The 57671-nt window shown below is 43.0% G+C and carries 54 protein-coding genes and 1 riboswitch (1 of these 55 only partly in view); of the genes, 21 read left to right on the top strand and 33 right to left on the bottom strand.

From position 1 onward, the window contains the following. The 3 genes from F824_RS0103780 to lysA form a co-directional block, all read right to left on the bottom strand. Positions 1-471 carry the beginning of a cryptochrome/photolyase family protein gene (locus F824_RS0103780; protein ID WP_019596528.1) on the bottom strand. 1059 nt of this gene lie to the left of the window's left edge, so only the first 471 of its 1530 coding nucleotides appear in the window; its start codon is at positions 469-471; its stop codon lies beyond the left edge, outside the window. 228 nt (positions 472-699) lie between these two features. Next, positions 700-1746 (bottom strand): PorP/SprF family type IX secretion system membrane protein, encoded by a 1047-nt coding sequence (locus tag F824_RS0103770; RefSeq protein ID WP_019596526.1) that lies wholly within the window; start codon positions 1744-1746, stop codon positions 700-702. Positions 1747-2159: 413 nt separating this feature from the next. Next, positions 2160-3383 (bottom strand): diaminopimelate decarboxylase, encoded by a 1224-nt coding sequence (gene lysA, locus F824_RS0103765; protein WP_019596525.1) that lies wholly within the window; start codon positions 3381-3383, stop codon positions 2160-2162. A gap of 245 nt (positions 3384-3628) precedes the next feature. Between lysA and F824_RS0103760 the strand changes: the two genes are divergently transcribed. From F824_RS0103760 to F824_RS0103750, 3 genes are read left to right on the top strand one after another with little or no spacing between them, the layout of a single operon-like run. Then, complete coding sequence (locus F824_RS0103760; RefSeq protein ID WP_019596524.1) at positions 3629-5323, top strand: sensor histidine kinase; 1695 nt, start codon at positions 3629-3631, stop codon at positions 5321-5323. Beyond that, positions 5320-6012: a response regulator transcription factor gene (locus F824_RS0103755; protein WP_019596523.1), complete on the top strand. Its 693-nt coding sequence runs from the start codon at positions 5320-5322 to the stop codon at positions 6010-6012. Before F824_RS0103760 ends, F824_RS0103755 begins: the two co-directional genes overlap by 4 nt. Before the next feature lie 4 nt (positions 6013-6016). After that, the gene (locus F824_RS0103750; protein ID WP_019596522.1) at positions 6017-7252 is read left to right on the top strand and encodes a hypothetical protein; all 1236 of its coding nucleotides are present in this window, start codon (positions 6017-6019) and stop codon (positions 7250-7252) included. Here F824_RS0103750 and F824_RS25535 read toward each other — a convergent pair. Together F824_RS25535 and rlmH are read right to left on the bottom strand one after the other, a co-directional pair. Further along, positions 7242-8090, bottom strand: a complete 849-nt coding sequence (locus F824_RS25535) for a hypothetical protein (protein WP_019596521.1) — start codon at positions 8088-8090, stop codon at positions 7242-7244. The genes F824_RS0103750 and F824_RS25535 overlap by 11 nt on opposite strands. A 273-nt stretch (positions 8091-8363) precedes the next feature. Further along, the gene (gene rlmH / locus F824_RS0103740) at positions 8364-8837 is read right to left on the bottom strand and encodes a 23S rRNA (pseudouridine(1915)-N(3))-methyltransferase RlmH (protein WP_019596520.1); all 474 of its coding nucleotides are present in this window, start codon (positions 8835-8837) and stop codon (positions 8364-8366) included. A 454-nt stretch (positions 8838-9291) separates the two neighbouring features. Between rlmH and F824_RS0103730 the strand changes: the two genes are divergently transcribed. Further along, positions 9292-9792, top strand: coding sequence for a fasciclin domain-containing protein (locus tag F824_RS0103730; RefSeq protein WP_019596518.1), 501 nt, complete (start codon positions 9292-9294; stop codon positions 9790-9792). A 210-nt stretch (positions 9793-10002) separates the two neighbouring features. Here the strand turns inward: F824_RS0103730 and F824_RS0103720 are convergent, their stop codons facing one another. Beyond that, entirely contained in the window at positions 10003-10476 is a 474-nt protein-coding gene (locus tag F824_RS0103720; protein ID WP_019596516.1) for a YcxB family protein, read from the bottom strand. Between the two features lie 167 nt (positions 10477-10643). On the opposite strand from F824_RS0103720, the gene F824_RS0103715 reads away from it, so the two are divergent. Beyond that, entirely contained in the window at positions 10644-10868 is a 225-nt protein-coding gene (locus F824_RS0103715; RefSeq protein WP_019596515.1) for a hypothetical protein, read from the top strand. Positions 10869-10872: 4 nt separating this feature from the next. Here F824_RS0103715 and F824_RS0103710 read toward each other — a convergent pair whose 3' ends face one another. Then, positions 10873-11292, bottom strand: coding sequence for a Fur family transcriptional regulator (locus tag F824_RS0103710; protein WP_019596514.1), 420 nt, complete (start codon positions 11290-11292; stop codon positions 10873-10875). Positions 11293-11410: 118 nt separating this feature from the next. Beyond that, entirely contained in the window at positions 11411-13942 is a 2532-nt protein-coding gene (locus F824_RS0103700) for a zinc-dependent metalloprotease (protein ID WP_019596512.1), read from the bottom strand. A gap of 122 nt (positions 13943-14064) precedes the next feature. Between F824_RS0103700 and F824_RS0103695 the strand changes: the two genes are divergently transcribed. Further along, positions 14065-15177, top strand: coding sequence for an NAD(P)/FAD-dependent oxidoreductase (locus tag F824_RS0103695; protein WP_019596511.1), 1113 nt, complete (start codon positions 14065-14067; stop codon positions 15175-15177). Between the two features lie 408 nt (positions 15178-15585). On the opposite strand, the gene F824_RS0103685 is transcribed toward F824_RS0103695, so the two are convergent. Genes F824_RS0103685 through tpiA form a run of 3 tightly spaced genes read right to left on the bottom strand, consistent with a single transcriptional unit; the run spans position 15586 to position 17363 of the window. Next, positions 15586-15774: a hypothetical protein gene (locus F824_RS0103685; protein ID WP_019596509.1), complete on the bottom strand. Its 189-nt coding sequence runs from the start codon at positions 15772-15774 to the stop codon at positions 15586-15588. Then, positions 15771-16601: a 50S ribosomal protein L11 methyltransferase gene (gene prmA, locus F824_RS0103680; protein ID WP_019596508.1), complete on the bottom strand. Its 831-nt coding sequence runs from the start codon at positions 16599-16601 to the stop codon at positions 15771-15773. Before prmA ends, F824_RS0103685 begins: the two co-directional genes overlap by 4 nt. Next, positions 16602-17363, bottom strand: a complete 762-nt coding sequence (gene tpiA, locus F824_RS0103675) for a triose-phosphate isomerase (RefSeq protein WP_019596507.1) — start codon at positions 17361-17363, stop codon at positions 16602-16604. It abuts the gene before it with no gap. 73 nt (positions 17364-17436) lie between these two features. On the opposite strand from tpiA, the gene F824_RS0103670 reads away from it, so the two are divergent. Beyond that, entirely contained in the window at positions 17437-17946 is a 510-nt protein-coding gene (locus tag F824_RS0103670) for a regulatory protein RecX (protein ID WP_019596506.1), read from the top strand. On the opposite strand, the gene crtD is transcribed toward F824_RS0103670, so the two are convergent. Next, on the bottom strand, positions 17947-19410 hold the full coding sequence (crtD, locus tag F824_RS0103665; RefSeq protein ID WP_019596505.1) for a 1-hydroxycarotenoid 3,4-desaturase CrtD: 1464 nt from the start codon (positions 19408-19410) through the stop codon (positions 17947-17949). A 227-nt stretch (positions 19411-19637) separates the two neighbouring features. Beyond that, positions 19638-21104, bottom strand: coding sequence for a glycine--tRNA ligase (locus tag F824_RS0103655; protein WP_019596503.1), 1467 nt, complete (start codon positions 21102-21104; stop codon positions 19638-19640). Positions 21105-21250: 146 nt separating this feature from the next. Here F824_RS0103655 and F824_RS0103645 point away from each other — a divergent pair, with 146 nt between their 5' ends. Together F824_RS0103645 and F824_RS0103640 are read left to right on the top strand one after the other, a co-directional pair. After that, the gene (locus F824_RS0103645; protein ID WP_019596501.1) at positions 21251-21922 is read left to right on the top strand and encodes an outer membrane beta-barrel protein; all 672 of its coding nucleotides are present in this window, start codon (positions 21251-21253) and stop codon (positions 21920-21922) included. Further along, complete coding sequence (locus F824_RS0103640; RefSeq protein WP_019596500.1) at positions 21919-22584, top strand: outer membrane beta-barrel protein; 666 nt, start codon at positions 21919-21921, stop codon at positions 22582-22584. The genes F824_RS0103645 and F824_RS0103640 overlap by 4 nt, the downstream gene beginning before the upstream one ends. Before the next feature lie 47 nt (positions 22585-22631). Here the strand turns inward: F824_RS0103640 and F824_RS0103635 are convergent, their stop codons facing one another. The 10 genes from F824_RS0103635 to F824_RS0103570 all read right to left on the bottom strand — a co-directional run bounded on the left by F824_RS0103635 (position 22632) and on the right by F824_RS0103570 (position 33261). Beyond that, positions 22632-23048, bottom strand: a complete 417-nt coding sequence (locus F824_RS0103635) for a hypothetical protein (RefSeq protein ID WP_019596499.1) — start codon at positions 23046-23048, stop codon at positions 22632-22634. A gap of 65 nt (positions 23049-23113) precedes the next feature. Beyond that, a complete protein-coding gene (locus F824_RS0103630) occupies positions 23114-24157 on the bottom strand; it encodes a Gfo/Idh/MocA family oxidoreductase (RefSeq protein ID WP_019596498.1) in 1044 nt (347 codons plus the stop codon). A 21-nt stretch (positions 24158-24178) separates the two neighbouring features. Further along, entirely contained in the window at positions 24179-24805 is a 627-nt protein-coding gene (locus tag F824_RS0103625) for a response regulator transcription factor (RefSeq protein ID WP_022582168.1), read from the bottom strand. A gap of 28 nt (positions 24806-24833) precedes the next feature. Continuing rightward, on the bottom strand, positions 24834-25598 hold the full coding sequence (locus F824_RS0103620) for a sensor histidine kinase (protein ID WP_019596496.1): 765 nt from the start codon (positions 25596-25598) through the stop codon (positions 24834-24836). 1612 nt (positions 25599-27210) lie between these two features. Beyond that, the gene (locus tag F824_RS0103600; protein ID WP_019596492.1) at positions 27211-27636 is read right to left on the bottom strand and encodes a hypothetical protein; all 426 of its coding nucleotides are present in this window, start codon (positions 27634-27636) and stop codon (positions 27211-27213) included. Positions 27637-27705: 69 nt separating this feature from the next. Beyond that, a complete protein-coding gene (locus F824_RS0103595; protein ID WP_019596491.1) occupies positions 27706-28380 on the bottom strand; it encodes a hypothetical protein in 675 nt (224 codons plus the stop codon). 152 nt (positions 28381-28532) lie between these two features. After that, positions 28533-31496, bottom strand: a complete 2964-nt coding sequence (secDF, locus tag F824_RS0103585) for a protein translocase subunit SecDF (protein WP_026333473.1) — start codon at positions 31494-31496, stop codon at positions 28533-28535. A gap of 85 nt (positions 31497-31581) precedes the next feature. Further along, positions 31582-31938, bottom strand: a complete 357-nt coding sequence (locus F824_RS0103580) for a hypothetical protein (RefSeq protein ID WP_019596488.1) — start codon at positions 31936-31938, stop codon at positions 31582-31584. Between the two features lie 113 nt (positions 31939-32051). Beyond that, positions 32052-32672 (bottom strand): uridine kinase, encoded by a 621-nt coding sequence (gene udk, locus F824_RS0103575; protein ID WP_019596487.1) that lies wholly within the window; start codon positions 32670-32672, stop codon positions 32052-32054. Between the two features lie 19 nt (positions 32673-32691). Further along, positions 32692-33261 (bottom strand): non-canonical purine NTP diphosphatase, encoded by a 570-nt coding sequence (locus F824_RS0103570; protein WP_019596486.1) that lies wholly within the window; start codon positions 33259-33261, stop codon positions 32692-32694. Positions 33262-33360: 99 nt separating this feature from the next. Between F824_RS0103570 and F824_RS0103565 the strand changes: the two genes are divergently transcribed. Then, a complete protein-coding gene (locus F824_RS0103565) occupies positions 33361-33933 on the top strand; it encodes an LOG family protein (protein ID WP_026333472.1) in 573 nt (190 codons plus the stop codon). 80 nt (positions 33934-34013) lie between these two features. Here F824_RS0103565 and F824_RS0103560 read toward each other — a convergent pair whose 3' ends face one another. From F824_RS0103560 to F824_RS0103545, 4 genes are all read right to left on the bottom strand, one after another. After that, on the bottom strand, positions 34014-34496 hold the full coding sequence (locus F824_RS0103560) for a GAF domain-containing protein (RefSeq protein ID WP_019596484.1): 483 nt from the start codon (positions 34494-34496) through the stop codon (positions 34014-34016). Positions 34497-34501: 5 nt separating this feature from the next. Continuing rightward, positions 34502-35527, bottom strand: coding sequence for a bifunctional diaminohydroxyphosphoribosylaminopyrimidine deaminase/5-amino-6-(5-phosphoribosylamino)uracil reductase RibD (ribD, locus tag F824_RS0103555; RefSeq protein WP_026333471.1), 1026 nt, complete (start codon positions 35525-35527; stop codon positions 34502-34504). Between the two features lie 10 nt (positions 35528-35537). Further along, positions 35538-36338: a DUF4382 domain-containing protein gene (locus F824_RS0103550; RefSeq protein WP_019596482.1), complete on the bottom strand. Its 801-nt coding sequence runs from the start codon at positions 36336-36338 to the stop codon at positions 35538-35540. A 97-nt stretch (positions 36339-36435) separates the two neighbouring features. Continuing rightward, a complete protein-coding gene (locus tag F824_RS0103545; protein ID WP_019596481.1) occupies positions 36436-37239 on the bottom strand; it encodes a DUF4382 domain-containing protein in 804 nt (267 codons plus the stop codon). Positions 37240-37359: 120 nt separating this feature from the next. Here F824_RS0103545 and dgt point away from each other — a divergent pair, with 120 nt between their 5' ends. From dgt to F824_RS0103490, 9 genes are all read left to right on the top strand, one after another. Beyond that, positions 37360-38712 carry a dGTP triphosphohydrolase gene (gene dgt / locus F824_RS0103540; RefSeq protein ID WP_026333470.1) on the top strand — a complete coding sequence of 451 codons (1353 nt, stop codon included), beginning with the start codon at positions 37360-37362 and terminating at the stop codon, positions 38710-38712. A 560-nt stretch (positions 38713-39272) separates the two neighbouring features. Further along, the gene (ileS, locus tag F824_RS0103535) at positions 39273-42659 is read left to right on the top strand and encodes an isoleucine--tRNA ligase (RefSeq protein WP_019596479.1); all 3387 of its coding nucleotides are present in this window, start codon (positions 39273-39275) and stop codon (positions 42657-42659) included. A gap of 74 nt (positions 42660-42733) precedes the next feature. Further along, a complete protein-coding gene (locus tag F824_RS0103530) occupies positions 42734-43381 on the top strand; it encodes a lipoprotein signal peptidase (protein WP_019596478.1) in 648 nt (215 codons plus the stop codon). Positions 43382-43544: 163 nt separating this feature from the next. After that, a complete protein-coding gene (gene pnuC / locus F824_RS0103525) occupies positions 43545-44165 on the top strand; it encodes a nicotinamide riboside transporter PnuC (RefSeq protein ID WP_019596477.1) in 621 nt (206 codons plus the stop codon). Beyond that, positions 44149-44679: an AAA family ATPase gene (locus F824_RS0103520; protein WP_019596476.1), complete on the top strand. Its 531-nt coding sequence runs from the start codon at positions 44149-44151 to the stop codon at positions 44677-44679. The genes pnuC and F824_RS0103520 overlap by 17 nt, the downstream gene beginning before the upstream one ends. A gap of 173 nt (positions 44680-44852) precedes the next feature. After that, complete coding sequence (locus F824_RS0103515) at positions 44853-45917, top strand: fatty acid desaturase family protein (RefSeq protein WP_019596475.1); 1065 nt, start codon at positions 44853-44855, stop codon at positions 45915-45917. Positions 45918-46119: 202 nt separating this feature from the next. Beyond that, positions 46120-46217, top strand: a riboswitch (TPP riboswitch). 177 nt (positions 46218-46394) lie between these two features. Then, entirely contained in the window at positions 46395-48794 is a 2400-nt protein-coding gene (locus F824_RS0103500; RefSeq protein WP_019596472.1) for a TonB-dependent receptor, read from the top strand. 369 nt (positions 48795-49163) lie between these two features. Next, complete coding sequence (locus F824_RS0103495; protein ID WP_019596471.1) at positions 49164-50324, top strand: 6-bladed beta-propeller; 1161 nt, start codon at positions 49164-49166, stop codon at positions 50322-50324. After that, on the top strand, positions 50321-50665 hold the full coding sequence (locus tag F824_RS0103490; protein ID WP_019596470.1) for a hypothetical protein: 345 nt from the start codon (positions 50321-50323) through the stop codon (positions 50663-50665). The genes F824_RS0103495 and F824_RS0103490 overlap by 4 nt, the downstream gene beginning before the upstream one ends. A gap of 32 nt (positions 50666-50697) precedes the next feature. On the opposite strand, the gene F824_RS0103485 is transcribed toward F824_RS0103490, so the two are convergent. From F824_RS0103485 to F824_RS0103460, 5 genes are all read right to left on the bottom strand, one after another. Beyond that, positions 50698-51162 carry a hypothetical protein gene (locus F824_RS0103485; protein ID WP_019596469.1) on the bottom strand — a complete coding sequence of 155 codons (465 nt, stop codon included), beginning with the start codon at positions 51160-51162 and terminating at the stop codon, positions 50698-50700. A gap of 6 nt (positions 51163-51168) precedes the next feature. Then, entirely contained in the window at positions 51169-51765 is a 597-nt protein-coding gene (locus F824_RS0103480; protein WP_019596468.1) for a hypothetical protein, read from the bottom strand. Positions 51766-51816: 51 nt separating this feature from the next. Then, complete coding sequence (locus F824_RS0103475) at positions 51817-53238, bottom strand: pyridoxal phosphate-dependent decarboxylase family protein (RefSeq protein ID WP_019596467.1); 1422 nt, start codon at positions 53236-53238, stop codon at positions 51817-51819. 115 nt (positions 53239-53353) lie between these two features. After that, complete coding sequence (locus tag F824_RS0103470) at positions 53354-54112, bottom strand: SDR family NAD(P)-dependent oxidoreductase (RefSeq protein ID WP_026333469.1); 759 nt, start codon at positions 54110-54112, stop codon at positions 53354-53356. Between the two features lie 204 nt (positions 54113-54316). After that, positions 54317-54793, bottom strand: a complete 477-nt coding sequence (locus F824_RS0103460; RefSeq protein ID WP_019596464.1) for a GNAT family N-acetyltransferase — start codon at positions 54791-54793, stop codon at positions 54317-54319. 110 nt (positions 54794-54903) lie between these two features. Between F824_RS0103460 and F824_RS0103455 the strand changes: the two genes are divergently transcribed. Continuing rightward, a complete protein-coding gene (locus F824_RS0103455) occupies positions 54904-55677 on the top strand; it encodes a type III pantothenate kinase (protein WP_019596463.1) in 774 nt (257 codons plus the stop codon). A gap of 78 nt (positions 55678-55755) precedes the next feature. Here F824_RS0103455 and F824_RS0103450 read toward each other — a convergent pair whose 3' ends face one another. After that, positions 55756-56439: a peptidoglycan DD-metalloendopeptidase family protein gene (locus F824_RS0103450; RefSeq protein ID WP_033405107.1), complete on the bottom strand. Its 684-nt coding sequence runs from the start codon at positions 56437-56439 to the stop codon at positions 55756-55758. Between the two features lie 64 nt (positions 56440-56503). Here F824_RS0103450 and F824_RS0103445 point away from each other — a divergent pair, with 64 nt between their 5' ends. Beyond that, positions 56504-57463, top strand: coding sequence for a pyridoxal-phosphate dependent enzyme (locus F824_RS0103445; protein WP_019596461.1), 960 nt, complete (start codon positions 56504-56506; stop codon positions 57461-57463). Positions 57464-57671 lie beyond the last annotated feature (208 nt).

The raw sequence follows: 57671 nt of genomic DNA, 5'->3' as shown, positions 1-57671 counted from the left end.
TTCCCTGTAAAAGGATTCCATGAGATAGGTTTTCTTTCCTTTGAAAAAGTCTGCCAAAAAGCCCCTTTCCGTCAAAAAATGTTCGCTTTCGACCGCTTGGCTTGGGATGTCCAATTTGTCAGAAATCTCCCTCAATTGGACATCCAAGCGATATTCATCCGGCAGTTGGTACTCAAAAGAAGAAGCGCTGATCGAGAGGATGACTTGATCAATATTGGCATCGAGCTTTTGGGTATTTTGGCGATCATCAAGTTTGAAATAGATTACTTGATGGCCTTTGCTTTCCAAAAGGCCTGCAAAATTCCGCATGGACATAAAAAACCCGATGACTTTCTGGACATGATGCCGGACATAATCGGTTTCCTGTCTCATTTCCATCATGAGATAGACTACCTCTGGATCGATATTCTTATACCAAGAATGATTGCTGTTCAATTGATCTCCTAAAACGAGCCGCAGTGTTTTTGCCATTTTTATTGATTGTCAGACTTCAAAAGCAATGAACTTGTGACTTTGTTTTAAAAACCAGATAGCAATGTCATGATTTAGAGCGTTTCTTTAATCCTTGAAATCAATTTGTGGCCGCTAAGCCAATACGAATGAATCCATTGCATTTGTGGAAATACTTGAATTGCCTCAAAATTTTAGACAATCACCGGGGGGAATTTGAAGACCAAAAACCAAATGAAAAATTGAATGCTAATAAAAGAAGCAAGGGTTGACTCTTGATCTTTGGTTTCGGCTGCGCTCGTCTCCCCAAAGAAAGGTATACCGGATGGAAATCTCATGGGCACCACCGCTGTTTCTAAGCCCCAACTTGGAAGTCGTGAAATCAAAGCTGTAACCGATATCCATCCCAGACTCCAAGGCTACGCCAAGAAGCGCGATTAAAGATTCGTTGTTTGGCATATTGTATTTGGAGGGCAATCCCCTGTACCATATTCCCAATACCAATGGTTCCAGATAAAGCTGGGTACCGATGTCCAACTGGTTGAAGGGCGCTTGTTGTTTGTAATTAAAAGCGAAGGAAATGGATCTTTCCTGATATACATTGGTAAAGGTATTGTTGATGCCGCCATACCCCAAATCGAAGCGAATACCTCCCTGCGCAGAAAATTTCAAGGGAAGCCTACTGGTGGCATCTTCAACAAAGGAAACATTGGGTTCAGTCACGTGATGGGCAGAAGCACCCAGCCAAATTTTATTGGTGGTGAAAAGTGTCCCAAAACTATAATCCATGAATCTATGACGAGAATCTATGGGGACATTTTGGAGTTCATCCGTCAAAGAATTTGTTCCCCCGGTGGAAATGTCAATCATGGAACCAAAAACAAGATTTCCAAAATAAGCGTCTCTGGCAATATAACTCACTTGTCCCCCCACCCTCAAAAATTTATCAGTCCCCACCCTCAGCCTGTAGCTGTAAAGCAAGCCGACTTCATTGGTGCTGAGTTGGGCCAAACTTTCTTTGTTTCCATTGAAAATCAGACCGATGCCACTGTTATAATCATAAACATAGTGGTCGATGTAAGCAGAATAAGAATTAAAGGAATGGTCTAAACCTGGCCATTGGTTACGGTAATTCACCCCAACCCTGGTCAGCTCAGAAGCCCCTGTCATCGCTGGATTCAGGTACAAAGGGGCTGCATAAAATTGAGAAAATTGAACGTCTTGGGCAACTGAGACCAAGGCACAAAAAAACCCAATTGTAAACAATAAAAATTTTTGAAGGTAACTTTTAGCCATAACAGCCTTTGCCAAATTCCAGTAATTAAAGTTAATCAATTAAAGCCATACATGGGATAACTGACTGATGTTTGAATGATTGAAAATTACTAGGGCAAGGTGGGGCTTAAACATGGGCAATCTTTCTTCACGGTCTATTCTCTCAACACAACACCTGCGAAGATAAACTGTTTTTATAAATTGACCGTCATTTAAGTTTAATTTTATTGATAAAAACTTGCCTTTTCCCAAACCGGTATTTGGCAATTTTTATTCCAAAAAAAATATTTAATGATTTAAACAGTCATTAATCCCATTTAATTTTCTTTTCGCAAATAATGAACACTTCACTTTGCGGAATTTTTCTTTTCGGGAGAAACAAAAACCCATAACAAGACAGGCTTATCTATGCTGTTATGGGTTTTTAGGAGGACTTAAAGTCCGATATCCACTTGATGTTTAAGGATATCCTCAAATGTTTCGCGTTCCCTGATTAAATGGGCTTTTCCGTCCAAAATCAAAACTTCCGGTGGTCTCAACCTTGAATTATAATTGGAGGACATGCTGTATCCGTATGCTCCCGCATTTTTGATCACCAAAAGATCTCCTTCTCTAACCTCTTTCAACTTCCGGTCGGAGGCGATGGTGTCTGACTCACAAATATAACCCACAACAGTATAAACATGATCTGGACCTTCGTGTTGGGATACATTTTCCACTGCATGATAAGCATCGTACATCATTGGCCTGATCAGGTGATTGAGTCCTGAATCGACCCCGACAAAAGTACAGGCTGGTGTAGACTTGATGACATTGGCACTGACCAATAGAAAACCGGATTCACTGACGAGGAATTTTCCAGGTTCAAACCACAATTCCAGTTCCCGACCATATTCTGCACAAAATTCCTGAAAGGCTTTGGAAACCTTTTCGCCTACATCAGCAATATCCGTAGCAATGTCACCGGGTTTGTAGGCAACTTTAAATCCTCCCCCAAAATCCAAAAACTTCAGGTCGGGGAATTGTCGTGCCGCATCGAAAAGAATTTCTGCCCCTTTTAAAAATACGTCGGCATCCAAAATATCCGATCCTGTATGGATATGGAGTCCTATCACGTCAAGATGATGGGTTTCCACCACCTTGAGAATGTTTTTGATCTGAAGGATGGAAATACCAAATTTACTATCGATGTGACCGACAGAAATCTTTGCATTTCCTCCTGCTAGGATGTGTGGGTTGAGTCTGATGCAAATGGGAACATTTTTCCCATAATGGTTCCCAAAATGTTCCAGCATGGGTATATTGTCAATATTGATCATGACGCCCAAAGCGACTGCTTCTTGGATTTCCGCGAAGGAAACACAATTGGGCGTGTACATGATTTCACTCGGCAAAAAACCTGCATGCAGGCAGAGCTGAACCTCTTCGATGGAAACAGCATCCGCTCCTGTCCCTGCATTTTTCAACAGTTTCAGGACATTGAGGTTAGAAAGGGCTTTTGTTGCATATTTTATCTTCAAATTCACTGAAGAGAAGGCATTTTTTAGCGTCTTTACTTGCTCCACGATCTTCTGACCATCATAAATATAGGCGGGTGTACCGTAGGTTTCAGCGAGTGTGGTGAAGGATATTCCTTGGATTTGATTCGTGCTTTCCATCTGAATAATTGTGAAGCGCAAATATAGGGATAGAAACACAAAAAAAAAGGAAGGCCTAGACCTTCCTTTTTTGGTATATTGATTGCATTATGTATTGAATTAAGAAACTACTGACCTAACGCCGAAGAGCAGAGAAAGGTTTTTTGTTTTTTCTGTTTATGGGAATTTCTCCCCCGTTAAATATTGTTAAGCAAATAACCCATCCTGATTTTATCCCTTAAATTTGTAAAGTGTCGAAAACCAAAATGAAAATGATCATCCTGTTGATGTCCCTGGCGAGCTTGGGGCTGATAGGATTTCAATATTATTGGGTAAGCAATGCCTTGAGGATCAATGAGGAGCGTTTTGAACAAAACATTTATCAGTCCCTGGCCACCACCATTTCCCAGCTGGAAACAGGGGAGACCAGCGATATTTTTCTTAGCTATCTGGCGGAGGACACCTTGTTGCAGCGGTCACTCTTTCAGAAAATAGAACCCATAGTGGTCCAAGTACGACAGCGGCCCATCCTTAGAAGAAGGCGATCTGTGATCGATTCCATGATGCAGCAACCGCTTCCCCAAATGAGCCAAAGGTTCAAGAGGATCATAGAATCCCGTGGGGTCGACTTGTCCCTCTTTCTCGATTTGGACAATTTCTTTACCTACCTCACCCCTGAAATTGCCTCGTCCTTGTTTACCCCGGATGAAATGGAAATCCTCCTTCAGGAAAGAGAGAAGCAATTTCAATACCTCAACCAAGCCGAAGCTTCTTTTCGGAGCAAATTTGGTGTCCAAATGGAGCCCGAATTTGTGGAAGAATTCAATATCCCCAGGGATGCTTTGGATAAAATAAGGAATACCAATCTTAAAATCGAAGCCATGAATAGGGCTTGGGACGAACTTTTGGGAAGCCAAAAGGAGGTTTTGAACCGAATAGATACTGCCCAGGCCAAGAGACTTTTAATTGCCAATCTCAAAGAAAGAGGGATTGATCAACCCTTTGACTTGGCGATCTTGGACAATAAAGGTAACCTTATCCCGATCACAAAAACCAATACAATCGTCTTGGTAAACCAGGGGATTCAGGCAAAATTGTTTCCCAGTGACATCATCGGGAATGAAAATTACCTATTGATCAATTTTCCCAACAAAGGAAAATACATCTTACAGCAGATCTGGCTTCCTGTTTTAAGTTCACTGCTCTTTATTGGGGTCATTATTTTCTGCTTCTTCTATGCCATTCAGGTCATTATCCGACAGAAAAAACTTTCGGAAATCAAAAATGATTTCATCAACAACATGACCCATGAATTCAAGACCCCAATCGCAACGGTCAGTTTGGCGGTAGAAGCATTGCAAGACCCTGATTTATTGAGTCAGGAGAATTTCAGAAACCGGTACCTGAGCATTATCAAAGAAGAAAACAAAAGACTGGGAGCCCAAGTGGAAAAAGTCCTTCAAGCAGCCACCTTGGACAAAAAGGATTTCAAGTTGAAAGTCGAAACGATCAATGTGTGTGATGTCCTAGAAAATGCCAAACACAACTTCGAGCTCCAAGTTCAAAAGAAGGAGGGAAAAATCATCTTGGAATTGGACCTAAAAGACCCCTACCTTCAGGCGGATCCTTTTCACCTTTCGCATATCATCAACAACCTTTTGGACAATGCGGTCAAGTACTCCAAAGAATCCCTCCAGATCAGTATCAAAGCTTGGGACCAAGCCGATAAGACCATGATCTCCGTAAAAGACAACGGAATAGGGATGAGCAAAGAGTCTGTCAAGAAAATATTCGATAAATTTTATAGAGTTCCTACCGGAAATATCCACGATGTGAAAGGCTTCGGGCTGGGCTTGGCCTACGTCAGTACCATGGTCGAGGCGCACCATGGAGAAATCTCTGTCCAAAGCGAACCCGGAAAAGGAAGTACATTTACCCTTAAACTCCCCAAAAAACAATGAGCAAAGCAAAATTATTGGTAGTCGAAGATGACCCGAATTTGGGGGATATATTACAGGAATATTTGACAATGAAAGGGTATGACTGCACGCTTTGCAGAGATGGTGAGGAAGGTTGGTCCAAATTCAAGAAGGACAAATACAATCTGTGCATCCTCGATATCATGATGCCAAAAAAGGATGGTTTTACCTTGGGCAAGGAAATCAAAAAAGTCCAGGAAGATCTCCCCATCATTTATCTTACGGCAAAAAACCTGAAAGAAGACATCATCGAAGGCCTCAAGATCGGCGCAGATGATTACATCACCAAACCATTTAGTATGGAAGAATTGCTCCTGAGGATTGGTGCCATTTTGCGAAGAACCCAAAAATCAGATGAGGTAAATGCCTTGAAGGTGTACAGTTTTGGGGATTTTGTCCTTCACTATGATGAACAAATGCTGGAAGGGCCCCAGGGAAAACAGAAATTGACATCCAAAGAAAACGAGTTGATTCGAATTCTGGCCTCCGAAATCAATAAATTGGTGAACCGAAGCCATGCACTCAAGCAAATTTGGGGCGATGACAGCTATTTCAACGCCAGAAGCATGGATGTTTACCTCAGCAAAATTCGAAAACTCCTCAAAGATGACCCAAAAGTACAGATTATTACAATTCATGGGGAAGGGTTCAAAATGGTCGTAACCGAATAAAAAAATGAATCAGCAATCCCAAGGCCTGAGCATAGCATTTCTTTTTATCTGGCTCTTCATTTCTTGTTCCGAGAAGATTCATGAAGCCAAGGACCAGACTCCGGAAACTTCCGTGACGATGGGTTCCCCGGAGTCCAATTTTGGGGAACCCTATTTGTATACCTCGACCAAAGGGGTGACTTATTTGTCATGGATCGAAAAGACAGGGGGGAAAAGTGAATTGAAATATGCCACTTGGGTAGACGATTCTTGGTCAGACCCCATAACAATTGCCACCGGCGAAAACTGGTTTGTCAACTGGGCAGATTACCCCCAAATCAGCACCTTTGAAAATGGCAATCTGATCGCCTTTTTCTTGGAGAAAAGCGGAGAAGGGCCTTTTGCCTATGACATCAAAGTCACTCTTTCAGAAAACGGAACAGACTGGAGCGATCCTTTCACCCTCCACGATGACGGCACCGAAACGGAGCATGGATTTGTATCCTTCGCAGCATGGGGCGACCAGATGTTCGTGGCATGGTTGGATGGAAGAGGTACGGGAGGTGGATCCCATGAAAACACCAACCATGACCATCATGGACACCAAGGCGCAATGACTTTGCGTGGAGCGCTCATTTCGGAGAAAGGAATCAAAACTGAAGAATGGGAATTGGACAATAGGGTTTGTGATTGCTGCCAAACCACTGCTGTGGTCACAGAAAATGGTCCTGTAGTAGTTTACCGTGACAGAAGCGAGGCCGAAATCCGAGACATGGGCATCGTCCGGTTTGAAAATGGAAATTGGACAACTCCATTGCCCCTTTATTCCGATTTTTGGAAGGTGGCAGGTTGCCCGGTGAATGGACCAAGGGCCGCCTCCTTGGGCAATTCCATAGCCGTAACATGGTATTCGGCCGCAAATGAAAAGCCTGAGGTGAAGGTTGTTTTTTCAAATGATGGTGGCAAATCCTTCGGGAAACCCATTAAAATTGATCTTGGGAAAACCATCGGACGGCTGGATTTGGAAATGCTGGATGACAATACAGCCCTGATCACTTGGATGGAAGAGGAAGAGATTTTAGCAAGAAAGGTCCATGCTTCGGGAAAAACAGAAGCAGTGATCTCCATTGCAAAATCTTCTTCAAAAAGAGCCAGCGGTTTTCCGCAAATGACTAAAAATGGAAACGCCATCCTATTTGCCTGGACGGATGCCCAAGGGGATCAGTCGGTGATCAAAACAAAAAAATTGATTATGGATTGATCAAAAAAGACAATTCATTTGAATCTGCCCTTACCCCAATCAATTCGGCCATCATTTTGGTCAACTTTGAAATTCTTTCAGAAGGATATAAAAAGGAAGCTTTGATGAGCTGTGCATAAGCTGCTCCATAATTTTTTTGATTGAATCTCAGAATGGCATCGTTGTAATATTGCAATCCGGCAAGTTCCTTTAAGCCGATGGATTCGTAGGTTTGATTTTCTGCAGAAAGGGACTCATTGTTTCCTAGGCCAATATTGAAATCGTACTTTCTTTCCCCTCCTTTCGTCTTGAATTTTTTTTCAAATTCCAGAACCAAATCTTTCCCCACAATCAATCCATGTTCGGAAAAGGTGCTTTCCATTATAAAGTCTTGCCCGGCAAATTCCCCTTTCAAGAAAACATGGTAATCCGTCTCAATCACCTCGTAAGCAATCCCATATCGATCAAGAAGAAGTCCAAGCGTAGCGGAGCCCGTCACACAATCGTAGGTACCTGATGAAAGCAAGTTGGAAAAAGAGGCATGCTGCTCATACCTTTTCAAAAGGTGTTGATGGGTTTTGAAAAAAATATCCGAAAGGAGTTGACTGTTATTCCTGCTCCTCCCCTCTTTTTTATCCAAAACTTTCAGAAGTTTATCCCAACGGGACAAATCTAAGCCTGGATTTGAATGCAATGTTTGCAACAAATAAAATGGTTCGTGTAAATGCTGGGTAAAAAATTGTTTTTCCAAAGGACTCTCAAAAACAGGGATTTTATGAATCTCCCCGCTATTCTCCTGCGACTTTCCAGGAAAGCCAATCAGGAGCAAAAAAAAGAGAAGTGTCAATTGCTTTTTCATAAAAAATCTTTCGCATAGGTTGATTTCTGTCTTTTCTAAAGTTAACCAAAAATTAACATTTAACAAATAAAGTGCATATCTGTTAACATTCTCTTAACATTGGACTTAAAGTCTAAAGACAAATCATTCAAAAAAATATCACTCAAAAAAATAATTGGGGTTTATTCCCTGAAAACCAATTCATTGGCTGTTGGCCCCATTGGTCGGAATCAAATTTGACCCGTGGCTTATTTTTTAGGGTGTTGTAAACATCCGGGGACAATGGGATTTCATTTATTGATGGTGATAGGGTTCATTCTTTAAAATCGTGAAGCTCCTGTAGAGCTGTTCAATAAAAAAGACGCGCACCATCTGATGCGAAAAAGTCATTTTGGAAAGGGATATTTTGCCGTTGGCCCTTTGGTAAACAGCATTGGAAAAACCATAGGGCCCTCCAATCACAAATGTCAATTGCTTCAATCCAGAGTTCATCTTTTTCTGGATGAATTCTGAAAACTCCACAGATGCATATTGTTTCCCCAGCTCATCCAATAGAATCAAATCATCTGAAGATTGAATTTTTTTAAGAATCAACTCCCCTTCCTTTTCTTTTTGGATTTCTTCAGAAAGACTCTTTGTGTTTTTTAGATCCGGAATGATCTCCAATTCAAACCGAATATAAAAGCCCAATCTTTTCGCGTACTCTTCCACTAGACTTAGAATGGCTTGATGGTCGGTTTTCCCTACTGCCAGAAGTTTGATTTGCATGTTCAAATTTAAGGATCTCTAAGGAGAAAAACAGTATCTGTTCATTTTTGACTTTCCCCTTTTAACCTTAAACCCGAAATATCCTTTGGGTATCCCAATGGGTTTTAAAACTTCCAGAAAATAGGGCTATTGGGAGAATGAGGCGTAGTATCTATGTGGTGAAATCAAAAGGAGGAAATAGCTGAAGATTATTGGGCAATACCAGCCTGGAATGGAATTGGCAGTGCGTAAAACGGGTAAAAAAGGTAGAAACAATCAGAAACCTCTGGTATTAAAGGACAGATGATCCTGCCAAAATGGACAGAGAATCGGTTCAGAGTTTGAAGATGGAATTTTTGGAAATCAAAAACGCTTATCCGCAAACAAAAAGAATTTTTAGAATTTTTTAAATTTTTTTTTGAACAATGGGGTACGATTTTGGCTTAACTACTTATAAACCATAACTATTTTAATTATGAAAAAATTAATGACTTTTGCGATAATGGTTACTTTCTTGGCAACCTCCGCATTTACGCTCAACAAAAATACGACTGTAGCTGTTGACGCCGACATCGTAGACTTGGCTGTACAAACTGAATTCCTTTCCACCTTGGTGGCGGCAGTGAAAGCCGGAGATTTGGTGGACGTATTGAAAGGTGATGGTCCTTTCACTGTTTTCGCTCCAACAAATGCAGCTTTCGCAAAATTGCCTGCTGGAACTGTTGAGAACTTATTGAAGCCAGAAAACAAAGCGCAATTGGTAGCAGTATTGACTTACCATGTTGTCCCTGGAAAAGTGTATTCAAAAGATTTGAAAAACGGAATGAAAGCAAAAACTGCGCAAGGTTCTGAGGTTACAATTACTTTGAAAGATGGAAAAGCAATGGTAAACAATGCCACTGTCACTACCGCTGACATCGAAGCTTCCAACGGTGTGGTTCATGTTATCGATACGGTGATATTGCCATCTATGTAATCCAAGAATTCAAAATTTTAAAACAAGAAAAGCCTCCTGAAATCAGGAGGCTTTTCTTGTTTTAATTCTGTTTCGACAGCTTGTACAAGGCTAAATTCAATTTACCGATAGATTCTGGTCAGAAAGAATATTACGCGGCCATCGCTTATTGATATTCCATTTTTTTCCAAAGGCATTGATCGCCAAGGGGGAACCATCCATTTGAAGCAATCAAATGATATAGCCTTTTCTTTTTAGAATGGTTTCAACAAATTTCTTATCATTGTCAGAATTGAAAATCTTAAAGGGAAGGTGAATAAATTGTGCTTTAGACATCGTTAAGATGTAGGCATCCTTGGTGATTTGGGCACGTTTTATCATTCCCCAATTGATCGGCATTCCCTGTTTTACATTCAGCTTCATCAGAATCTGCCTGCTGTCAATTTCATATGCCAATTTTTCGAACATCACCTTGTTTTGCTCCATTTGGGTCACGCCGGCAAACTGGATTACCCAGAAAAGGAGATACAACACATAGGCAAGGATGGCCATGCTTATCCACCACCAGGAAGCTATCCAAAAATATCCGCAAGCAATCGCAACAGCAATAAGAATCACCCACCACTGTTCCTTGAGGACATTGGTAAGTCCCATCTTGATGTAAGTGCCGGTTTCTAATTTATATCTTTTGGTTTTAACTATCATTATCTTAAAATTTCAGTGCGCAAATATCCGATGATATCGCCTATTTAACAAGCCAAATGCAAATCCGTTGCTTTTTTTTTCATTTTTCAAAATCAATATTTGTTATAAACAGTTAATACATTGACTTATAAATACATTTGTATTAAATTACTTCAAAATCGTTCACTATGAGTAGCCTAATCGTTGATCTTGTGCTGTGTGGTGTCGCGTATGTCGTGCTCATCTACTTTGTCGCTACCATGACTAGAGCGAGAATCCAAAGGGGAAGAAATCGAAACGATGATGGGGATGGCGGAATAGAAGATTTCACACCTCCAAAAATAGACCTTCCGCCTGGCGTTATTTGGCCTTCGGACATCCCGAAAAGGAGAAAACAAACGGAAATTTTCTGAAAGGTCAATTGCATTTGTCACAAATCCCTTGGATCAAAAGACTTGTCTCCTTGTTTATATAGCCCTTTGGCAATGAAATTTTTGGAAGGATGGCTTCTTCGATACAGATTGTTTTTCCACATTTTTCACATTTAAAATGTACATGATCGTGGTCATGTGAATGCTCGCCGTCAGATGTATGGGAACAAAGCGCATATTTAGTGGCGCCACTGTCATCCATTACCTTATGGATCAAATCATTCTCCAAAAAGGTTTTTAAGGTTCTATATAGGGTCACCCGATCAAAATCCTTTTTCAAAACCTCCTCAAGATCAGAATGGGAAAGTGCGGATTGTTTTTCCAAAAATGTGTTCAAAACTTCCTTTCTGCAATTGGTGATCCGAAGGTGATGGTCCTGAAGAATTTTTAAAGGGGTTAAAGCCATGGTTTACTTTTTTTTCGATTCCTGTAAAAATATGGATAATTTTCACTTCTCGTTGATTTCACAAACAAAAAAAGGGCAGGATGAATTCATCCTGCCCTTTTTGTTTTATGGAATTGAATTATTTTGGTTCCAAGACCATTTTGATTCTTTCTAGGGTATCTTCCAAATGTAGCTTGGAAAGCCTGTCAGATGTTCTTGGGATAGCAGCAGTTATTTGTCTTTGCAAAGTCTTCAACTCTCCTCTTGCCATCGGTCTGATGTCAGACTGGGAAGCATTGATCTGTGGACCTACAAAACCTCTGAACTGGGCGGGCACATTTGGCTCATTGCCGGTCAGCAACAATTCCAAACGTTCTAAATGCGCTCTTTGCAAGCTCCTCCTGTGTACATCAATGGTCCTTCCGGCAGCCAATTCCGTCCAAATCCCCGCTCTAAGATCATCAAATAGCTCGATCATGGTGTAAGCATTCTTGCCGCTTATTGCCTCGTTCTCAATGACTCGGCCCAATCTCCCCCATTCCAAAATACTGTTTAGGTTATTCACCTGCACTGCTCTTACTCTTTCCAAAGCGCCAAAATCACCTATCTGAGAAATGATTTTCTCATCCATCAGCCATTTTGGTGTCGCGAACAATTCCTTGTTCAAGAATGTCACGGCTTCTTTTTGAGTGGCCTTATCGGTGTGCGTATACACCGCTTCGTTTTGACCTGACGATTTGAAGATTTCATAGACACCACCTACATTGGTTCTGACATGACCCATATAGCGGTTGTATTGGCCTATCACCTGTCCATACATCTCGTTCAAATCACTGTAGTCCTTGTAAGGCTTATCTGCTTCAGATACCCACTCATTGAGATTAGGAAGAATCCTTTTCAGGTTATCGATTCCATAAGTGGAAGCTTTCATGGCATTATCCCCTAAGTCTTCACTTTGGGTACTCGGGTCATAGTTATTTCCCTGACGACCAAATCGGTAAACAGGATCTCCATTTTTGGCCAAAATCCATTGATCCAAAGTAGCCTGCTCCTCTTCCGGTGTCTTGGCATCCAAAATAGGACGATATCCCCAGCTGATGGAGTATTTGTCATAAGGTCCTACATCAGGCATCAGACTCACGCCTTTGTCATCAGGCTGTGCGATATAATTGAATCTTGCATAGTCCATGATGGACGGTGCAGTCCCAAATTCATTTGTGAAGGTAGCGGAACGCAAAGAGTCCACTGGATAGGCATGTGAAGACCCAAAATTGTGGGGCAAACCCAGTGTATGTCCCACTTCATGGGAAGAGACAAACCTGATCAGTCGGCCCATTACCTCGTCTTTGAATTTAACGCCTCTGGCTTCTGGGTTAACGGCTGCAGTTTGGATAAAGAACCAATTTCGCAACAGATTCATCACATTGTGATACCAACCAATGTCGGATTCCAGGATCTCCCCAGATCTAGGATCGGATACGTGAGGTCCATAAGCATTCTGAATGTCTGAGGCAAAATACCTGATCACGGAATATCTGGCGTCTTCTGCACTCCAAGTGGAATCCTCTTCAAAAGTCGGCGCATCCTTGGCCGTGATGGCATTTTTGAATCCTGCTTCTTCAAAAGCTGCATTCCAGTCTTCTACGCCTTGCTTCAAGTAAGGTCTCCACTTTTCTGGAGTTGCCGGATCGATATAATAAACAATCTGCTTTTTGGGTTCAACCAATTCGCCTCTTTTGAATTTGTCGTAATCTTCTTCCTTCACCTCGAGTCTCCATCTGTCCAAGTAGGTTCTTTTGGTGGCCTTTTGCTCATCCAAGCCAAAGTCCACAACGGACCTGCTGAACCAACCCACTCTTCTGTCTGTCAGTCGCTGCATCATCGGCTCCACCGGCAACAACACCATGGAGGAGTTCATTTCGACAGTGATCGATCCTGTGCTTCCATTGGAAGGCGGATCAGTCGCGATGTAAGTCATGACATATCGAGACTCGATATTGATCGGATAGGGACTGATTCTTTCTATATAAGATCGGTCTGTATCCAATCGCGTCACTTTGAATTCTGTCCGGCGATTTTTTGGCAAGCCAAGCGCCTGAACATCTTTGGAAAACAAATCCGTAACCTCAATGACCACTCCATTTCCGTCTTTTGCCTTGGCTTTGACGTCAAATTTCTGAAGGATCGGTTCCAAATTTGAATTTCTTACTGCCTCAAAAATTGGAAGGGAATCAGCTGCCGTATTGCTGTAGGAAACAACCTTCAAGAGGATATTGTCTCCATTTTGATCCCATCTTACCATTTGTGTATTGGTTCTTTCTCCTCCATACCCAATTCCGTCTGCGGTCTTGGCAATGGTGGTGACCACAAGCATTTCCCTGCCGATAAGCGTGTCAGGGATTTCATAATAATATTTCCCCTCAACTTCATGGACTTTGAAAAGTCCATCATGTGATTTTGCCTTATTGGTAATCACATCTCCGTAAGGCTTTGGTCCTGGCTTGGCCTGAGTGGCTGGCCTTGGAGCTGGAGCTGCAGTTTGGGCAGGTGCGTTTTTGGCATCCTTTTTCTTTTTCCTTTGTGCAAATGCATCTTCGGCGAAAAGCATGCTCCCAAGCATCAGTACTCCAACTAAGCCCTGTTTTAGTTTTATTTGGGTAAACTTCTTCATAATTAAATTGGTTGACATTTTGTTAATCTTTGAAATTAACCCAGATTTCAGAGGTTTTATTAATCCAAAAGGATGAATTTTGATAAACGGTGCTCATCTAAAATAAAAGGCGGATACAACTCATGCAGGCATACGACATTATCATCATTGGAGGAGGACTTGGAGGGCTGATCGCTGCGCACCAACTCGCCAAAAACAATAGACGTGTACTCTTGATCGAAAAGAAGGGCTATCCTTTTCACCGCGTTTGCGGAGAATATATTTCCAATGAAGTCCGGGAATTTTTGTTGAAAGAAAACTTGTTCCCCTCGGAATTTGGCCCATCCGAAATCCATAAATTCAGGTTGACTTCCATCAAGGGCAACCTTGCCGAAATGAAATTGGATCTCGGTGGCTTTGGCATCAGCAGATATCAACTGGATCTCTTCCTTTACAAAAAGGCAAAGGCCATGGGCGCCGATTTCTTATTGCAGACCCAAGTGGAGGACATCAATTATTCGAAAGCGGAAGATGGATTTACCTTGAGCCTAAGTGATGGAAATACTTTGGTCTGCAAACATGTCATCGGAGCATTTGGAAAACGATCCAAAATGGACAAGTCGCTCGATCGGGAATTCATACGAACGCGGTCACCCTTCATCGGTGTTAAATACCACATCAAAACCGATCACGAACACGACATGGTGGCCCTCCACAATTTCGAAAATGGCTATTGTGGCATCAATCAAATCGAAAATGGCATTTTCAATCTTTGCTATTTGGGTTCCAAAGACCAGCTCAAGGAACATGGAAGTATCCAGGAGATGGAAAAAGCCATCCTTTTCAAAAATCCGCACCTCAAGTCAATTTTTGAAAACAGTGACTTTCTTTTCGAAAAACCCGAGGTCATCAACGAAGTGAATTTTTCACCAAAAAATCCTGTGGAAAACCATCTGCTGATGGTCGGGGATGCAGCAGGATTGATCACCCCCTTGTGCGGGAACGGCATGGCCATCGCCATCCACACCGGAAAACTCGCCGCCGAAGCCATTCTCCGAAACGAAAACCGAAAAGCCATCGAAACCCAATACGAAACCGAGTGGAACTCCCATTTCAAAAATCGGCTTTGGCTGGGTCGAAAAGTCCAACAATTATTCGGCTCCAAAATCGTATCGGAATTTTCTGTGGGCATGATCAAAAGTTCCCCCTTTATCGCCCACCAAATCATGAAGAGAACACACGGAGAGATTTTTTAGACGAGGAAAAAAGTGCTTGGCTCCAAATATCTATTTTCTGAATCCAAAAGAAAAATGACCGCATTGACACCCATCCCAATTCCATGGATGGCCCAAGAGCAGAGGACGAAAATAAAAGTTTCTGGTAATTCTAATTTTAACCGGAAATATAAATCAGGTTTCCAAATGGAATTGAAACTGAAAGAAAATCAGGCTATTGGGAAAATAAATCCCGATATCAATAAGGTGAAGTCAAAAATAGCCGAACAAATGGCTCTCTATAGACAAAAAAAGCTCAGTTTTCGCGGTTAAAACCTTGAATACCGAGCTTTTTTTGGTTGAAACCGTTTTCCGGATCGAACCTTCAGCAAAATTTTTGGACCCAAATCATCAAAGAAATTTCACCTTTAATGGATTGGCTTCCAATCATCAGGACGCGTTCTTCTTGTATTTCCTCCAATAATAGGCAGGGAAAATCAAAGCCCTCAACTTCCATTCATTCTTTTCATTGACCGTCAGGGATTCATCCTTATGGACCGCCCTATACATGTTTCCCGCAAGCAGCGAATGCGCCATCAAGAGGAGAAAAAGTACCGCGTAGACAATTAATTCCGTCATCGTTTTTCAAATATCAAAGAAGCCCAAGTATCTTTTGTTTTTTTTGCTTGGAGATCCAAACCATATTTTGCCGCGGCGTTTTCAATGTCCACGATATCATGTTCATAAAATCCGCTCAAAAGGAGCTTCCCTTTGGATTTGACCAAAGTCCCGTACACCTCCATTTCATCCAAGAGTACATTTTTGTTGATATTGGCCAAAACAATGTCGAATTGGCCTTGTGGATTGACTTCACGAATGGTACCAAGACCCATTTTCACGGAGTGCATGTCATTCAGTTCAAAGTTTTCATTCCCGTTGTCCACACACCAATCATCGATATCAAAAGCCTCGATTTGCTCCGCACCAAGCTTAAAGGCCATGATGGCCAAAATACCCGTACCAGAACCGATATCAATGACCCGCTTTCCCTGATGATCCACGTTCAATTGATGCGAAAGCATCAGATAAGTGGTGGCATGGTGTCCTGTACCAAAAGACATCTTGGGATTGATGACAATTTCGTGCTTCACACCTATTTTGGGCGCATGAAAGGATGCCCTCACATACACTTCGTCTCCAATGGAAATGGGATCATAATGCTTTTCCCATTCCTCATTCCAGTTGACTTTGGCCATCATGCCTTCCTTCACGAGGATGGATGCGGCTTCGACATATTGGTCGATGACGGCTTGATAAGCCTCCCGATCAAAAAGGTCTTCGGCGATATAGGCATCGATCCCTTCGTCAGTCTCCAGAAAGGAATCGAAGCCCACTTCCGCCAATTCTGAAATCAGGATTTCCCGATATTCTTCCAAGCAGGAAATTTTAAATTCCAAGTATTGCATTTAGAAGGATTTGATGATGTCCAAGAAGTCCCTGGATTTAAGCGAAGCTCCGCCGATCAATCCGCCATCCACATCGGGTTTTGAGAAAATCTCTTTTGCATTCCCCGGGTTGCAACTTCCACCATAAAGGATTGAAATTTCGTCGGCTGCCGCTTGTCCGTATTTGGAGGCAAGGTGTGTTCTGATCGCCGCATGCATTTCCTGTGCCTGATCTGAACTTGCAGTTTTACCAGTTCCGATCGCCCAAATGGGCTCATAAGCGATCACGATTTTTGCAAAATCAGTTGCGCTCAATCCAAAAAGGCTTTCGGTCAATTGTTGTTTCACATATTCCTCATGCGTTCCTGCCTCTCGGATATCCAAGGATTCACCACAGCAAAAAATAGGCGTGAGGCCATTTTCCAATGCCTGTGTTAATTTTCCGGTCAGTAGTGCACTGTCTTCCTTGAAATATTCCCTTCTTTCGCTGTGACCGATGATCACAAAAGTGGATCCGAAAGAAGCCAACATGGATGCGGAAATTTCTCCGGTATAGGCACCTGAAGTTTTGTCAGAGCAATTTTGGGCACCCAAAAACAATCCTGCTGTATTGCCGATCAATTTCTTGACAGGGTGCAGGTGAACATAAGGTGGATTGAGGACAACGGAAACATCCTTGATGTTTTCATCCCGGATCATATTGACAATTTCGGAGGTGAGCTTTTGGCCTTCTTCAAAATTCAGGTTCATTTTCCAGTTACCGGCAACAATATTTTTACGCATGATGGCTAAAGGTTAGGTGAATAGATTTGATTAAAATAACTGATAAAGTTACTTTGGGCTAAAATTACACAAAATGTCCTACCCAAGAAAAGATTATGACTCCGATGCACCCAAAAAGTACTGGTCTCTCGAAGAGGCGAAGCTAAAAATCGCCTCTTATTGTGCCTATCAGGAAAGGTGTCAAAAGGAGGTTCGGGAGAAACTTCATGAAAAAGGGGTTTATGGCACTCCTGCCGAGGATCTGATCGCGGAAATGATCACGGAGGGTTTTTTGAATGAGGAGCGTTTTGCCCAGTCTTTTTTTAGGGGAAAATTCAGAATGAAAAAATGGGGAAGAAATAAAATCCTTCAGGAATTGAAATTCCGCCAAATCAGCCCCAATTGTATCAAATCCGGTTTGAAAGAAATCGAGGAGGATGAATACCTGGAAACCCTCGACCAGCTGGTCGAAAAAAAATGGGATTCCATCTCGGAAAAGGATCTTTTTAGAAAAAAGAACAAGGTTTTCCAATATTTGATCGGAAGGGGCTTCGAATCGGATTTGATTCAGGAAGCCATGGTCCGGCACTTGGAAAACCAATGATCACTCGATCATCTCTGAAACGATTTTTGCTGAGAGCAAACAAAGGGGGATTCCACCGCCGGGATGCACACTTCCCCCACAGAAATATAGATTCTTGATGTCTGAGGAGAAATTGGCGTGCCGCATAAATGCCGCAAACCGATTGTTGGAACTGTTGCCGTAAAGCGCACCATTCGCGCTTGATGTCTTGCTCTCGATCGTCCGGGGCTCGAGGATCTCCTCTACTTCGATCAGGCTTTCGATATCTGTTTTGAGGATCCGGTTGATTTTGTTGACGATATTTTTCCTTGCTTCCCGAATCACGGCGTCCCAATCCTGTCCTTGATTATTGGGCACATTGATCATCGTGAACCAATTCATGCTGTCCTTGGGCGCATCATCAGCCTTGTGCACCGAAGTGATGTTGATATACACCGTGGGATCTTCACTGATGGTTTTGTGGGTGAAAATGTGCTCAAATTCAGTTTTGTAATCTTCGCTGAAAAGGATATTGTGCAATTCCAATTCCGGAAAGACCTTCTTTATTCCCCAATAAAAAATCAGTGCAGAACTGGATTTGGTTTGATTCAAAAGCAGTCTGGGTTGTTTTTCTTTTTTCAGGATAGTCTTGTAGGCATTGACCATGTCCATATTGTTGACCAGCAAATCCGCAAAATGTTTGGTTCCATTGACGATTACCCCAACGGCCCTTTTTTCCTGTACCAAAATTTCCTCTACTCTGGCATTCATGTGAAAGGAGACTCCGAGACTTTCCGCAAGGCGATACAGACTCATGGTAATGTCGTGCATCCCTTTTTTGGGAAAGAATGCCCCGATGTTAAATTCCAGATGCGGGATGATATTCAGGGTTGCAGGCGTTTCATAGGGGTTGGATCCATTGTAGGTGGCATATCTGTTGAAAAGCTGCACCATTTTGGGATGGTCAAATTGTTTCTCATTGGCCCGGTTCATGGTGCTGAAGATGCCCAATTTCCCCATTTTCAGGTAGGATTTCATGGCGTCTTTATTGGTCCAGGTCCCGAATTTGTGCAGGGATCTTTGCATGAAAAGTGGGGAAAGACGATCATAGATGTAGGCGGACTTTTCTAAGGCCTTCCGGATATTTTCGGCAGGTTCTCCCAATTTTGCTTCCACTTCCTTCCCAAAGCGGTCAATGTCCGCATAGGCCTTGATCTGTTTTCCATCCTCCCAAAAATAATGGCAGGCCACTGGAAGTCTGATGTAATCAAAATGTTCCCGCGGTTGCTTTCCCGCCAGTCTAAAAAGGTCATCTACTTGCTCCGGCAAGGTAAAAAGGGAAGGGCCGGCATCGAATCGATATCCTTGGAGGGTTATTTCCGACAATTTCCCGCCCGGATAGGCATTGGCTTCATACACTTCTACCCGATACCCTTTCAGGGATAATCTGATCGAAGCGGCAATTCCCGCTATCCCGGATCCGATGATGATGGCTTTTTTATTCATATTCTTTTAGAACCAAATGGAAAGACTTCTGTTTTGGGACGGGTGGAAAGACACTCAAATTTATGCAAAAATCCCATCAGAGCGCATGACTTCCCTCCTTTCTCCATCTACAATGGGGAAGGAATGGGGAAAAACAAAAACCCCTTGGCATCCATATTTCAGGAATCCAAGGGGTTTTGCGCTAAAGAAACCGGTTTGCACTGGTTTTATGTGACGATCTCCTCAATTTAAATCTTCTCAAATATCCTTCTGAAGCTACACGCCTCGCTCAATCTGGCATGCAATTCCGAAATCGGAACCCTTTCCTGAGCAGTGGTATCCCTGTGGCGGATCGTCACCATATTGTCTTCCAATGTCTGGTGATCGACTGCAATACAGAATGGCGTACCGATCAAGTCCTGACGGGTATAGCGTTTTCCGATGGATGCGGCCTCCTCATAGATAATGTTGAAATCGTATTTCAAAGCTTCGACGATTTCTCTTGCTTTTTCCGGCAAGCCATCTTTTTTCACCAAAGGCAAAATGGCCGCTTTTACGGGAGCAATGGCAGGATGAAATTTAAGATAAGTCCTTTGCTTTCCATCCACCTCCTCATCCACAAAAGCATTGCAGAAAGTCATCAAAAACAATCTGTCAGCACCGATGGAAGTCTCGATCACATAAGGGATATAATTCTGGTTGATCTCTGGATCAAAATACTGCTGTTTCTTCCTTGAAAATTCTTGGTGCTGCTTCAGGTCAAAATCGGTTCTGGAATGTATTCCTTCCACTTCCTTGAAGCCAAAAGGGAATTCATATTCAAGGTCCATCGCTGCATTGGCATAATGGGCGAGTTTTTCGTGGTCGTGCTTCCTGATTTTATCCTCGGGGATCCCGAGAGCCAAGTGCCATTTGACACGGGTGGCTGCCCAGGTTTTGTACCAGTCCATTTCGGTGCCTGGTCGGACAAAAAACTGCATCTCCATTTGTTCGAATTCCCGCATGCGGAAAATAAACTGACGGGCAACGATTTCATTTCTGAAAGCCTTCCCAATCTGGGCGATGCCAAAAGGGACTTTCATCCTTGCGGTTTTCTGTACATTGAGGAAATTGACAAAAATCCCCTGCGCCGTTTCCGGTCTCAGATAAATCGTGGTGGTATCCTCCGCCACAGAACCCACCTGCGTAGAAAACATCAGGTTGAATTGACGCACTTCTGTCCAATTGCTCGTGCCACTGATCGGACAAACAATCCCCTCATTGACGATCAGGTCATGGACGCCCGCCAAATCTTCCGCTTCCAAGAGTTTCCCCATGGCTCCCAACAAGGATTGGGCTCTTTCAAGATCCCCGGATTTCTCATAACCGGCAGCTTTGTCCTCAATGAGGACATCGGCACGGTACCGTTTTTTGCTATCCTTATTGTCGACCATCGGGTCATTGAAACTGTCGACGTGACCAGAGGCTTTCCAGGTGGTGGGATGCATAAAAATCGCTGCATCAATCCCCACAATATTGTCATGGAGGCGGGTCATGGATTCCCACCACAGACGCTTGAGGTTATTTTTCAATTCTACCCCATAAGCGCCATAATCATAAACGGCCTGCAAACCGTCATAAATCTCGGAGGAAGGGTACACAAAACCATACTCTTTGGCATGGGCGATAATATCTTTCAGTTGCGTATTTTCCGCAGTCGTGTCATTTTTTGCCATGGGCGCAAAATTAAAGAAACTATTTCACATGATGCCAAGAAAAAGCCTGCAATTCAGGATGCAAAAAACAGAACTTATTTTTAATTCATTCGTTTCAAAAAACCATGTGATTGCCTAATCCTCTTCTAAAACCAAAAAATCCATTTATGAAACAAATCCTGCTCTTGCTTTTCTTGGCCCTTGTTTCCAGCCAAACCACTTTTGCCCAACTCCAGAAAGGGAATTTCCAATTGGGTGGTGCCGTAAATTTCAACACCTGGGAGTCCTCCAGTTCACCAGGTGACCCCAATTCCTTCCAAAATTCTTCGCGAAACTTCTCCGCAAATCCAAGTCTCGGGTACTTTGTCACCGATAAATGGGTGCTTGGGATGAGTTTCAGGTTCAACAATGGAAGCAGAGAAGTCCGCTATAACAGCCCAAACTTAGCAAACACAGATTTTAAAAATGAAGCTTGGGGCACGGGCATATTTGCAAGGAGGTACTTTCCGATTCACGAAAAAATGGCCTTTTTTGGCGAATTCCAGTCCACTGTCGATTGGAGGACAGAGGAGAATTCAATAGCGTTCCAACAGGGGCTACTCACGAATTCAAATTCCTTCAGGGGTTTCAACAACACTTTGTTTGCGGGATTGTCATTTTTTCCCACCAAGTGGATTTCGGTGGAAGCCTCTGTCAATCCCATAGGATTTGGGGTGTCTAGAAACACCGCCGAGAATACTCCCGGTGTGGAGGAAAAAAGAAACAGCACCTTCTTCAACATGGGCGTCAATACTTCCGCAGTTTTCTTGGGTTTCAACTTCTTCTTGAACCGAAAATGAAAAAATCACTCTTGTTCATCTTCATTATCATGATGGCCATTCCTTATAGCGGGATGGCGCAGATGGAAAAAGGCTCCTGGATGCTTCGCGGAAAATTTGGTTTGAATTATGAAAGAAATAATACAGACATCATGAGCACCCTTCCGGATTACCCAAACCAACCCGATATTGTCGAATCGGTTCCATCTATGGAGATATCACCGGGTGTAGGCTATTTTGTTTCCGAAAATCTTGCCCTTGGCATTGAGGGAATGTATGGAAGAAGTCGGGGAAGATTTTCCAATTCCTTCTCAGAAACCACCAAATTGATCACCAATACCTTCGGTATCGGATTGTTTGTTAGGAAATATGTTCCCCTTAATGACAAAATTTCTTTTTATATGGAAGCAAATGGTGGAAGGGATTGGGAGAAGCCCTTCGGGAAAAATGAGGCCGGAGAGAAGTTCAATTCCATCAAATCCAATTCGGTGAGACTAAACGGCATTCTGGGTTTTCAATACCTGATCACCAAAAACATTGGGTTGGATGTGTATTCCAATCTGATCCGATACACCTCAAAGAATACCATTGACTTAATAAGGGATGAAAAAATAGCGGCTGAAAATCAATTGAGCCTCAATTTGAATTCTCACTTTGGGATAGGACTTAACGTTTTTTTCTAAATCAAAAAATCCCTCAAATCCGACGAATCGGATTTGAGGGATTTTTTTTATCTAAAAGTGTATTTTAAACCCAAGCCAGCTCTGAAATAATTACTTCTTTCATCCCGGAATATTGGACTGGCTTCCATCAGAAAACCGAAGTTTTTGGCCGCGAATGGCTTCACCAACACGCCTAAGGGAATGCCAAGATAAAAACCATCCCGATTGCCTTCTTGCCCCAAATGAAACCCACTGTAGAAATTGACCTCATCCTTTTGGATAAAATTGTATCCGAAGGTACCCTCGATTCCTACATTGCTACCAGTGGATACCCTTGCCTCGCCGAATATTTTGTTGTCCGGATCGGTGCCGATGGCGACGAAGGTAGCAGAACTTAGTCTATAAACTCCCGCACTGATCTGTGCCTCTACCTGATAAGCTGCACCAATAAAGAGCAGCAGTGAAAAGAGTATTGCCTTTTTCATAAATAATAAGCTTTGATTAAGCCTAAAAAAGACAAAGACCAAGCCAAAATCAAAATTTTCGATATTTACCAATTCATTTCTTCCTGTGAGACCCTTCTTCCGGCTGTGTTACTGAGGAATGCAGCCTCCAATATTTTCAAAACCAAAATCGCTTCTTCCATTTTTACGGAAAGTGGACTTCCCTTAGAAATAGCATCTGCCACGTTTTGGTAGAAATATCGGTAATCCCCTCTTTCTGTTGGCATGGGAACTGTTTCTTCTTCGAGGAAAAGTGTTCCCCAAGCCTCAGGCTGTTCCATTCCCCAATCTTCTCCTTCGGGCAACTGTCCAGCCTTGAATGCCTTCTCCTGTACGTCCAGGCCATATTTGGAATAGGATCCTTTGTCACCCAAAACCAAAAATTTTGGCAGCACGGCGTTCATCATCACACTGGCGGTCACGCGTGCTTTGATCCCCTCATACATCAGAGTGATGTCAAAGAAATCATCTGCCATGGCGCCTTTCCTCTGTTTGAGAATTTCGGCATAGACCCATTTGGGCTTTCCGAGAAGCAATATGGTCTGATCCACGAGATGTGTTCCTAAATCATACGTAATGCCGTTTCCTGGAACATCTTTTTCCCGCCAATTGTCCACGATGTTGGGCCTGAACCGATCAAAATGGGATTCGAAATGGACGATTTGGCCAAGGGTTTTTTCTTTCAGCAATTTTTGGATGGTTCTGAAATCCCCATCCCACCTTCGGTTCTGAAAAACAGAAAGAACAAGGTTCCGTTCTTTTGCCAAATTGTCCAATTCGATAGCTTGTGCTGAATTCAGGGTCACTGGTTTGTCCACGACCACGTGCTTCCCATGTTCGAGTGCAGTTTTTGCTTGCTCAAAATGAAATTCATTGGGCGTCACAATGACAATCAAATCCACTGAATCAGAGGCGAGCAGAGCTTCAAAGGTTTTGAAAATTTGGACTTGAGGATATTTCCCCTTTGACTTTTCTTGGCTTCTTTCCACCACGGCGACCAATTCAAGGTCCTTGCAAACAGAAATCAGGGGAGCGTGCATTTTTTCCCCGACGGAACCAAAGCCGACCAAGGCAGTTTTGATTTTATTCATGTGTTTTTTAATTATTAGTTGTCAGAGATTCATGTCCATTGCCATCCTTACCAATTCGATGACAGAGCTTACTCCGAGTTTTTTGTGGATTTTTTTTCGATGGGATTCCACGGTCAGTGGACTGAGGTGAAGTTCTTCGGCGATGTCCTTGTTGATTTTACCATCTATGATCATCTTGAGAATCTGCAATTCTCTTTTTGTCAATTTGAATTTTTCCTTGAAAGAATCTCCATAATAGACATCATCACTTTGAAAAAGTACTTTTTGGAAATTCATTACATGGGTATTTTCCATGACCTCGCGGATGGTATAGATCAATTCATCAGGATCTGCATCCTTTAGGATATAAGCACTTGCTCCTAATTTTTGGCATTTTTTAAAAAGATGTTCATCATCATACATGGACAAAACGATGATTTTGGACTTGGGCTTTTTTACTTTGACTGCTTGAATCACACCCACGCCGTCCAATCCCGGCATGTTGATGTCGGTCAGGATCAAATCATAAGGATTGTTTTCAACAAAACTCACCAGATCCAATCCATTCTCGAAGGTCGCAATTACCTGAAAATCCTCCTCCTCTTCCAAGAGGCTTGCAATCCCCTTGGCAAACAATTTATGATCGTCTGCTAATACTATCTTTATCATTTTTGTCATAACGAATGGAAAAGATAGGCTATGCAATCGATAATGGCAAGGTTAGTTTTATTTCGGTGCCGGTTCCTCTTTTCGTTTGAATGACCATTTTCCCACCAATAGTCTCCATTCTTTTACTGAGATTGAGCAAACCCAAACCTGAGGAAGGAACGGAAAGATCAAAACCATTTCCATCATCTTTGAACGTGAGTTCGAGGCAATCTGATGTATTCACCATGGACACCAGGATAAGTTGCGCTTCAGAATGTTTCACGGCATTGTTCAGGCATTCTTGGAAAACCCGGATCAAAACCAATTTTTTTTCCTTGATCAACTTTATTTCCTGCCCTTCCACCTTGAATTGTGTTTTGCAAAATCCTATTTGATCCAATTTATTGAGTTCTTTTTGAAAGTACTCTCCCAAGCTTATGCCCTCGACCCAATCTAAATTCAGCGTCTTGGAAAGTGCCCTTACTTCCTTGATGACCATTCCGATCAAATGGCGGCCTTCCTGGATTTTCTCGGGTTTGGAACTGCTCAGGTTCAGTTTGGTAAGTGAAAGCAACTGACCGATGTTGTCATGGAGTTCTCTTCCAACGTATCCCAAGGTTTCTTCCTGGATTTCGAGCTCCACATTGAGTATTGTTTTCTCATATTCTGCCTTAAGGTTTAGGATCTTTTGTTGATTTTGAACCTGTCGCTTCCGGTGGATGACAACTATGATGACAATAAAGGAAACCATAAAGAGCATCAAAAAAAATCCCAAGAGGATGACTACAAACAGGTCCTTACCGTCTTTTTCCATTTTATGATTTGTCCAGTGAAATTGTTGTTTAAATTACCAGATAAAAATGATTGCTAAAGATATAATTTTAAAAACAGAAAATTTATTTTTACCTCATAACTATTGTTTTAAACCTTTACAACAAGAAAATCAAAAAATTCAAAAAAATGAAAAGCGCCTATGCTAAAAGCGTAGGAAAAGGAAATCCTGAATTGGACTTTCATGGAAACCAGATCAATTTGGTTTAGCAGAAAAAAAGTAGCGTATCTTCTGGAAAATACGGATCTGGAAGAAGGCGGTATCAGGTTATTTTTGGGCCAGTATGACGAATAAAATCATACCTAAAGAGCTCTCACATTTGAAAGAAAACCTAGTGGGTAGGTTAACCGTGGTGCTGGCATCCTGTGAAAAAAATGAGATACCTGGTCCTTCCGGCTTCTTTTAAAATGGGGGTTCTTTGTGTCCACCTGAATGTAATCCGGGCCGGATTCCGCTGTTTCGGAATTTAAAAAAACGAAAATCAGCGAAGGTGAACTGATATTCTCTTAGGCTTATTAAAAGCAGTTATTTATATTGGCAAAGGAGGGAGGATTAAGGTCCTCCCCTTTTGCCATTCCTTTTAACCCGTTTTTTTTTGCACTTCCAATTCCATTCAAGAATTACTTAATAATCATTCTTTGTTTATTGTTTTTGACTTCACCATATCGGTACTACACCTTATTCTCCAATTAGTCTGATTTTCTTGCAGTTTCAACACCCCTTAGGAAACCTACTGCATGTTTCGGGTTGAAGTGCTGTTCTTCAAATAACACTCATTTTTCAATTATTTAAAAATGAACATGATTCATATCACCAGGGAAAAATTTCAGGTCATATCCTATTAGAAAATAAAATTTATTGATTTTTGAAAGCCCTGCTAAGAATTACGAATATGAGAAAATTTACCTATCTCATTAGCGAGGTAAAGACTCTTGTTTTTCCTTAAAAATCAAAGGGGCATAAAAAGCAAGCCCCATAACCAGGTACATTGATACACTAATAATTCGGTTTAAATTGCGAATCTGAAGCATTAATTCCCGGTCCATTTCAAAAATCATCCTCATGGAGGAGAAATACAGGAAGGAACAGGAATAAAAAAACAGAATCATGGAAACAATCCAAAACATCGGGACACCTAGCAGGTTCTTTTCGGCGTACCAATCTTTATAAAGGATTCCGTAAAAAAAATAAATACACCATCCGATCAACACCAAACTTCCCATGGCAAAGGAATAAGTCTGAAAAAATAAAATTGATTCAATAAAAAACGAGTTGATAAAGCCCCAGGCAACAAACAAAAGGCCTGAAATTAAAATGATTTCTTTGATTTTTCTTTCTTGAAAAATCAAAGAAAAGAAATAGAGCAACAACAGCGTTTCCGTATAAACAAAAATGAGATTAGCATAAATAGAATTATTGATTCCTCTCCTGGCTATATTTATACCAACTATTTCCCATACAGCTATCATCACCAGCACCCAAAAAATGATCAGATGCGGTTTCCGATAAGCATGGTTCTTGATGAAGAATGCAGGCAAACTCAAAAACATTCCCAATAAAACCCCATAATGATACCAGGTAAGATACTCCATTCCTACGTATCTTGTGGTTTACAATCCGGGGGGCAAATTGTTCCTCCGTTCTCTATCCCTCCACCAGATCTCGAAGGGGAGAAACCTTCTTCCTTATTGGAATCCGGTAAGGCGATGTCTTCAAAACCCGCCTCTGTTTTGTTGGAGGCCGCCAGGGCAAGGGAAATTCTGCCTATATACTCCTCCCGGTTTTTCCGGTCCTTAGGCAGCATCTCTATATTATTTTCATCATACTGGCCGAAATACATTTTGATGCCTCCTGTTTGAGGATCCGTCATCGCCAAAAGTTCTTCAATGACCGCACGATCGAACCAAACCCAGTTCGATTGCTCCTCAATGTCTCTTCCGTTTTTACCTTTTCCTTTTATGCATTTTTTGACAGATTTGTCGTAGGCTTTCCTGAAAAGTTCCAGTTCCTTGTGGTCCATGGCTTTTTTTCCCGAAGATACTTTATTGATCCATTATAGACAAGCCTAAAAAACGTGAAACATATGATTTTATGTGTTAAAATTGATTTTTTTGCTTGTAAAATACGGGATAAAATAAGAAAGTCCGAAAAACAGGTACATTATTCCTGCCAGAAACCGATTCAAAGAACCTAACATCTTGATCGATTCAATTACTTGTTCAGGAAAAAATTGAAACATCCCGAAGAAAATGGTTGCTTCCAGATAAAAGAAAAGCATCCCTACAACGATCCAAAAATGGGGTAGACTGATGAGGAGTGAGTCGCTGAAAATCTCAAAATTCCAAACCTTCACCAGGAATCTTAGACAAAGAAATATGATAAGGGCTGAAAAAGGAAGCAAGGAATAGAATTGAAAAACGCTGGAAATGGATTGAAAAAAAACAGTGTTGATCAAACCCCAAATCAGAATGCCATAAGTGATGTTCTCGATTACCTTTTTGAAATTTGAATTTTTCTCGATTTTCAAGAAATAAAACAACAACAGCATCGATTCAAGATAAACCCACCCAATATTATACAGCAGTGAATTGTTGATTCCCTTTGAGGCAGTATAGGCCCCTACGAATTCCATTGAAAAAACCAATCCAAGAATGCCCAAAATTATTATTTGGGTTTTATCCTGATTTTTAGTTTGAATGCCATAAAAAACGAAGGCGGCAACCAAACTAAAGCCTATTGAAATAAGATACAGATTTGAAATCATCAAGCGTACTTTTGTTACGATTGAAAGATAGGCTTTTATGAAAACGAAAAAAATACCCTGTTCAGGGTATTTTTTTCGTTTATTGCCAAAATCTCATAAAAAAAAGAGGGTTTGTAGAAACAAACCCTCTTTTTTTCCAATTATTTCAAAGTCTAAACAGCCTTTTTTGAAAGTTCGGCTTTGGCTTCGCTTTCCATTTCACGCTTCATCAAATCCACAACCACAGGGGTCGCTATGTAGATGGAAGAATAAGTTCCTACCAAGACACCGATAAATAAAGCGAAGGAGAAGCCCCTCAATACTTCACCACCGAAGATCAACAGGACAATCACCACGATCAAGGTGGTCGCCGAAGTGATCAAGGTTCTGGCCATGGTTTGGTTGATGGCATCATTAAACATCTTCACAAGTTTGGTAGTACCCCTGTTCTCAATGTTTTCCCTGATCCTGTCAAACACGATCACGGTATCATTGATCGAATAACCTACCACAGTCAGCATCGCAGCGATAAAGACCTGGTCAATTTCGAATGTCGCGCCAAATGCACTTGCGATGGCAAACGCTGCAACCACGAAAAGAATATCGTGAATCAAGGCGATGATGGCCGCAAGCGAGAATTGCCACTTACGGAACCTCAACAAGATGTACAGGAAGATGGCCACCAAGGCAAAAAACATGGCCTCAGCAGAAGATTTCTTGATATCATCTGCCACAGTTGCTCCCACTTTGGATGAACCGGTGATACTGAATTGATTGTCCTTCATGGTGCTGACATTGTCTGTATACTGCAGACCTGTCACTGTAGCAATCCCTTCTTTGATTTTGTTTTCCACTTCGGAATTGGCGGCGTCATCGTCTTCATTGATGAGGTAGGAAGTGGTTACCTTCAGGATATTGTTACCCCCATAGGTTTTGACTTCAATGGAACCGTCAAATTCGCTGTCCAAACCAACTTTGAGGTCAGAGGCTACTACTGGCTCGGAGAACTCCACGATATAATATCTACCACCCGTAAAATCAACACCGAACTTCAATCCACTGATCAATGCAATCGCAAGACCGACAATGATGATTCCGGTAGAAATCAGGTAAGCAACCTTCCTTTTGCCCAAGAAATCAATATTCAAGGATCCAAAAAGGTTTTTGGAGAATGGAGTGGTGAAAGAAATCTTGCTTTGGTCACCCTTTTTGGTCATCCAATAGACAATTACTCTTGTAATGAATACAGAGGAGAAGAAAGAGCAAACGATACCGATCATCAAAACGATCGCAAAGCCTTTTACAGGCCCTTGACCTAAAGCGTACAGGATGGATCCTGTCAGGAAGGTAGTTACGTTGGAGTCAAGAATAGCACTGAATGCCTTGCTATAACCTTGGTTGATGGCAGCCATAAGGCCTTCTCCATTTTTGATTTCCTCCTTGATCCTTTCAAAAATCAAGACGTTTGCATCAATGGACATCCCTATCGTCAAGACAATACCCGCGATACCTGGCAAGGTCAGCGCAGCACCCAATTGGGCAAGAATACCCAGAATAAAGAAAATGTTGAATATCAATGCTGCAATTGCAACAAAACCGCCTTTGGCATAATAGGCTACCATAAATAGCACCACCAATACCAAACCTGCCACCATGGAAATCACACCTTGACTTTGCGCTTCTTTACCCAAAGTTGGGCCAATGATGGCTTCTTCTACGATTTTGGTCGGTGCTGGAAGGCTACCGGACTTCAGGATATTGGCAAGATCTTTTGCTTCTTCCATCGTGAAGTTACCTGTGATCTCGGATTGTCCGGATGGAATTTCACCCTGCACGTTTGGCGCAGTATACACATAATCATCCAAGACTACGGCAATCCTTCTACCTGTATTGTCGGCAGTCAATTTTCTCCATTTACGAGCACCTTCAGCATTCATCTGCATACTTACCGCAGGGCGGGAAGTCTGATCCAATACCTGTCTTGCATCCGTCACTACGTCTCCCTCAAGAGGTGCTTGGTCGGAAGAACGGCTCACTTTTATTGCAAAAAGCTCCAGCAATTCAAGTCCGTCCGCTTTCTGCGGCTTCACTGCCCAAAGGAATTTTACATCCCGAGGCAAAACAGCCTTCACATCTTCTCTTGCAAAAATCCTATTGATGGCAATCGTATCCCTGATGTCATAGACCAAACCATAATTGGCTTTGGTCAAAGAAAAGATAGGGGAAACCTGCGAAGAAAAATCATCAGCCGGAACAGTCTGGGAAAGTTGTTTTTCCAAATCAGTGGAATCACTGCTTTCCGATTCCACAGCTTCTGCTGGGGTTGTCGATGTGGCTTTTTTGCTAATGGCTTCAGTCACCAGTAAACTGTTGGCAGCTTCCAATCCAGGCAAATATTCACCTGTTTCTGCCACTTCCCAAAATTGCAGCTTGGCCACGCCTTGAAGTAGATTCCTTACCCTTTCTGGGTTATCCACACCTGGAAGTTCAATTTGAATTCTTCCAGAACCTTGAATTCTTTGAATATTGGGCTGGGAAGTACCGAAACGATCCACCCTTGTTCTCAAAATGTTGAAAGAACGCTCGATGGCATTTTCAACCTCTGCATCAATGATGGAAAGGATTTCACTGTCGGAAGATTCCAAGGAAATCCTGCCTCTGTTCGCAGCAGTTGCGAAAATGGTATTCAGGTTTTTTCCCGGTGCTTTGCTTTTCCAAGAGTTGTAGAAGATATCCACAAATTTCTGGTTGCTGGTTTTGGCAAATTCCTGGGCTTCTTCCAAAGCGGCATTGAAGGCGGGGTCTTTGCTGTTTCCTGAAAGTCCTTTTACGATTTCAATAGGAGAAACTTCCAGGGTTACGTGCATTCCTCCTTGAAGGTCAAGGCCAAGACCCAATTCCGTTTCCTTTATTTCCTGATAAGTATATTTTGCACCCAAGAAACTATAGACGGGCTGTCTGTAGATAGAATCCAGATACGATTGTTTTTTGGAAAAGTCAACGTTGCCGACTTCATCCGTAGCGTAGTCCACAGCATCTTGCTGGATTCTACTGGATACAAATGTGAATGACAGGTAATACAGGCAAAGCGCTGTAATGATTACTGTCAAAAACACAATAATGCCTTTGTTTTGCATATTATAATTAAGTTTGGATTGGTTTTTTAATTGAACGCATTCGATTTTCTCATTGCCGAGAAACAATAAAACTCACTGGAAAGAATCAGGGAGCATTGGGTGAAATAATTCTCTCGAAGAGAATTTTCAAAAATGGATTGGTGAAAGGTGTACTGCTTGGAACCTCAAAAGAAATTTGAGAGGCTAAGCTGATGTTTTCGTATATCAAATAAAAAATTTGCTGGGAAAGTGTGGTCACAAATGGCACCACCGCATCCACTGCTACATTGAGGAAGGTTTGTGCATCTGAACTCGCATCCGGATCTGAAGATACTTCAACCGAAGCTGTGGCATCTTCCTGAGGAAAGTATTCCACCCCTGAAATCAGGCTACAAAACAGCAACACCATCATTAGGGTGATGCGTTGTTTCCAAAGGGTTTTATGGTCCTCAATTTTGTTCATGGGCTGCAAATATAGAAAAATTTAATATTTTAACATGACAAAAGTATAAAAAATCTCTTTCCGGAAAAATCAAAAAGGCGGGATTTCAATCCGCTTATAATCAATAGGTTAAATCACAAACCCAATTTTGATCTCAGGTAGGTCTTGATCACGTCTAGGGCTTTGTCGAAATTGTGGTTGTTGGTGACAATGAGATCCGCATCATGTTTGAAAGGCTCAATGTACTTTTCGTAAGTGGGCATCACGTGCTTTTCATAGCGATAAAGGACATCATCCAGGTCATATCCCCTTTCGACCTTGTCCCTTACAATCCTTCTTTTGAGCTTGATGTACTCCTTGGCATCAATAAAAACCTTCAAGTCCAACAAATTTGCCAATTCAGGATAATACAAGACAAATATCCCCTCCACTACGACCACCGGTGCGGGCGCAAATTCGAGTATTTTCGGCTTTTTGTTCGGGTTGTTAAAAGTGTATTCCTGTCGAAAAACAGACTCACCTGCTTGTATTTTTCGGATATCATCGGCGTACTGCTCAAAATCGATCGAATGGGGAGTGTCAAAATTATGGACCCCTTTATCATCCACCGGTTGCAGATGGCGTGCTCTGTAATAATTGTCCTGCGAAATCAGACAAACCTGATTGGGTTCAAAGGAATTCAGAAGCTTGTCCAAAAAGAGCGTTTTTCCAGAGGCACTCCCTCCCGTGATTCCGACAATAAATGGTTTATTCATTGGGCACAAAAGTAGGGATTTATTTTAAAAACCTTGATAAAGCTTGCACCGCGATGCCTCTATGGCTGATAATGTTTTTTTCCTCCATGCTCAATTCTGCAAATGTCTTTTCGTAACCCTGTGGTTTAAAGACCGGATCATAGCCAAAACCTCCTACACCTGTCCTGATTTCGGTGATTTCACCCTCCGCAATCCCTTCAAAGGAATATTCTTTTCCTTCCAAGATCAGCGCAATAACGGTCCTGAATCTGGCCGAACGATTTTCCGTCCCCTGCATTTTTTCCAACAATAAATCGACGTTGCGTTGATCACTTCTGGGTTCGCCCGCAAATCTACCGGAATAAACCCCAGGTGCACCGGCCAAGAAGTCCACCTCCAGGCCAGTATCGTCGGCAAAGCAATCCACCCCATAATGCTCTTTTACATACCTGGCTTTTTGAAATGCATTGTGGTCAAGGGTATCTCCGGTTTCCGGCAATTCTTCCAGACAGCCGATTTCTTCCAATGAAACGATCGTGAATGTAGCCCCTAAAGCAGCCTTCACTTCTTCTATTTTTTTCTTGTTGTTGGTCGCAAAGCAGATTTTCATGACACAAAATTAGGGATTTTTTTATTGGAAAGACTCCCTGCCAAAAATGGATGGAAATGGATGGAAATTTTTACATTTGAAAAATTCAAAAACACAGGCATGAAAAAAATCACGGTTTACTGCGGATCCAATAAGGGGAAAAATCCAGAATACGCCCAAGGCGCAAAAGAACTCGCTCAAGAAATGATCAAAAGAAATCTTTCCTTGGTTTATGGCGCCGGGAATGTGGGACTGATGGGCGTGATCGCAGATGAAATGTTGAAGGCCGGCCGGGATGTCATTGGCATTATCCCCCAAAAACTCGTCGACATCGAAGTTGCCCACAGGGGATGTACCGAGTTGATCGTGGTGGAGACCATGCGCGACCGAAAATGGCTGATGGCTGAAAAGGGAGATGGCTTCATCGCCATGCCGGGAGGAATAGGCACATTTGAAGAACTTTTCGAAATCATGACATTGAACCAACTGGCCTATATCAGCAAGCCATTGGCTTTATACAATTACAATGGCTATTACGATAAATTGATTGGTTTTTTGGAACATTCAGCCGCTGAAGGATTTCTGCACCAAGCCCAAATGGATTTGTTGATTGTATCCTCTGATCCAGGAGAAATTTTTGACAGAATGCTGGCTTTTGAGCCAAAACACAGTGAAAAATGGGAAGTGAAATAAAATTGATTGTAAAAAAGATTGTTGAAATCTGGACCTCTTTGGAAGTCCAGATTTTTTTTTCGACAAGAGAATGGTTTGTCTTACAAAACGGCCTCGACCATTCTCATCAATTTTTCGAGCCAATCAGCATCCACTTCATCAAAGTCATTGAGCTGATCGCTGTCAATGTCCATCACCAAAAATACTTTCCCATCCTTGAAAACCGGCAAAACAATCTCAGAACGGGAAGCCGAACTACAGGCAATGTGTCCCGGGAATGCATCCACATCCGGAACCAATTGGGTTTTTCCTTCTTTCCATGCTGCACCGCAAACGCCTTTCCCCAATCCGATCCGGGTACAGGCCAAGGGTCCCTGGAAAGGGCCGAGCACCAATTGCTCCCCTTTGACCAAATAAAAACCTACCCAAAAAAAACCGAAAGCCTCTTTCAAGACGGCGGAAATATTGGCAAGGTTGGCGATCAGATCCGTTTCGTCTGAAATCAGCGCTTCTATTTGTGGCAGTATGGCCGCATATTTTTCAGCCTTGTTGGCAGCGGTAGGAATGAATATTGATTCTGACATATGCGTTAACTTTTGTAAAAAACCCGGAGGCGATCCCCCATAATTTCACTTTCTAGATGTTTATGCTTTAAAATTGCCGGTGCAGGAATCCCTCCTCCAAAACTGGCAACACCAGTAAACACCCTTGCCTCGTCCCAAAGTTCGCTTTCGATAAATTTGCCCAGCAAATAACTGCCTCCTTCCACGATCAAGCTCTGAATATTTCTGCTGCGGAGATCTTCCAAGATCTCCGAAATCTGAAATCCATCCTCCAACTTCACATATTCGAGGTTGTCGAAAGTCTCATTCTTTAGGAAATTGTAACAGATAGTGGCTTGGCCTTGATCGAAAAGAGCCAAACTTTTGTCCAGTTCAAGTTTTTTGTCAATGACGATTCTCAACGGATCTTTACCGTCCCAGTCCCTTACATTCAATTTAGGATTGTCATATTTGGCCGTGTTGGTGCCCACCATGATGGCGTCTTCTTCGGCTCTCCAGCGATGTACCATTTGTCTGCTGTAGGGATTGCTGATCCATTTGGAATCAAAATTTTCTCTGGCCACAAATCCATCTTGGGACTGGGCCCACTTCAGGATCACATAAGGCCGCTGGTTTTCGATAAAAGTAAAAAACCGCCTGTTTTGAAAACGGAGCTCTTCTTCCAAAACCCCTGTAATTACCTCCACTCCAGCGTCCTTCAATATTTTAATCCCCTTTCCCCCTACCAATGGATTGGTGTCCACGGCACCGATCACCACTTTTTTTACTTGCTTTTCCACCAAAAGATGGGCACAAGGAGGGGTTTTTCCCCAGTGGGCACAGGGTTCCAAGGTTACGTAAACCGTGGATTCCGTCAATAGCTCTTGGTTTTGGACCGATTGGATGGCGACGACTTCAGCGTGAGGGCCTCCATAATATTTATGATAACCCTCTCCGATGATTTCTTCCTGATGGACAATGACACAGCCGACCATGGGATTGGGACTGACAGTTCCCAAACCCCATTCCGCCAGCTCCATGGCCCTTCGCATATGGATTTCATGTATTTTCAAAGGAGGGGAATTAAGGTTTTATTTTTTCAAGGGTTATGGTTCCCAAAGCGGTTGATTTTCCCGGAACGGCTAGGACGGAGTCCACTTTCACCTGTTTATAGGAAACGTCGGTCGGATGAATAAGAAGAAAATACTTCCCGTTCAATCCTCGGAAAAGAAATTTTCCGGCATCAAGGGAATCTACGCTTGTTCTTATCGTGTCAGAATTTTGGATCGCAAAGAGAATCGCCTTGAGACCTCTTGGAACCAAAGTCCCACCGATTTCTCCTGTTTCAAGTTTTGAAAAAGCCTGGATTTTTGGATTGATGGTTCGGTTTATTCCTGACCCAGCTGCCGCACTTGGATCCAGGTTCAGATCCAAATAATAGTCATGGGAAATTCCTGGGGACAGGTTAAAGTTTCCTGAAACAGACGGGGAAGCCCCTTCGGAATCCTTAAAAACCAATGGGGTTCTCACCCCTTTCCTAAGGATGTAATTGTCGGTTCCCAGCTTTAAGGTCATTTTGGTGATGGCGCCCAGCATAAACTCTCCCCTGCCAACCAAGAGTTGATTGCCCGCGAGCAATGCACTCAAGTTGACCTTTTTTTCGGAAGGCGTATAAGGGAGAAATTCCGGATTGGCATTATCTTGGCCCCGTGTACCCGTGACCTGGACTTCGACTCCCAATAACTCCACCCAAATTTCTTCAAAGGAAACCGTGGAGTCGACCAAATAAATGTTGACAAGTGCCTTGGACCTTTCTGCATCTTCTGTGGTGCAGGAATTGAAAAGAAAAAAGAGGATAAAAATAGAGAGCAGCTTGTTTTTCACAGTCCAAATTTATGAAAGAATGTCAAATTAGACCACACATTTCAAAAGCCTTGAAAAAAATAACCCTCGGATATCTATCCGAGGGTTCTGTATTTTGTTATTTGGTACTCAAATTCACCGTGGAAATTGTTTTGGTCTCTCCCATAGTGGTTTGGACCGGTGATATCACCAACTGCTCATAAGGAACTTTCGGGTTGATGACCACAATGTAATTCCCGGCCTTTAGGCCTCTCAATTTGAAGTAGCCATTCTCATCCGTAAAAGTAGAAACCGTATCCTGTCCCACAATTCCCAAAATGATGGGATCGGCATTGAGTGGCAAAACGATTCCCTGAATCCCAGCGGATCCTTCAGCGATCACCCGAATGACGGGCTTAAGGATATACTGGCCGGAGTTTCCGGCTTTCACTATGGATTTTCCAGCATCAAAGTCCAAGACAAGGTCATGGTCCACTCCTGGCTGCAATTTTTGGCTGATTTTTAGTTTCAAGCCGCTTTGCTGGGCGCTAGGGGTTTTCAATTCAATTTTTTTGCCATTTTGAATGATATAATTATCGGAACCCAACACCAATCTAATCTGGGAAATTTCTCCTGAGGGCACTTCAACTCCACCTAGGAAAACGTCATTGTTTCCAACTAAAGAAAGAAGGTTGATTTTTTGGTTTTCACTTTGTTGATTGATATTGATCCATGCCGCATCATTCTCTTCCTTTTCTCCTTTGAGAAGAAGTTTGACAGCAAGAACTTCCACCCATACTTCATCATAGTCGGCAGGAGCATCTACCATATAAATGTTGACTTGGGTTTTCCCCTGTGGGGTGTTTGAATTTTCTGAATCGCAGGATGCCGCCAAAACAAGGAGCATGATGCCAAAGGTTGCATTTTTGAGAAGGTTTTTCATATTGTTGGTTTCATTTGGATGATCGAACTTTTTATCGCCAATATTGATGCCACAAAAAATAAACCTCTATTTTTTCCCAAAAGATTCTGCCATTATTTCCCAGCTTTAGTATTTTTGGCGATGATGCAATGGGAAAAGTTATTGGCCTTGGGAAGATTTGATCCAAAATACCCCTCAAAACCGGGTAATGATCAATTCAGGAGTGAATTTGAGAAAGATTATGATCGGATTATTTTTTCGGCCCCTTTTAGAAATCTCCAGGACAAAACACAGGTATTCCCCCTTCCCGAAAATGACTTTGTCCATACACGGCTCACCCACAGCCTGGAGGTATCCAGTGTGGGAAGGTCTCTGGGGAAATCCGTTGGCGAATACCTCATCCAGAAATACCCGGTCTTGGGAGAAAACCAAATCAGCTCCTCTGATATCGGCTCCATTGTGGCAGCCGCCGCCCTCACCCATGATATTGGAAACCCACCATTTGGCCATGCGGGAGAAGACGCGATTTCGGATTTTTTTAAATTCCATCCCTATGGAAAGGTGTGGAACGAACACCTCAAACCCGAACAATGGGCTGATCTCTGCAATTTTGAAGGAAATGCCCAAGGGTTTCGCATGTTGCTGTCGAATATCAACGGACTGAAACTTTCCTTTGCCACCTTGGCGGCATTCACCAAATACCCCAGACCTGCTCTTGTTTCGGCAAAAGATCCAGAAAGAAAAAGCCAAAAGAAATATGGTTTTTTCTCGGATCAAATGGAGGATTTTAAATACCTCACCGAAAAACTCAGCATTTCAAGTTGGGGAAACGGCACCTGGCACAGGCATCCCTTGGCCTTTTTGGTAGAGGCTGCAGATGATATTTGCTACAGCATCATCGATCTGGAAGATGGCTGTACCTTGGGTTTGGTCAGCCTTGAAGAAAGTGTTGCGCTTTTGGCCGAGATTCTTGGAGACCGTTTTGATCCAAAAAAACTGGAAGGTTATCCCACGAATTCTCAAAAACTCGCCATTCTACGGGCAATGGCGATCAATCAGTTGATCCGGGAATGTGTGGAAGCCTTCAAATCCAATGAAGCCGAAATGCTTCTTGGCACATTTGACCGCGCCTTGACAGACATTATTCCCTCCAGTGAATCCCTTGCCAAAATCTCCAGGATTTCCATTGAAAAAATCTACCGCTCCTCTCCCGTCTTGGAAAAAGAGGCTGCTGGTTTTCAGGTCTTGGATGGACTGTTGGAGGTGTTTTCAAAAGCGCTTAACCATAAGTTTTACCAAACGGATCTGTTTTCCGGAAAAGACAAAAGCATCCTGAGACTGCTTCCGGAAGGTTTTCCTTTGGAAGGTTGGGAATCACACGTAAACCCTTATCCCATGCTGCGTGCCTTGGTCGATTTCATTTCCGGAATGACCGATAAGCATGCCCTCTCCTTTTACAGAAGGGTAAAAGGAATCGCCTTGCCGGGCGTATAAGTAATGATATTTGGTTGAAACCTTAAGGTCAAAATCTGAATACCCCGAAAAGGAATTGTAGGGGAGGAAATGCAAAAATGCGCAATCGGGAGTACATCTCTATGGCTGTGACACGGACGATCGTTTTACAGAGGCCAAATCCCACTTTCTTTTGCATATTTGTCTGCATCAATCGCTTGCTTGCAGAGACCCCACGCATCATTTATCAACCCATTTCACCTAAAACCCGAAATAGGCATTGGTTTCCCCAATGGGGTTGAAACTGCAAGAAAATCAGACTGTCCAAAGAACATTGCCAATTCCTATCACAATGAAGTCAAAAATTGTGAGCAACTGACTGATTAATAGGCAATTTTGGGCTGAAATAGAATTGGTAATGCAGAACACGGGTTAAACAACCAAAATCTCTTAACTTTGTGCCTGCTTTTGAAAGGGTTATTCTTTTCCTGATGAATTGATGGGAAAGATGACCGAGTCAAATAAAATCACGCCGCTTTGCTCCACTGGGGGATTTCCCAAGTGCCATTGGTGGTCAAATCAATGAAACCCTACTGAAAATCGTGAAAAAATACCAGGAGTTCAAACAAGTAGATTACCCCGAAATAGGGGAGAGTGTTCTTCAATACTGGAAAGAAAACAACATTTTTGCCAAATCTGTCGAAAACAGGCAAGGAGCTGAAACATTCACTTTTTTTGAGGGCCCCCCCTCTGCAAATGGAACTCCAGGAATCCACCACGTGATGGCCCGAACCTTAAAGGATGTGTTTTGTCGGTACAAGACGCTCCAAGGTTTTCAGGTGAAGCGGAAAGGCGGATGGGATACCCATGGACTTCCTGTGGAATTGCAAGTAGAAAAGGAACTTGGGATCACCAAGGAAGATATCGGCAAGAAAATCTCCGTAGAAGAATACAACAGAAAATGCCGGGAAACCGTCATGCGCTTCAAGGACGAGTGGGATGACTTGACCGAGAAAATCGGCTATTGGGTGGATCTGGACGACCCTTACATCACCTTCGAACCCGAATACATCGAGAGCGTCTGGAGTTTGCTCAAAAAACTCTACGAAAAACAACTGATCTATAAAGGCTACACCATACAGCCCTATTCCCCAGCGGCAGGTACGGGTCTGAGTTCGCATGAACTCAATCAACCCGGTTGCTACAGGGATGTGAAGGACACTTCCATTACTGCCCAGTTCAAAGTGAAAGGAGAGGAAAATACCTATCTACTTGCCTGGACCACCACCCCTTGGACTTTACCCTCCAACTCAGCCCTGGCGATCGGGGAAAAACTGGATTACGTAAAAGTCAAAACATTCAATCCCTACAACTTTGCTCCTGCTTCGGTCATCCTTGCCAAAGCCCGAATGGCTGCATTTTTCAATCCAAAAGCATCGGAAATTTCCCTTTCGGATTACACCCCAGGGGACAAATTGATCCCCTACGAAATCGTGGAAGAATACAAAGGAGCCCAACTTTTGGGTCTGGAGTATGAGCAATTGTTTCCGATAGATGGCCTTTCATTGCCTTACCCTGCATTTACGGTGATTTCAGGGGATTATGTGACCACTGAGGATGGCAGTGGCATCGTCCATCTCGCCAAAGCCTTCGGAGCGGATGACTTTCGGACCTTGACCCAGCAAAATGTCCCAGGACTATTTGTGAAAGACGAAAACGGAAACGAAGTTCCATTGGTGGACAAGCAAGGTAAATTTCTCCCTATAGTGGGTGAATATCTGGCAGATAAAATGAAAGAACATGAGATCGTGGCCCATAAAGAATATGGTGTGAATGATTTTTATGTAAAAAACTACACCAATGATGATGAGCAGGCAAAGGACTTCAAAAGCACCGACGTCATCATCACGATTATCCTAAAGAATGAAAACAAGGCCTTTAAGGTCGAAAAATACGAGCACAGTTATCCGCATTGCTGGAGAACGGACAAACCGATCCTTTACTATCCCATGGAAAGCTGGTTTATCAAAACCACTGCTTACAAGGACCGATTGGTGGAACTTAACAAAACAATCAACTGGAAACCGGAAGCCACCGGCACAGGTCGTTTTGGAAATTGGTTGGAAAATCTGGTGGATTGGAACCTTAGCCGCTCAAGGTTTTGGGGAACACCACTGCCCATCTGGAGAACAGAGGATGGTCTGGAGGAAAAATGCATCGGTTCCATTGCGGAACTCAATGCAGAGATCGCCATTTCCGTCGAAAAGGGATTTATGGCCGCCAATCCTTATGCGGGAAAAGAAATCGACCTGCACAGACCTTTTGTGGACGACGTGATCATGGTCTCTTCCAAGGGAGAAAAAATGAAACGTGAACTGGACTTGATTGATGTCTGGTTCGATTCAGGCGCCATGCCCTATGCGCAATGGCATTATCCTTTCGAAAACGAGGAAATCTTCAAAGCCAACTATCCTGCCGACTTCATTGCCGAAGGCGTCGATCAAACCAGGGGATGGTTCTTTACCTTGCACACCATTTCGGTGATGTTGTTTGATCGCGTGGCTTTCAAAAATGTCATTGCCAACGGTTTGGTATTAGACAAAAATGGCAACAAGATGTCCAAACGTCTTGGAAATGCCGTCGATCCCTTCAAGGCCCTCAAACAATACGGTCCCGATGCACTGAGGTGGTACATGCTCAGCAATGCCAACCCTTGGGACAACCTGAAATTCAATGAGGAAGGTGTCACCGAGGTACAGAGAAGGTTCTTCGGTACACTTCAAAACACATACAACTTCTTTGCCCTCTATGCCAATTTGGATCATTTCATCTATCAGGAGGATAAGAAAACTGCAGTGACCGATCGGCCTGAACTGGATCAATGGATCATTTCCAAACTGCAATCCTTGATTTCAGAAGTGGAATCCTCAATGGACAATTACGATGTGACCAAAGCCACCCGGACCATCATGAATTTCACCGTGGACCATCTGTCCAACTGGTATGTGCGATTGGCCAGAAAACGTTTTTGGAGAGGGGAAATGAATGCAGACAAACAAGCTGCGTACGAAACCCTTCATGAATGCCTCATGACTTTGACGCAGCTCATGTCCTCCTTTGCCCCTTTCTACTCGGACTGGTTGTTCAAGAACCTGACCCAGGGAGCTAAAAAATCAGGTCAGGACATTGCAGAATCCATCCATTTGAGCGATTGGAAATCCGCGGACCAAAGCTTGATCAATGCAGATGGCGAAGCGAGCATGCAAATGGCCCAAGAGATTTCTTCTTTGGTCCATTCCTTGAGAAAAAAGGAAAAACTTAAGGTGAGACAGCCTTTGCAAAAAATCCTGATCCCGGTATTGAGCGAAAAAATCAAGAACCAGATCCAACAGGTGGAAGATTTGATCCTGTCTGAAGTGAACATCAAGCATATTGAATACATAGACGACACTTCCGGCATCGTCGTGAAAAGCGTCAAACCCAATTTTGCTTTGCTGGGAAAACGCTTTGGACCAAAATTGAAAGCAGTTTCTGCAATCATCAATGCTTGGGGCAAGGAAGAAATTTCGCAAATAGAGAAAAACGGGGTTTTGGAAATGGCTCTGGAGGGAGAAACAGTCTCCTTGACCTTGGAAGATGTCTTGATTTCCTCGCAGGATATCCCAGGCTGGTCGGTTGCTTCCAGCGATGGATTGACTGTGGCCTTGGATGTAACCTTGACAGATGAATTGAAGCAGGAAGGAATCGCAAGGGACTTGGTCAACAGAATCCAGAATCTAAGAAAGGACATGGGGCTTGAAGTGCAGGACAAAATCACCATCAAAATCGCAAAACACGATGATTTGGTGAATGCAGCACTTGATAACTTTGCGCTTTACATCAAGACAGAAACGCAGGCTTTGTCCTTGGAGGTAAACGGCACAGTATCGGATGCCATACAATTGGATATGGACGATTTTGAATTGTCCGTGAAGGTCGAAAAGGCGTAAGACATTAATATTTCAGTCAAGAATTCGCGTATTGTTTAAAAAATTCTTAAATCTGTACCCTTCAAGCGCAACACATGAGGTATTTAAAATATTTTGGTATTTCCTTACTCATCATTATCATTGACCAAGCGGTGAAGATGTTGGTCCATTATGAGATGGATTTCGGCACTCCGGGGCAGATCAAGGTCTTTGGTGACTGGTTCAAATTGCACTATACGACCAACCCTGGCATGGCCTTCGGGATGCAGTTGGGGTCTGAATACGGAAAAATGATTCTGACCTCATTCAGGTTGATTGCCATGTTCGGGATCGGATATTATCTGTATTATCTGATCAAAAAAAGGGTCCATTCCGGATATATCTTTTGTATCTCGATGATTCTCGGTGGTGCCATCGGCAACCTGATCGACAGTGTCTTTTACGGAGTTTGGTTGAACAATGCACCCTACAATGCGCCCACACCTTGGTTTCATGGGCAAGTAATCGATATGTTTTACATTGATATTTGGGAGGGTTTTATCCCCGAATGGATCCCGATTTGGGGTGGAAGTTACACTGCCCTTTGGCCAATTTTCAACATTGCGGATGCTTCCATTTTCGTCGGTGTGGCCATCATCCTGATTTTCCAGGGACGTTTTTTCAAAGAGGAAAATGAAAATTCGGATAAAAAATCACTCGAAGAAGATGAGATTCAAAGACAATTTATAGAGGATAAAAACTAAGTCCAATATTCTGAACTTGGAAAAAAATACCCGGCCAAAGTGTCGGGTATTTTTGTTTTAAAAACAGCCTAAATGAATTTTCTCCTGAAAATATTACCCAAAAACTATTTTTTCATTCCAGAACAACCAAGATAATTCAAAAAAAATCGCTTTAATTCGCCACATGGATTGGCAATGGATTATAGAAGAATTGAAAGCAGGTTTGGCCCAAATGACCTGGTTGGAAGGAGTGGCTGTTTTTTTTGGAATCTCCAGCGTATTTTATTCCATCAAGAAGAAAATCCTTGTATTCCCTACCGGGATGATCAGCACATTGATCTACGTATATATTTGCCTAAAATTCAAACTGTATGCGGATATGGGCATCAATGCCTACTATTTCGGGATGTCCATTTATGGATGGTATCTCTGGAGCAGACCGCAGAATGGAAAGGAGGAACTGAAGGTCACCTGGCTGGACAAGGGCGGCATCATCCGTTCGGTGCTGCTGTTATTGGGATCCTATCTGCTTCTCTATTTGGTTTTGGCCAATTTCACGGACAGTGATGTGCCCTATTGGGATTCCTTCACCACCTCTACGGCCTTTGTGGGCATGTGGCTGATGGCCAAAAAGAAAGTGGAAAACTGGATTGCTTGGATCATTACGGACATCGCTTCGGTCCCACTGTATCTTTACAAAGGATTGCTGCTGACCTCCTTCCAATTTTTGTTTTTTACCGTTCTGGCCATCATTGGTTTGGTGAGTTGGATCAAAGCAACCAAAACCGATGGAGAAACCACTTAAAAAAATCGTAATCCTTGGCCCCGAATCCACGGGCAAAAGCACCTTGACCCAATCTTTGGCGGCACATTTCTCAGCGCCTTGGGTAAGGGAATACGCAAGGGAATATCTGGAAAGCTTGGATCGGCCATACGACTATCCCGACCTCTTGGAAATCGCCAAAGGACAGATCGCCTTGGAAAAAGAGATGGAATCCAGAGCAGAAAACTTTCTGTTTTGCGACACCAACCTCTTGGTGATTGAGGTTTGGAGCCAACACAAATTCGGGAAAACCGATCAATGGATTCTCGAAACTCTCCAAAAAAGGGAATATGATTTTATTCTTCTGACCGACATTGACATCCCTTGGCAGGATGATCCCCAAAGGGAACATCCCGAACCGAAAATGCGAGAATACTTTTTCAATCTCTATTTTCAAAAAATTGAAGCCTCAAAAACCCCATTTGCTGTGGTATCGGGACCTCCCGAAAAAAGATTTGCACTCGCTCTGGAAAAAATACAAAACCTTCTGTCTTAAAAGATGTTAATTTGCTACATGTCAATTTGATAGAATGACACATCTTCCACTTATTCCTCCATTTCAATGATTTATTTTGAACGATTCAAATCCTAAATTCCTTATATTTGTTCAAGTGCTTTCAGTCACCCAGCTGTTGGTCCAAAAAATTTACACCATTCCATAAATATCAAATGGCAATCCCAAGATTCAATACTGCTACTACTTTCCATGCAGATCTTAAAACCCGAATAAAAAACTATTTCTCTGAATCAGGAACAAAACCTACAGGCGACTCCGGCTTATATTTGAAAGCGATCATTTTGGTCGTTGCTTATATTGCGGTATATGCGCACCTGGTTTTCTTCACTCCCCATTGGACTTTGGCCGTATTGGAGTGTATCCTGTTGGGAGGACTCGCATCTGGAATTGGCTTCAATGTCATGCACGATGGCGCCCATGGAAGCTTTAGCAAAAAGGGCTGGATCAATGAACTCGCAGGCGTTTCCATCAATTTCCTTGGCGCGAATGTTTTTATGTGGAAAACGAAGCACAATGTCGTCCACCATTCCTTCACCAACATCGATGAGGTCGATGACGACATGAATGCAAGGCCTTTTTTGAGACTTTGCCCAAACCAAAAGCACCTTAAAATCCACAAATACCAGCATTACTATTTCCTTTTTGTGTATTCTTTATTGTACCTCTACTGGGTTTTTGTCACGGATTACAAAAAATATGTCACTCAAAAAGTGGGGATCATGCCGATCCAAAAAATGACTTGGAAAGACCATGTTTCCTTCTGGAGCTTTAAATTGACCCACTTGATCTTGTTCATCTTTATCCCGATCTATTTTGTGGGGGTCATTCCATGGTTGATCGGCTTCCTTATTTTTGGTTTTTCCACAGGCATTTTCCTGAGTACGGTATTCCAACTTGCGCATTCGGTGGAAGAAGCCTCTTTTCCACTTCCTGATAAGGTAACGAATAAGCTTGAGGACGACTGGGCAGTCCATCAATTGAAGACAACTTCAAATTTTGCCACGAAAAATAAAGTCCTTTCTTGGATGATCGGCGGTTTGAACTTTCAGATTGAACACCATTTGTTTCCAAATGTATCCCACATCCATTATCCTGCCATCAGCAAAATCATCAAGGAAACCTGTCGGGAATACAACATCCCCTATTTGGAACATGAAAAAATGAGATGGGCTTTTGCCTCACATGTGCACCATTTGAAAGCCCTTGGACATAAATAGAAATCAAGCCAAAATCCATTCACGGATGAAATCAATATTAAAAAAAAAGTAAGCTCCCGATGGGGTTTATTTTTTTGCCCCTTAGAAAAGGTTTTTATTTCCCCACCAAAGTTTGCGTTCTCTCAATTCATCAAGGATTAAAAAGGATGGATTAAAAAGATTTTTTTTTGCAATAATGGGCAGGACATAGTACATTCGTGGCTTAGATCATTAGGGGTGCCTTAAAAAAAACGGGCTGAGATCATACCCATAATACCTGATCCAGGTAATGCCGGCGAAGGGAAATGAGTAACCAATACAGAATAATTGTCACGAAGAAGAAAGCATTGAAGGGAGGAAAATCCCCTTGATCCGTGTGCCTTCATTTTTTGTGCCGGTGATTTTTGTATAGGTCAAGGGTAAACATAAAAAGGAAATCCCCCTTGATTTCCCCAAGTTTAACCACACCGCAATAGCGGTAAATATCTTATCAATACCATGAAAAAATTGACAACGACATTGGCCATTTGGCTGGTGGGGTTTGTGGCTGTATATGCTCAAACCAAAGTGAGCGGAAGTATCAAGGATTCCGCCACTGGAGAAGTATTGGTCGGTGCCAATGTATTTCTGGAAGGCACCGGAAGAGGAACCACCTCAGACCGAGAGGGAAAGTTTGAAATCAAAAACGTCCCGGAAGGATCCTATTCCCTAAAAGCATCCTTTATCGGTTTTGAGAGTTTTTCCCAGAAAATCGAAATGCCCTTGTCCGAAACATTGGAAATCGGCTTGGTTCCGACAAACCTATACACGGAGGAATTCATCGTCTATGCCACCAGAGCTTCCGAAACCACGCCTACTACCTTTAAAAACGTCAGCAAAGAGGACATCAGCAAATTGAATTTGGGACAGGATCTCCCGATGCTCCTCAATTTTACGCCTTCTGTGGTGAGTTTCTCAGATGCAGGAGCTGGGGTAGGCTATACCGGACTCAGGATCCGTGGCTCCGATCAATCCCGGATCAATGTCACCGTCAACGGAATCCCGATGAACGATGCGGAATCACACGGGGTATTTTGGGTAAACATGCCCGATTTTGCCTCCTCTGTGGACAATATCCAAATCCAAAGGGGAGTGGGCACTTCTACCAATGGTGCGGCCACCTTCGGGGCAAGTCTCAATATTCAAACTGATACCCGCCGAGACGAAGCTTATGCCGAAGTGGACAATTCCTTTGGCTCTTTCAACACCAGAAGACATACTGTTAAGGCCGGAACGGGACTATTGAATAACAAATGGGCAGTGGATGCAAGGCTTTCCCGGATCAGTTCCGACGGATATATTGACCGTGCATCATCTGACCTGAAATCCTACTTTGTTTCAGGAGGGTATTATGGCGAAAACCATGTCTTTAAGTTAAACGTTTTTTCCGGTGCAGAAAAAACCTACCAGGCTTGGGAAGGCGTTCCTGAAAATCTATTGGAAACCAACAGGACTTTCAACCTTTACACCTACGACAACCAAACCGACAATTACCAGCAAGACCACTATCAATTCATCTACGCAGGTAAATTTGGCAACAACTGGAAGGCCAATGCCGCACTCCATTATACCTACGGAAGGGGATATTATGAACAATTCCGGAAAAACGATCGCCTGACTAGATATGGATTGGCACCGATCGTCATCGGTGAAACCAGCATTGCAAGAACCGATATCATCAGGAGAAGATGGCTGGACAATGATTTCTTTGGAGGAGTATTCTCCTTTAATTATTTATCCGATGATGGAAAATGGGATGTCCTACTTGGCGGTGGTGCCAATCGCTACGATGGTGACCACTTCGGGGAAATCATCTGGATGGGCACCAGTGGATCCACCCAGATCAGGGATCGGTACTACGACAACACTGCTGTGAAAGATGACCGGAACATTTATGCAAAAGGCACTTTCGAAGCCCGAGAAAGACTGTTCCTCTTTGCCGATCTCCAATTTCGGGGCATCGATTATCGCTTTACCGGAATCAACAATGACCTTAGGGACATCTCCGGGGTACAGGAATTTCGGTTCTTCAATCCAAAATTCGGGTTTTCCTACGAAGCTTCAAATGGTGCTACCTGGTATGCATCGTATGCCGTCGCCAACCGGGAACCTGTAAGAAGGGATTTCACGGACAGTCCCTTGACCGAAACGCCAAGACCTGAAAATCTTCAGAACATTGAATTCGGTATCCGTGCCCAAAAGGAGCGGTTTACCTACAATGCCAATTTTTATTACATGAAATATAAGGACCAATTGGTGTTGACGGGCCAGTTGAATGATGTTGGATCTTATATCCGGGAAAATGTCGCCAATTCGTATCGGGCAGGAATTGAGTTGGATGGCGCTTATCGTCTGAATTCGAAGTGGACCCTTGGCGGGAATATTGCCTTCAGCAGAAACAAAATTGCGGCATTCACCGAGTACATCGATGATTATGCGGCGGCTGACTTCAGGCAGGAAGAAATCCAATATTCAGATGTGGACATCGCCTTTTCACCGAATATGATCGGAGCGGCCATTATCGATTTCAAACCCATAAAGGATTTGGAAATCAGTTTTCTCTACAAATACGTTAGCGAACAATTTCTAGACAATACCCAGGATGCCAACCGGAAACTGGATGCCTATTGGACAGGTGACCTTAGGTTCAATTATGCCCTTAGGCCACGGTTTGTGAAAAACATGGAAGTCACTTTGTTGGTCAACAATATTTTCAATAGACTTTACGAATCCAATGGCTATACCTTCAGCTATTTCGTCCCCAATGAAGGCCAAAGTGGCAGGGAACTGGTGACGGAAAATTTCTATTATCCACAGGCAGGGACCAATTTTCTGGCGGGGATAAAATTCCTTTTTTAAACCTGAAATATGCATAAGACGGGTTGAAATAATAAAGCCGTGGGAAATGATCCCACGGCTTTGTTGTTTATGGACGAAGATTTCTTTATGTCAACAGAAAATACTTAAGACAGCCTAATTTATTATGAAGGTTGTTCTGATTTACGATTGAAATTTCTTCCCATAGAATTTACATAAGGCTCTTTGATAAATTTTTAGTTTTTTTTAACTAAAGTTTTGAAAATAGTTTTTTTTTTTTAGAATTGGAAAACTAAATGATAGCGCTAATCAAAGGTTAAAGCGGCATCCGAAAAGCTCAATAGCGAAACCATAAAAAATAATTATTATGAAAATTTTTGAAAATCATCTGATTTTTAGCCTCCAAATTTGATGAAATATATACTCCTCCTCCTGTACCTACCATTTTTAGTTGCTTGCCAAACGCCAAAGCTTGAAAATGAAACAGCATCCTTCGTGGTCAAGGTATTTGATGCCGAAGAGAATGGTTTTAACCTCTATGATTTTGTGACGGAAATCGAATACATTCCCTTGATGTATGGAGGTGAAGAAAGTTTGACTCAAATTATTTCTAAATTGGAAGTAACCCCAAATTTCATTTATGTATTGAACTCCGACAATCGATCCCAGAAAAACATCCTAGTTTTTGATCCCAAGGGAAATTTCATAAAAAACATCCCTAAAATAGAAGCTGAGAATTACTTCTCTGGTGCCATCTCGGATTTTATTGTGGACGAAAATCAAAAACTCATTATTCTTGATAAAAAAAGTAACCTTATTACACTGAACCAGGACTTTAGCTATTCAAGTCATCATAAATTGCCCTTCCAAGCAGCCCAAATCCATAGAAGTGAGGCAAACGAAATCCTGTGTTACTCAAATGGAATGGCTTATGACCAACAAAGTGATTCTCTTTTTTACAATACCTTCATTTTGGACAAGGATTTTCGGATTATCAACACATTCGACCCTTTTGAAATTATTGTTGGGAAAGCAAGACACCACCATGCAATGTTTGGAAATATCCAGCATTCCGAAAATGGTTTTTTGTATTCTGAGTTTCTCAACGACACCATCTATGAAATTACCGGTTCGGCTAAAAAGGTCAGATACCTGGTGGATTTTGACAAGAATAGATTTGACAAATCAGCCTTTCCTGAAGCCATTATCGCCCCATTTTCACCTATTCTGATGGATCAATTCAAATGGGGATTAAATACACCTCTTGAAACTGATTCCTATTTTATGGCGGTATATTATGATAAAAATATTCCCATGGGCCTGTTGTTTGACAAAATGAAAAGTAAAACATATTTATTCAATCCCCTCAAAGTCCTGGAAAGTGAAAACATGATTCCTTGGCCTCAATTGTCCAGAAAAAATAATCTCTATGGTATTTTTAAGGAGAGCAGTTTTGAGGCCATGGATAAAAATATCATTCTTTCGCATGGTGCCGATTCTAATGTCAAAAAAATATACCAACACGTGCAAAAAAATTTAAATCCTGTAATCGTTAAATATCAACTCAAATGAAAACCCTAATCACCTTGATCTTGGTTCTGAATTCTCTGTTATTGAGCTCCAATGACAAATATGAGGTGACCTTTGACGGCCAAACCACCAAGTCAGAAATGTTTGCAAAAATTGAGGAGGCAAAATTGGCAGGAATAGATATAAAAATCCTCTACAGTTCCTTTACCAAGGAGGATAAATTGTCTATTATCCAGTTCAAAGCAATCGCAACCAACATCGGTGAAGCCTCCACTACTGTCGATTTCAAGAATAAAAATACCTGTGTGGGTTTTTTCCTTGATAAATCACCGGAAAAAAATCAACCAGCCTTCGGGGTCCAAGATTGCAAAAGCCAACCCTGACAAGCGCAAGTAAGAAAATCTGAACTTTAATTTCAATTCCTGATCCCTTCCGCAAAGAAATTCTTCTTCCAAAGATTCCTGCTGATCAGGTTGGCTGCATCGAGAATTTCATAGATGTTTTTTGGACTGAAAGGCGAAATGACCACCTTGAAATGCCCGTTTCGGTCCTTGTGGATCTCCAAGTCAAACTTGGAATGGAGTGACAACAGTTCTTTTGGGAAGAAAATCACTTTGGACGCGGGAGAGGCAATCTTTGGCTTGAACCCAAACCGGAGTTTGCTGGCCGTATAATGGTGGCAACTCAGATTTTCCTGAAAACCCCGCTCCTCCAATCTGAGTGAGGAATGATGCAAAAATTTCGGGTTAAAGTGGTGGACAAGTTCCAGGCCTCCCTTCACGAATCTGTAATTGATGCCATCCTCAAGGGAATGGATCACAGGAAGGTTGTTTTTGATTCCTAGAAACTTCCACAGGTTGTCGATCCTTCGAAGTTCCATTTGGGTTTATTTTGGTTTATTGATCAATTTAAAGTAATCCACGCAGGTGATCCGAATGGCGTCCCTTTCCTTCTCATCCTGAAGAATTGGCTTCCATTCCGCTCCAATCCACCATTCAAAATCATGATTCGCCAAAACCAAGGGATACAATTCCTCCACAAATGCAAAATGGGCAAATTTATCCCCATTGTCAAAATTCAATTCACCGGATTGGCTCCCATCTTTCGCAGTCCATCTGATCTTGATGGGAAACTCCTCCGGAGTTGGCTCAATATAGATATACGCCTCGTCCTTTAGTGTATTGACTAAAATCGATAAATTGAGCAAGGGAGTTTCTGCTTCCTGAACCCTTTTCCCAAATCGGTAGATAGTCATTTTGGCGTCTTCCCTACCTTCTCGATCGTAGTAAGCGGCCCTTACATTTTTGAAATACAAGTGGTCGGGAGCGGTCATCCGCATCACCGTCGTACCTTCTCCTGTATTGTCCGCCCTTCTTTCGTTGAAAAAGGAAAGTAAAAAAACCAAAAGCAATGAGCCAAACCCAAATATTTTCAGGATTTTGATAATTTCAGGGGAAAGGGTATCATTGCTCGACTTTGGCATTTTTTGAGTTCATGTCTACAGAAGCGAAAGGGGATAAGCAGTCTTCCAGATTTAACTTCTATGGAATGCCTCCAGCTTCTCTAACAATAAACCCCAAGCTTCCACGATATGTTTTTCCTCGACATCCGTCTGTGCTATTACCCAACGGATAACGAATTTCCCATCCAATTTGGTGTGGGTAAAAAAAGCTCTCCCTGTTTGGTTGACGGACTGCATCCATGCTTCATTTGTGAGATTGAGGGCTTCGGTCGTTTTCGAAGAATCCACATACCTAAAGCAAATGGTATTCAAAGGAACGGGCGCTAAAATCTCCATTTCTGGGTGCTCTTCGATCCATGATTTCGCAAGTTGGGCCAATTGGTTGTGCTTTCTGATTTTTTCCCTTATTCCTTCCATACCGTAGGTTCTGATGACAAACCAGAGCTTCAAGGCCCTGAATCGTCTCCCCAGTTGAATTCCCCAATCCCGGTAATTATTCACCTCAGCATCCAATTGGGTTTTGAGGTATTCCGGGGTCATCGAAAAAGTGTTGACCAGATACTGCGGTTCCTTGACATATAGTACCGTACAGTCAAAATTGGTAAACATCCATTTGTGGGGATTGAAAACATAGCTGTCCGCTTTTTCATGGCCTTTGATCATCCATTGAAACTCAGGAAGCAGGAGTGCCGTCCCGGCATAAGCCGCATCGATATGGTGCCAAATTCCATGTTTTTCGCAGATGTCAGAAATGGCTTCGACCGGATCAAGTGCCGTTGAACTGGTCGTGCCCAAAGCCGAAACTACGCAAAGCGGGACGAATCCCTTTTCCAGATCCGACAGGATGGCCGCTTCCAATGCTTCCGGAACCATCGCAAATGCCGAATCCACAGCGACCGTCACCAGATTCTCTTGACCGATCCCTGCGATTTTCACGGCTTTGTCGATGGAGGAATGCACGTGTGAGGAGCTGTAAATCCTAAATTTTTCATTTCCCTGAAAACCTTTTTGGTTGATCTGGTATTGGGAAACCTTTTCCCTGGCGGTAAGAATCGCAGAAAGAGTAGCCGTAGATGCGGTATCCTGAATCACACCTTTCCAGCTTTTGTCGATTCCTTTCGCATCCCTCAGCCAATCCAAGACCCTTTCCTCCAATTCCGTGGCGGCTGGACTGGTCATCCAAGACATGCACTGGGCACCAAGCGTGGCCACAAGCATCTCTGCCAAAATGGACGGCTCCGAATTGTTTGCCGGGAAATACCCGAAGAAATTTGGGTGCTGCCAGTGGGTCATTCCCGGGACGATGATTTTTTCGAAATCCTTGAAAATGGCGGCAAAGGCCTCTCCTTCCTCAGGCGCATTATTTGGGAATTGATTGTAAATTTCCCTGGGTCGGACATTTGGGGTGACGGGATATTTTTCTTTATCCTCCATATAATCCGCCATCCAATCCACCAGGAGATGGGCATTTTTTCGAAACTCTTCTTTGGTCATATCGGTAAGGGAAGCAATTGGGGACAGGGTTCAATCTTTTTTACTGTTGGATAATAAAATCCGGCACTAGAAATCCGGTGCATTACAGCGGATTTTTTCTCCATTTTAATCCCAATCAATGCACATAGGAGCCTGCATTGATATCAATGGTGGTCCCGGTGGCATGGTCGGCCATGCCGGAACAGAGCAAGGTGACCATTGGAGAAATATCCTTCGGCTCGGTAAGTTCGGTCAAAGCAATATCATTCAAGGCATATTCCTCACCATACTGGTCCATAAAGTCCTGGGCCATGTCTGTCCTGGTAAAACCCGGCGCAATGATAAAGGCCTTGATTCCTTCTTTCCCATAATACCGGGCAATGGATCGGGTATAACTCACGATCGCTCCCTTAGAAGCGGCGTAGGCAAAATAATCCGGGGTGTCGCCCCGAAAAGCCGCTCTGGAGGAAATGTTGATGATCCTGCCGTTTTGGTTTTGCCTTGCGTGTTCGATAAATTCCTTGCAGATAATGGCAAGGGCATTGATATTCACGTCCATGGTTTTGAGCCAGGCACCGGTCCAGGCATCGGTTTTGGCAGTATCCGGGATGCTCACCGCAATGCCGGCATTGTTCACCACGGCATCGATCTTTCCATAAGTCTTGACCAATTCCGGGATCCAACCCTTGACCAACTCCAAGTTGGACAGGTCGCAAGGAACCAGATGGGAAGGACCAGACAGCGTTTTCTGAACCTGTTCGGCCTGCTCGAGGTTGGTATTGAAATGGATCAGCACTTCTGCTCCTGAACTTGAAAGCTGTTCGGCGATGGCCCTGCCGATTCCTCTGGAAGCACCGGTGACCAGTATTCTTTGATTTTTTAGGGAAATTTCCATGGTGAATTGAATGGGTTTGAAATACAATACTGTCTTCTATCTAAAATTTGGGAATGCCCTTTATCAATAAAAATCGCAATGATTTTCAAGCCTTAGAAAACATCAGTTGATTCTCTATCGCGAATGACCAATTATAAAAGCCTTTCGGTTCAAATAGCGCTCTTGTTTCCCGATTCATTTCACCGCTTTGAATCATATCAAGCATCAATCCAACAACACTCGGATTTCGGTGGATTGGAGGTGGCAATTGAGCCAACCGCCTTCTAGATCGGCGCCGTATTTGTTGTAAAAATTGATGGCGGGACTGTTCCAATCCAAGACCTGCCACATCATTCCCGTGCAGTTTTCCTCCAACGATTTTTTCATGACCCGGTCAAAAAGCAATTTGCCAGCACCATGCCCCCGCTCGGATTCCGTCACGACGATGTCTTCCAGATAAAGTCTTTTGCCTTTCCAGGTACTGTATCGGTAATAATAAATGGCAATCCCGATGATTTCTTCCGTGCTCACCTTTTGGGCAACGAAAAAACCAAAAACCGGATGCGGACCAAAACCGTCTTTTTCCATCATTTCGATTGTGTTCGTCACCTGCTCCGGGGCCTTTTCGTAGAGGGCCAGTTCTTTCACCAGCTCCAAAACCCGTGGAAGATCCTCTTTTTTTCCTGCTCTTAATGTGTACATAATCGGAAATTAGGCAAAATTTCAAAAAGCTTAAAATCAATTTTTATATTTGGTAGAATTGTCTTGATTTTGAGCGGGTCCTTTTCTGTACTACAAACCAAAACTAACTGATGTTTCTATCCATTGATGCAGGCAATTCCAATATTGTCTTTGGCTTTTACCAAGAGGTATCGCAATCCTGGATCCATGAATGCCGGATCGAAACCACTCCTGACCTTTCCTTGCTCCACATCGAAAAACAACTGCATTTGTTCTTTTTGGAAAATGAAATCAAGCCCGATCAAATCCAACGCATTGGTTTCAGTTCGGTGGTTCCGGATGTGAACCTGATTGTGGAGCAATTTTGTCGGCACTATTTGGGAAAGCCTGTGTTTCGGGTCAATGCCAAGCGTTACAAAAACCTTAGGGTCAGCACGAAAAATCCCAATGAAATCGGTTCAGACCTGATGTGCAATGTCACCGCTGCCTATGAAAAATTCGGAAAATCCGTGATCATCGTGGACTTTGGCACCGCCTTGACCTTCACGGCAGTTTCGGACAATGGGGAAATTCTCGGCGTCAATATCGTCCCGGGATTGCATACAGCCGTCAAGGCACTTTCCATGAATACAGCCAAGCTTCCTCTGGTAAAACTTGAGTTTCCAAAATCCGCATTGGGAACAAATACCACCGAATCCATCCAAGCCGGAATTCTCTATGGCTACACTGGGTTGGTCAAGGGCATGCTGCAAGCCATCGAGGGGGAATTGGGTTTCCCCAGCAAAATCATCGCAACTGGAGGTTTGTCCTCCATCCTCCACACCCTGAAAGACCGATTTGACCTGGTCGACCGGAACCTGACCTTGGAAGGAATCCGCCTGATCACGCTTGCAAACGGGAAATAACGGCAATCCTATTTGGGGAAAATGCTGGTTTTGATCGATGTTATTTTCCCATTCCAATCCAAAATCCTTCTTCGCTGATCAGTTCTTGGGAAATCCTATCAGCAGGTTGGGGTCGAGGCAAATCCTGCGGTACTTTTCGATTTCCCTATGGGAACAAACCCCTGGAAAATCCCCCTTCATCCCCAAGAGATCCGCCATGACCTGAAAATGCAGATGGGGTGGCCAGTCTCCATTTTCCGGGTACGGTCCCAATCTACAAAATTCACTGCCAGCAGCAATCACTTTACCTACTTCCAAATCCCTAATGTCCGCCCTTGACAAATGGCCATACAGCGTGTAAAAAGAAAACCCCTTCAAGGCATGCTCCAAGATGATGGTCGGACCATAATTGCCAAAGCCTGCATTGTCTTGAAAACTGTGGACTTTTCCCTCCAAGGGCGCAAAGACAGGGCTTCCCGCAGCTCCCCAGATGTCAATGCCAAGATGGATATCCCGGAAATCTTCCTCCGCGGTGGCAAAAACGGCACTCCTCCTATAAATCGCTCTTTTCTCAAAATAGCCTCCTATTCCAAAATCCTTTCCTTCCGACTCCAGCAAACCAGACACATAGCCGTCAAAGGCTGCCGTATTGCTGAGATCGAGGTGTTCCAATTCAGGATTATTTGGGGAAAAATCCAGGTTTCGGGTATTCAATTCGGTCAAATTAATGCCCATGATGGGATAAAAAGGCGTTTGAGCCAGAGTCTCGGGAAGTGATGACATCGCGTAAATTTTTCGCAAGATAAAAATTTTGTCTATTGGATTCCCTTCCTCTATCTTTATTCCCATGAATACGACACCAAAGACCCCTTCTCTGGAGGATATCCGGGAAGCCCACCAAAGGATCCAGCCATTTATCCATAAAACCCCCATTTTGACTTCTTCGGCCATTGATGCGATGGCGGGATGTCAGATTTTTTTCAAATGTGAGAATTTTCAAAAAGTCGGCGCTTTCAAGGCCCGTGGTGCCGCAAATGCCGTGATGAAACTTAGCCCGGAACAGCTTGCCAAGGGAGTTGCCACCCATTCCAGCGGCAACCATGCTGCAGCTTTGGCGCGCGCCGCCACCATTGCCGGGATCAAATCCTACATTGTGATGCCTTCCAACGCACCGGAAATCAAGAAAAAAGCGGTGCGCTCTTACGGTGGCGAAATCATCGAATGCGAACCCAATTTGATCGCCAGGGAAACAACTTTAAATGCTGTAGTCGAAAAAACCGGAGCCACTTTTATCCCCCCTTATGATGCGATGGATGTGATCGAAGGACAGGCGACTTGTGCTTTGGAAATGTGGGAGGAATCCATTGCCTTTGACACCATCATGGCTCCCGTGGGCGGTGGGGGATTGTTGGCGGGAACAGCTTTGACCACCCACTACATTTCTCCCGACACCAAAATCATCGCGGGAGAACCAGAAGGCGCCGACGATGCCTTCCGCTCTTTCCAAGCCAAGAAACTGATCCCTATGACAGTCCCCAAGACAATTGCGGATGGACTATTGACTTCGCTTGGGAAAATCAATTTTGACATCATCCTGGAATATGTCGACGATATCCTCACGGTAAACGACGAAGAAATCATTGCCGCCATGAGGCTGGTGTACGAAAGGATGAAAATCATCATCGAACCCAGTTGTGCCGTCCCTTTGGCGGCCTTATTGAAAAACAAGGAGCGCTTTGCAGGCCAGAAAGTCGGGATTATTCTCTCTGGAGGCAATGTTGATCTGGCAAAATTGCCTTTTAAATAGAGATTAAAACCCGTTTCAAGACGTTTAGCAAAATCTAGCCGAATCGGTATAAATATTGCTCACAGAGGGCGCCATGGGATAGGAAAGAAAAAATAAGGGGGGGGGTTATCTCGAAAAAACCTCTGCGAACTTCGTGTGAAACTTTGCGCTCTTCGTGAAAAAATCATTTCTCGCAGAGTCCGCAAAGTGTTTCGCAAAGGACACAAAG

Source organism: Rhodonellum psychrophilum GCM71 = DSM 17998, from assembly GCF_000381545.1.
Taxonomy (GTDB): Bacteria; Bacteroidota; Bacteroidia; order Cytophagales; family Cyclobacteriaceae; genus Rhodonellum; species Rhodonellum psychrophilum.
The sequence above is the reverse complement of the archived record's forward strand: the minus strand, read 5'-3'. Positions and strand labels throughout refer to the sequence as shown.

Excerpts from the sequence above, each read along its gene's own strand:
- F824_RS0103770 (WP_019596526.1), bottom strand. The coding sequence starts at position 1,746 with ATGGCTAAAAGTTACCTTCAAAAATTTTTATTGTTTACAATTGGGTTT.
- lysA (WP_019596525.1), bottom strand. The coding sequence starts at position 3,383 with ATGGAAAGCACGAATCAAATCCAAGGAATATCCTTCACCACACTCGCT.
- F824_RS0103760 (WP_019596524.1), top strand. The coding sequence starts at position 3,629 with ATGAAAATGATCATCCTGTTGATGTCCCTGGCGAGCTTGGGGCTGATA.
- F824_RS0103755 (WP_019596523.1), top strand. The coding sequence starts at position 5,320 with ATGAGCAAAGCAAAATTATTGGTAGTCGAAGATGACCCGAATTTGGGG.
- F824_RS0103750 (WP_019596522.1), top strand. The coding sequence starts at position 6,017 with ATGAATCAGCAATCCCAAGGCCTGAGCATAGCATTTCTTTTTATCTGG.
- F824_RS25535 (WP_019596521.1), bottom strand. The coding sequence starts at position 8,090 with ATGAAAAAGCAATTGACACTTCTCTTTTTTTTGCTCCTGATTGGCTTT.
- rlmH (WP_019596520.1), bottom strand. The coding sequence starts at position 8,837 with ATGCAAATCAAACTTCTGGCAGTAGGGAAAACCGACCATCAAGCCATT.
- F824_RS0103730 (WP_019596518.1), top strand. The coding sequence starts at position 9,292 with ATGAAAAAATTAATGACTTTTGCGATAATGGTTACTTTCTTGGCAACC.
- F824_RS0103720 (WP_019596516.1), bottom strand. The coding sequence starts at position 10,476 with ATGATAGTTAAAACCAAAAGATATAAATTAGAAACCGGCACTTACATC.
- F824_RS0103715 (WP_019596515.1), top strand. The coding sequence starts at position 10,644 with ATGAGTAGCCTAATCGTTGATCTTGTGCTGTGTGGTGTCGCGTATGTC.
- F824_RS0103710 (WP_019596514.1), bottom strand. The coding sequence starts at position 11,292 with ATGGCTTTAACCCCTTTAAAAATTCTTCAGGACCATCACCTTCGGATC.
- F824_RS0103700 (WP_019596512.1), bottom strand. The coding sequence starts at position 13,942 with ATGAAGAAGTTTACCCAAATAAAACTAAAACAGGGCTTAGTTGGAGTA.
- F824_RS0103695 (WP_019596511.1), top strand. The coding sequence starts at position 14,065 with ATGCAGGCATACGACATTATCATCATTGGAGGAGGACTTGGAGGGCTG.
- F824_RS0103685 (WP_019596509.1), bottom strand. The coding sequence starts at position 15,774 with ATGACGGAATTAATTGTCTACGCGGTACTTTTTCTCCTCTTGATGGCG.
- prmA (WP_019596508.1), bottom strand. The coding sequence starts at position 16,601 with ATGCAATACTTGGAATTTAAAATTTCCTGCTTGGAAGAATATCGGGAA.
- tpiA (WP_019596507.1), bottom strand. The coding sequence starts at position 17,363 with ATGCGTAAAAATATTGTTGCCGGTAACTGGAAAATGAACCTGAATTTT.
- F824_RS0103670 (WP_019596506.1), top strand. The coding sequence starts at position 17,437 with ATGTCCTACCCAAGAAAAGATTATGACTCCGATGCACCCAAAAAGTAC.
- crtD (WP_019596505.1), bottom strand. The coding sequence starts at position 19,410 with ATGAATAAAAAAGCCATCATCATCGGATCCGGGATAGCGGGAATTGCC.
- F824_RS0103655 (WP_019596503.1), bottom strand. The coding sequence starts at position 21,104 with ATGGCAAAAAATGACACGACTGCGGAAAATACGCAACTGAAAGATATT.
- F824_RS0103645 (WP_019596501.1), top strand. The coding sequence starts at position 21,251 with ATGAAACAAATCCTGCTCTTGCTTTTCTTGGCCCTTGTTTCCAGCCAA.
- F824_RS0103640 (WP_019596500.1), top strand. The coding sequence starts at position 21,919 with ATGAAAAAATCACTCTTGTTCATCTTCATTATCATGATGGCCATTCCT.
- F824_RS0103635 (WP_019596499.1), bottom strand. The coding sequence starts at position 23,048 with ATGAAAAAGGCAATACTCTTTTCACTGCTGCTCTTTATTGGTGCAGCT.
- F824_RS0103630 (WP_019596498.1), bottom strand. The coding sequence starts at position 24,157 with ATGAATAAAATCAAAACTGCCTTGGTCGGCTTTGGTTCCGTCGGGGAA.
- F824_RS0103625 (WP_022582168.1), bottom strand. The coding sequence starts at position 24,805 with ATGATAAAGATAGTATTAGCAGACGATCATAAATTGTTTGCCAAGGGG.
- F824_RS0103620 (WP_019596496.1), bottom strand. The coding sequence starts at position 25,598 with ATGGAAAAAGACGGTAAGGACCTGTTTGTAGTCATCCTCTTGGGATTT.
- F824_RS0103600 (WP_019596492.1), bottom strand. The coding sequence starts at position 27,636 with ATGGACCACAAGGAACTGGAACTTTTCAGGAAAGCCTACGACAAATCT.
- F824_RS0103595 (WP_019596491.1), bottom strand. The coding sequence starts at position 28,380 with ATGATTTCAAATCTGTATCTTATTTCAATAGGCTTTAGTTTGGTTGCC.
- secDF (WP_026333473.1), bottom strand. The coding sequence starts at position 31,496 with ATGCAAAACAAAGGCATTATTGTGTTTTTGACAGTAATCATTACAGCG.
- F824_RS0103580 (WP_019596488.1), bottom strand. The coding sequence starts at position 31,938 with ATGAACAAAATTGAGGACCATAAAACCCTTTGGAAACAACGCATCACC.
- udk (WP_019596487.1), bottom strand. The coding sequence starts at position 32,672 with ATGAATAAACCATTTATTGTCGGAATCACGGGAGGGAGTGCCTCTGGA.
- F824_RS0103570 (WP_019596486.1), bottom strand. The coding sequence starts at position 33,261 with ATGAAAATCTGCTTTGCGACCAACAACAAGAAAAAAATAGAAGAAGTG.
- F824_RS0103565 (WP_026333472.1), top strand. The coding sequence starts at position 33,361 with ATGAAAAAAATCACGGTTTACTGCGGATCCAATAAGGGGAAAAATCCA.
- F824_RS0103560 (WP_019596484.1), bottom strand. The coding sequence starts at position 34,496 with ATGTCAGAATCAATATTCATTCCTACCGCTGCCAACAAGGCTGAAAAA.
- F824_RS0103545 (WP_019596481.1), bottom strand. The coding sequence starts at position 37,239 with ATGAAAAACCTTCTCAAAAATGCAACCTTTGGCATCATGCTCCTTGTT.
- dgt (WP_026333470.1), top strand. The coding sequence starts at position 37,360 with ATGATGCAATGGGAAAAGTTATTGGCCTTGGGAAGATTTGATCCAAAA.
- F824_RS0103530 (WP_019596478.1), top strand. The coding sequence starts at position 42,734 with ATGAGGTATTTAAAATATTTTGGTATTTCCTTACTCATCATTATCATT.
- pnuC (WP_019596477.1), top strand. The coding sequence starts at position 43,545 with ATGGATTGGCAATGGATTATAGAAGAATTGAAAGCAGGTTTGGCCCAA.
- F824_RS0103520 (WP_019596476.1), top strand. The coding sequence starts at position 44,149 with ATGGAGAAACCACTTAAAAAAATCGTAATCCTTGGCCCCGAATCCACG.
- F824_RS0103515 (WP_019596475.1), top strand. The coding sequence starts at position 44,853 with ATGGCAATCCCAAGATTCAATACTGCTACTACTTTCCATGCAGATCTT.
- F824_RS0103500 (WP_019596472.1), top strand. The coding sequence starts at position 46,395 with ATGAAAAAATTGACAACGACATTGGCCATTTGGCTGGTGGGGTTTGTG.
- F824_RS0103495 (WP_019596471.1), top strand. The coding sequence starts at position 49,164 with ATGAAATATATACTCCTCCTCCTGTACCTACCATTTTTAGTTGCTTGC.
- F824_RS0103490 (WP_019596470.1), top strand. The coding sequence starts at position 50,321 with ATGAAAACCCTAATCACCTTGATCTTGGTTCTGAATTCTCTGTTATTG.
- F824_RS0103485 (WP_019596469.1), bottom strand. The coding sequence starts at position 51,162 with ATGGAACTTCGAAGGATCGACAACCTGTGGAAGTTTCTAGGAATCAAA.
- F824_RS0103480 (WP_019596468.1), bottom strand. The coding sequence starts at position 51,765 with ATGCCAAAGTCGAGCAATGATACCCTTTCCCCTGAAATTATCAAAATC.
- F824_RS0103475 (WP_019596467.1), bottom strand. The coding sequence starts at position 53,238 with ATGACCAAAGAAGAGTTTCGAAAAAATGCCCATCTCCTGGTGGATTGG.
- F824_RS0103470 (WP_026333469.1), bottom strand. The coding sequence starts at position 54,112 with ATGGAAATTTCCCTAAAAAATCAAAGAATACTGGTCACCGGTGCTTCC.
- F824_RS0103460 (WP_019596464.1), bottom strand. The coding sequence starts at position 54,793 with ATGTACACATTAAGAGCAGGAAAAAAAGAGGATCTTCCACGGGTTTTG.
- F824_RS0103455 (WP_019596463.1), top strand. The coding sequence starts at position 54,904 with ATGTTTCTATCCATTGATGCAGGCAATTCCAATATTGTCTTTGGCTTT.
- F824_RS0103450 (WP_033405107.1), bottom strand. The coding sequence starts at position 56,439 with ATGTCATCACTTCCCGAGACTCTGGCTCAAACGCCTTTTTATCCCATC.
- F824_RS0103445 (WP_019596461.1), top strand. The coding sequence starts at position 56,504 with ATGAATACGACACCAAAGACCCCTTCTCTGGAGGATATCCGGGAAGCC.